The 51,284-nt window shown below is 72.7% G+C and carries 49 protein-coding genes and 2 pseudogenes (1 of these 51 only partly in view); 26 read left to right on the top strand and 25 right to left on the bottom strand.

Annotation, left to right across the window (positions count from 1 at the left end; genetic code table 11):
- A pseudogene (locus tag M8542_RS09755) lies at window positions 1-447 on the top strand (Crp/Fnr family transcriptional regulator); the annotation flags it as partial.
- On the opposite strand, the gene M8542_RS09750 reads toward M8542_RS09755, so the two are convergent.
- On the bottom strand, window positions 444-1,205 hold the full coding sequence (locus M8542_RS09750; RefSeq protein WP_257919711.1) for a methyltransferase: 762 nt from the start codon (window positions 1,203-1,205) through the stop codon (window positions 444-446). The pseudogene M8542_RS09755 and the gene M8542_RS09750 sit on opposite strands and share 4 nt — an antisense overlap.
- A gap of 72 nt (window positions 1,206-1,277) precedes the next feature.
- On the opposite strand from M8542_RS09750, the gene rocD reads away from it, so the two are divergent.
- From rocD to M8542_RS09720, 6 genes are all read left to right on the top strand, one after another.
- Window positions 1,278-2,465, top strand: a complete 1,188-nt coding sequence (gene rocD / locus M8542_RS09745) for an ornithine--oxo-acid transaminase (protein WP_257919710.1) — start codon at window positions 1,278-1,280, stop codon at window positions 2,463-2,465.
- The gene (locus tag M8542_RS50310; protein WP_257919709.1) at window positions 2,462-3,382 is read left to right on the top strand and encodes a GDSL-type esterase/lipase family protein; all 921 of its coding nucleotides are present in this window, start codon (window positions 2,462-2,464) and stop codon (window positions 3,380-3,382) included. Before rocD ends, M8542_RS50310 begins: the two co-directional genes overlap by 4 nt.
- A gap of 100 nt (window positions 3,383-3,482) precedes the next feature.
- On the top strand, window positions 3,483-5,060 hold the full coding sequence (locus M8542_RS09735) for a glucuronyl esterase domain-containing protein (RefSeq protein WP_257919708.1): 1,578 nt from the start codon (window positions 3,483-3,485) through the stop codon (window positions 5,058-5,060).
- A gap of 95 nt (window positions 5,061-5,155) precedes the next feature.
- Entirely contained in the window at window positions 5,156-6,046 is an 891-nt protein-coding gene (locus M8542_RS09730; protein ID WP_257919707.1) for an SDR family oxidoreductase, read from the top strand.
- The gene (locus tag M8542_RS09725; RefSeq protein WP_308210248.1) at window positions 6,043-6,387 is read left to right on the top strand and encodes a darcynin family protein; all 345 of its coding nucleotides are present in this window, start codon (window positions 6,043-6,045) and stop codon (window positions 6,385-6,387) included. Before M8542_RS09730 ends, M8542_RS09725 begins: the two co-directional genes overlap by 4 nt.
- 123 nt (window positions 6,388-6,510) lie before the next feature.
- On the top strand, window positions 6,511-6,756 hold the full coding sequence (locus M8542_RS09720; protein ID WP_257919706.1) for a hypothetical protein: 246 nt from the start codon (window positions 6,511-6,513) through the stop codon (window positions 6,754-6,756).
- A gap of 2 nt (window positions 6,757-6,758) precedes the next feature.
- On the opposite strand, the gene M8542_RS09715 is transcribed toward M8542_RS09720, so the two are convergent.
- From M8542_RS09715 to M8542_RS09675, 9 genes are all read right to left on the bottom strand, one after another.
- A complete protein-coding gene (locus tag M8542_RS09715) occupies window positions 6,759-7,760 on the bottom strand; it encodes a proline racemase family protein (RefSeq protein WP_257919705.1) in 1,002 nt (333 codons plus the stop codon).
- Window positions 7,761-8,672 carry a dihydrodipicolinate synthase family protein gene (locus tag M8542_RS09710; protein WP_257919704.1) on the bottom strand — a complete coding sequence of 304 codons (912 nt, stop codon included), beginning with the start codon at window positions 8,670-8,672 and terminating at the stop codon, window positions 7,761-7,763. It abuts the gene before it with no gap.
- Window positions 8,669-9,973: an FAD/NAD(P)-dependent oxidoreductase gene (locus M8542_RS09705; protein WP_257919703.1), complete on the bottom strand. Its 1,305-nt coding sequence runs from the start codon at window positions 9,971-9,973 to the stop codon at window positions 8,669-8,671. Before M8542_RS09705 ends, M8542_RS09710 begins: the two co-directional genes overlap by 4 nt.
- Window positions 9,970-10,278 carry a (2Fe-2S)-binding protein gene (locus M8542_RS09700; protein WP_257919702.1) on the bottom strand — a complete coding sequence of 103 codons (309 nt, stop codon included), beginning with the start codon at window positions 10,276-10,278 and terminating at the stop codon, window positions 9,970-9,972. The genes M8542_RS09705 and M8542_RS09700 overlap by 4 nt, the downstream gene beginning before the upstream one ends.
- Window positions 10,275-11,411 carry an NAD(P)/FAD-dependent oxidoreductase gene (locus M8542_RS09695; protein WP_257919701.1) on the bottom strand — a complete coding sequence of 379 codons (1,137 nt, stop codon included), beginning with the start codon at window positions 11,409-11,411 and terminating at the stop codon, window positions 10,275-10,277. Before M8542_RS09695 ends, M8542_RS09700 begins: the two co-directional genes overlap by 4 nt.
- A 37-nt stretch (window positions 11,412-11,448) precedes the next feature.
- Window positions 11,449-12,081 carry a helix-turn-helix domain-containing protein gene (locus tag M8542_RS09690; RefSeq protein WP_257919700.1) on the bottom strand — a complete coding sequence of 211 codons (633 nt, stop codon included), beginning with the start codon at window positions 12,079-12,081 and terminating at the stop codon, window positions 11,449-11,451.
- A 39-nt stretch (window positions 12,082-12,120) separates the two neighbouring features.
- Window positions 12,121-13,089, bottom strand: coding sequence for a threonine ammonia-lyase (locus M8542_RS09685; protein ID WP_257919699.1), 969 nt, complete (start codon window positions 13,087-13,089; stop codon window positions 12,121-12,123).
- 16 nt (window positions 13,090-13,105) lie between these two features.
- Complete coding sequence (locus M8542_RS09680) at window positions 13,106-14,428, bottom strand: MFS transporter (RefSeq protein WP_257919698.1); 1,323 nt, start codon at window positions 14,426-14,428, stop codon at window positions 13,106-13,108.
- A 272-nt stretch (window positions 14,429-14,700) separates the two neighbouring features.
- On the bottom strand, window positions 14,701-15,477 hold the full coding sequence (locus M8542_RS09675) for a Rossmann-fold NAD(P)-binding domain-containing protein (RefSeq protein WP_257919697.1): 777 nt from the start codon (window positions 15,475-15,477) through the stop codon (window positions 14,701-14,703).
- A gap of 80 nt (window positions 15,478-15,557) precedes the next feature.
- Between M8542_RS09675 and M8542_RS09670 the strand changes: the two genes are divergently transcribed.
- Window positions 15,558-16,478: an AraC family transcriptional regulator gene (locus M8542_RS09670; protein ID WP_257919696.1), complete on the top strand. Its 921-nt coding sequence runs from the start codon at window positions 15,558-15,560 to the stop codon at window positions 16,476-16,478.
- Here M8542_RS09670 and M8542_RS09665 read toward each other — a convergent pair.
- Entirely contained in the window at window positions 16,468-18,480 is a 2,013-nt protein-coding gene (locus M8542_RS09665) for a phosphocholine-specific phospholipase C (RefSeq protein ID WP_257919695.1), read from the bottom strand. The genes M8542_RS09670 and M8542_RS09665 overlap by 11 nt on opposite strands.
- A 165-nt stretch (window positions 18,481-18,645) precedes the next feature.
- On the opposite strand from M8542_RS09665, the gene M8542_RS09660 reads away from it, so the two are divergent.
- Window positions 18,646-19,179, top strand: a complete 534-nt coding sequence (locus tag M8542_RS09660) for a MarR family winged helix-turn-helix transcriptional regulator (RefSeq protein WP_257919694.1) — start codon at window positions 18,646-18,648, stop codon at window positions 19,177-19,179.
- Between the two features lie 107 nt (window positions 19,180-19,286).
- On the opposite strand, the gene M8542_RS09655 is transcribed toward M8542_RS09660, so the two are convergent.
- The gene (locus M8542_RS09655) at window positions 19,287-20,297 is read right to left on the bottom strand and encodes a Rieske (2Fe-2S) protein (protein ID WP_257919693.1); all 1,011 of its coding nucleotides are present in this window, start codon (window positions 20,295-20,297) and stop codon (window positions 19,287-19,289) included.
- A gap of 169 nt (window positions 20,298-20,466) precedes the next feature.
- Here M8542_RS09655 and M8542_RS09650 point away from each other — a divergent pair, with 169 nt between their 5' ends.
- The 7 genes from M8542_RS09650 to M8542_RS09620 are packed head-to-tail and all read left to right on the top strand — an operon-like array spanning window position 20,467 to window position 26,879.
- Entirely contained in the window at window positions 20,467-21,555 is a 1,089-nt protein-coding gene (locus M8542_RS09650) for a polyprenyl synthetase family protein (RefSeq protein WP_257919692.1), read from the top strand.
- Window positions 21,552-23,021, top strand: coding sequence for a phytoene desaturase family protein (gene crtI / locus M8542_RS09645; RefSeq protein ID WP_257919691.1), 1,470 nt, complete (start codon window positions 21,552-21,554; stop codon window positions 23,019-23,021). Before M8542_RS09650 ends, crtI begins: the two co-directional genes overlap by 4 nt.
- Window positions 23,018-23,962, top strand: coding sequence for a phytoene/squalene synthase family protein (locus M8542_RS09640; protein WP_257919690.1), 945 nt, complete (start codon window positions 23,018-23,020; stop codon window positions 23,960-23,962). Before crtI ends, M8542_RS09640 begins: the two co-directional genes overlap by 4 nt.
- 1 nt (window position 23,963) lies before the next feature.
- Window positions 23,964-24,320 (top strand): lycopene cyclase domain-containing protein, encoded by a 357-nt coding sequence (locus M8542_RS09635; protein ID WP_257919689.1) that lies wholly within the window; start codon window positions 23,964-23,966, stop codon window positions 24,318-24,320.
- Between the two features lie 23 nt (window positions 24,321-24,343).
- Window positions 24,344-24,676, top strand: a complete 333-nt coding sequence (locus M8542_RS09630) for a lycopene cyclase domain-containing protein (RefSeq protein WP_276586248.1) — start codon at window positions 24,344-24,346, stop codon at window positions 24,674-24,676.
- Window positions 24,673-25,374 (top strand): class I SAM-dependent methyltransferase, encoded by a 702-nt coding sequence (locus M8542_RS09625; RefSeq protein ID WP_257919688.1) that lies wholly within the window; start codon window positions 24,673-24,675, stop codon window positions 25,372-25,374. Before M8542_RS09630 ends, M8542_RS09625 begins: the two co-directional genes overlap by 4 nt.
- Complete coding sequence (locus M8542_RS09620; protein WP_257919687.1) at window positions 25,371-26,879, top strand: FAD-dependent oxidoreductase; 1,509 nt, start codon at window positions 25,371-25,373, stop codon at window positions 26,877-26,879. The genes M8542_RS09625 and M8542_RS09620 overlap by 4 nt, the downstream gene beginning before the upstream one ends.
- On the opposite strand, the gene M8542_RS09615 is transcribed toward M8542_RS09620, so the two are convergent.
- Window positions 26,848-27,198, bottom strand: coding sequence for an SgcJ/EcaC family oxidoreductase (locus M8542_RS09615; protein WP_257919686.1), 351 nt, complete (start codon window positions 27,196-27,198; stop codon window positions 26,848-26,850). The genes M8542_RS09620 and M8542_RS09615 overlap by 32 nt on opposite strands.
- A gap of 1 nt (window position 27,199) precedes the next feature.
- Window positions 27,200-27,907 (bottom strand): SDR family NAD(P)-dependent oxidoreductase, encoded by a 708-nt coding sequence (locus tag M8542_RS09610; RefSeq protein WP_257919685.1) that lies wholly within the window; start codon window positions 27,905-27,907, stop codon window positions 27,200-27,202.
- A 146-nt stretch (window positions 27,908-28,053) separates the two neighbouring features.
- Between M8542_RS09610 and M8542_RS09605 the strand changes: the two genes are divergently transcribed.
- Window positions 28,054-28,953 (top strand): LysR family transcriptional regulator, encoded by a 900-nt coding sequence (locus M8542_RS09605; protein ID WP_372508514.1) that lies wholly within the window; start codon window positions 28,054-28,056, stop codon window positions 28,951-28,953.
- Window positions 28,954-29,373: 420 nt separating this feature from the next.
- Here M8542_RS09605 and M8542_RS09600 read toward each other — a convergent pair whose 3' ends face one another.
- The gene (locus tag M8542_RS09600) at window positions 29,374-29,982 is read right to left on the bottom strand and encodes a TetR/AcrR family transcriptional regulator (protein WP_257919683.1); all 609 of its coding nucleotides are present in this window, start codon (window positions 29,980-29,982) and stop codon (window positions 29,374-29,376) included.
- Window positions 29,983-30,039: 57 nt separating this feature from the next.
- Between M8542_RS09600 and M8542_RS09595 the strand changes: the two genes are divergently transcribed.
- On the top strand, window positions 30,040-30,477 hold the full coding sequence (locus tag M8542_RS09595) for an SRPBCC family protein (protein WP_257919682.1): 438 nt from the start codon (window positions 30,040-30,042) through the stop codon (window positions 30,475-30,477).
- Between the two features lie 4 nt (window positions 30,478-30,481).
- On the opposite strand, the gene M8542_RS09590 is transcribed toward M8542_RS09595, so the two are convergent.
- Window positions 30,482-31,987, bottom strand: a complete 1,506-nt coding sequence (locus M8542_RS09590) for an MFS transporter (RefSeq protein WP_257919681.1) — start codon at window positions 31,985-31,987, stop codon at window positions 30,482-30,484.
- Between the two features lie 155 nt (window positions 31,988-32,142).
- Between M8542_RS09590 and M8542_RS09585 the strand changes: the two genes are divergently transcribed.
- Window positions 32,143-33,030 (top strand): MurR/RpiR family transcriptional regulator, encoded by an 888-nt coding sequence (locus M8542_RS09585; protein WP_257919680.1) that lies wholly within the window; start codon window positions 32,143-32,145, stop codon window positions 33,028-33,030.
- Window positions 33,031-33,614: 584 nt separating this feature from the next.
- On the opposite strand, the gene proC is transcribed toward M8542_RS09585, so the two are convergent.
- The 8 genes from proC to M8542_RS09545 form a co-directional block, all read right to left on the bottom strand.
- Complete coding sequence (gene proC, locus M8542_RS09580) at window positions 33,615-34,394, bottom strand: pyrroline-5-carboxylate reductase (protein ID WP_257919679.1); 780 nt, start codon at window positions 34,392-34,394, stop codon at window positions 33,615-33,617.
- The gene (locus M8542_RS09575; protein ID WP_257919678.1) at window positions 34,391-35,365 is read right to left on the bottom strand and encodes a proline racemase family protein; all 975 of its coding nucleotides are present in this window, start codon (window positions 35,363-35,365) and stop codon (window positions 34,391-34,393) included. The genes proC and M8542_RS09575 overlap by 4 nt, the downstream gene beginning before the upstream one ends.
- Window positions 35,362-36,282, bottom strand: a complete 921-nt coding sequence (locus M8542_RS09570; protein WP_257919677.1) for a threonine ammonia-lyase — start codon at window positions 36,280-36,282, stop codon at window positions 35,362-35,364. Before M8542_RS09570 ends, M8542_RS09575 begins: the two co-directional genes overlap by 4 nt.
- Window positions 36,275-37,672 carry a serine hydrolase domain-containing protein gene (locus tag M8542_RS09565; RefSeq protein ID WP_257919676.1) on the bottom strand — a complete coding sequence of 466 codons (1,398 nt, stop codon included), beginning with the start codon at window positions 37,670-37,672 and terminating at the stop codon, window positions 36,275-36,277. Before M8542_RS09565 ends, M8542_RS09570 begins: the two co-directional genes overlap by 8 nt.
- Window positions 37,669-38,502: a PHB depolymerase family esterase gene (locus M8542_RS09560; protein WP_257919675.1), complete on the bottom strand. Its 834-nt coding sequence runs from the start codon at window positions 38,500-38,502 to the stop codon at window positions 37,669-37,671. The genes M8542_RS09565 and M8542_RS09560 overlap by 4 nt, the downstream gene beginning before the upstream one ends.
- 28 nt (window positions 38,503-38,530) lie before the next feature.
- On the bottom strand, window positions 38,531-39,727 hold the full coding sequence (locus M8542_RS09555) for a CopD family protein (protein ID WP_257919735.1): 1,197 nt from the start codon (window positions 39,725-39,727) through the stop codon (window positions 38,531-38,533).
- 189 nt (window positions 39,728-39,916) lie between these two features.
- Window positions 39,917-40,819: a MurR/RpiR family transcriptional regulator gene (locus M8542_RS09550; protein ID WP_257919674.1), complete on the bottom strand. Its 903-nt coding sequence runs from the start codon at window positions 40,817-40,819 to the stop codon at window positions 39,917-39,919.
- 34 nt (window positions 40,820-40,853) lie between these two features.
- Window positions 40,854-41,681, bottom strand: a complete 828-nt coding sequence (locus tag M8542_RS09545) for an alpha/beta hydrolase family protein (RefSeq protein WP_257919673.1) — start codon at window positions 41,679-41,681, stop codon at window positions 40,854-40,856.
- Between the two features lie 128 nt (window positions 41,682-41,809).
- Here M8542_RS09545 and M8542_RS09540 point away from each other — a divergent pair, with 128 nt between their 5' ends.
- Genes M8542_RS09540 through M8542_RS09525 form a run of 4 tightly spaced genes read left to right on the top strand, consistent with a single transcriptional unit; the run spans window position 41,810 to window position 45,023 of the window.
- Window positions 41,810-42,547, top strand: coding sequence for an amino acid ABC transporter ATP-binding protein (locus M8542_RS09540; protein ID WP_257919672.1), 738 nt, complete (start codon window positions 41,810-41,812; stop codon window positions 42,545-42,547).
- Between the two features lie 32 nt (window positions 42,548-42,579).
- Complete coding sequence (locus M8542_RS09535) at window positions 42,580-43,509, top strand: transporter substrate-binding domain-containing protein (protein WP_257919671.1); 930 nt, start codon at window positions 42,580-42,582, stop codon at window positions 43,507-43,509.
- A 12-nt stretch (window positions 43,510-43,521) separates the two neighbouring features.
- Window positions 43,522-44,166: an amino acid ABC transporter permease gene (locus tag M8542_RS09530; protein ID WP_257919670.1), complete on the top strand. Its 645-nt coding sequence runs from the start codon at window positions 43,522-43,524 to the stop codon at window positions 44,164-44,166.
- Entirely contained in the window at window positions 44,163-45,023 is an 861-nt protein-coding gene (locus M8542_RS09525) for an amino acid ABC transporter permease (RefSeq protein WP_257919669.1), read from the top strand. The genes M8542_RS09530 and M8542_RS09525 overlap by 4 nt, the downstream gene beginning before the upstream one ends.
- Window positions 45,024-45,089: 66 nt before the next feature.
- On the opposite strand, the gene M8542_RS09520 is transcribed toward M8542_RS09525, so the two are convergent.
- Complete coding sequence (locus M8542_RS09520) at window positions 45,090-46,049, bottom strand: threonine/serine dehydratase (RefSeq protein ID WP_257919668.1); 960 nt, start codon at window positions 46,047-46,049, stop codon at window positions 45,090-45,092.
- 43 nt (window positions 46,050-46,092) lie between these two features.
- Between M8542_RS09520 and M8542_RS50600 the strand changes: the two are divergent.
- From M8542_RS50600 to M8542_RS09505, 3 genes and pseudogenes are all read left to right on the top strand, one after another.
- Window positions 46,093-48,615: pseudogene (locus tag M8542_RS50600) on the top strand (aconitate hydratase); the annotation flags it as partial.
- A gap of 39 nt (window positions 48,616-48,654) precedes the next feature.
- Window positions 48,655-50,838 (top strand): aminotransferase class III-fold pyridoxal phosphate-dependent enzyme, encoded by a 2,184-nt coding sequence (locus M8542_RS50595; protein WP_257919734.1) that lies wholly within the window; start codon window positions 48,655-48,657, stop codon window positions 50,836-50,838.
- A 45-nt stretch (window positions 50,839-50,883) separates the two neighbouring features.
- Window positions 50,884-51,284, top strand: the 5' portion of a protein-coding gene (locus tag M8542_RS09505; protein WP_257919667.1) for a GntR family transcriptional regulator. 268 nt of this gene lie beyond the right edge of the window; 401 of the gene's 669 nt are visible here — the first part of the coding sequence; the start codon lies at window positions 50,884-50,886; its stop codon lies off the right edge, out of view.

The raw sequence follows: 51,284 nt of genomic DNA, 5'->3' as shown, positions 1-51,284 counted from the left end.
ACCCGGAATGGCCCGCCGAGCCCGCTGGACCTCGACGATCTGCTCAGCCGACGCCGCAAAACCAAGTTCTTCCTCGCCCACCCCCGCGCGATCGCGGCGTTCGGACGGGAGTGCACGGCCAGCCGGATCTATCCCGACACTGCCGTCCTGGACGGGAAGCGGGTGATGGCCTGGCGGGGCGTCCCGATCCTGCCCTGCGACAAAATCCCCGTCACCGACACCGGAACCACCTCCATCCTCGCCATGCGCGTCGGCGAAGACGACGCCGGCGTAATCGGACTGCGGCCCAAAGAACTCCCCGACCAGTACCAGCCCGGGTTGAACGTCCGGTTCATGGGGATCAGCGACCAGGCCGTGACGTCCTACCTGGTCAGCGGCTACCACTCCGCCGCCGTCCTGGTGCCCGACGCGCTCGGCGTCCTCGACCACGTGGAGGTCGGCCGTTAGCCCTTGCGCCCGATGAGGTGGAAGACGCGGCTGAGCCCGCGGTAGGGGTCGCGGCGGCCGGCTTCGAGCTCGACCGCCGCCACCCGCTCCGCGTCGGCGAGATCCAGTGCGGCGCCGCCGAACTCGAGCCAGTCGACGAACAGCCAGACCCCGTACCAGCTCACCGGTTCCACGCCGTTGTCACGCAGGAGAGCGCTCAACTGCTCCACCGTGTCGGCGCGGGCCGGCACGCCCAGCACACCGACTTCCGTCGTCGTGTCGAACGCCGTCAGCGCATCTTCCCACCGCTGCTCCAGCGCCGGTCGCACCGCCATCGCGTGGGCGTTGCCCGTCATGATCGAGACGATGCCGCCGGGCGCGGCACACCGGCACAGCTGATCGAGCAGCGGCTCGGGCCGCTCGAGGTAGCCGAGGACGCCGTGGCACAGCACGGCGTCGAACCGCCGGCCCCGCACCGCTTCTTCGGCGTTCTCGCCGGCGGCGTGCAGGAACGTCACGTCTTCGCCGGCCAGCCGCTGCCGTGCTTTGGCCAGCATCGCTTCCGACGGGTCGAGCAACGTCACGTCGTAGCCGGCACGCGCGAGCGGGAGTGACTGGTGGCCCGCGCCGCCCCCGACGTCGAGCACCGTCGCCGGCCGGGGCGGCAGGTGCTCCAGCAGCTGACGGTGCAGCACATAGGTGCGCACCCGGCCCTTCACCGAGGCATAGGCCTCGTCGGCGAACTGGTCGGCCAGCGCGGCCCAGGAGTCTTCACTCATCGCGTCACAATACGGCGCGTAGTGACTACTACAGATATTGCGTGCTCTGAAGTTCTAGCTACAATGCTGCTCATGGGCACGACCGACGAGATCACCCGCGCCGAAGCCAGCACCGCGCGCAACTACCACCCGCTGCCGGTCGTGCTGGCCGAAGGGCGGGGCGCCTGGGTCACCGACGTCGACGGACGGCGGTACCTCGACCTGCTCGCCGGGTACAGCGCGCTGAACTTCGGCCACGGCGACAAGGAACTGCTGTCGGTGGCCCACGAGCAGCTCGACCGGCTGACCCTGACCAGCCGCGCGTTCCACCACGACCGGCTCGCGACGTTCGCCGCCGAACTCGCCGCGCTCGCGGGCATGGAGCTGGTGCTGCCGATGAACACCGGCGCCGAAGCCGTCGAAACGGCGATCAAGGTCGCCCGCAAGTGGGGCTACACGGTCAAGGGCGTCCCGGCCGGGCGGGCGCGGATCGTCGTGGCGGGCGGCAACTTCCACGGCCGCACGACGACCATCGTCGGCTTCTCCGACGACCCGGTCGCGACCGCCGACTTCGGCCCCTTCACCCCCGGCTTCGACACCGTCCCGTTCGGCGACGCCGACGCGTTGCGCGCCGCCCTCACCGAAGACACCGTCGCGGTGCTGATCGAGCCGGTGCAAGGAGAAGCGGGCGTGCTCGTCCCGCCGGACGGCTACCTCGCCGCCGTCCGCGCAGCCTGCACCGCGAACGACGTCCTGCTGATCGCCGACGAAATCCAAGCCGGGCTGGGCCGCACCGGACGCACCTTCGCCTGCGAACACTTCGGGGTGACGCCGGACGTCTACCTGCTCGGCAAGGCACTCGGCGGCGGCCTGGTCCCGCTGTCGGCGGTGGTGTCCCGCCGGGACGTCCTCGGCGTCCTGCGACCGGGCCGGCACGGCAGCACGTTCGGCGGCAACCCACTGGCGTGCGCGGTCGGCACCGCGGTCGTCCGCAAGCTCGCGACCGGCGAACCGCAGCGCCGGGCCGCGGAGCTGGGTGCGGTCTTCGCCGGCCTCCTCAGTGGACTGCCGAACGTCCGGGAGGTACGCACGCTCGGTCTCTGGGCGGGCATCGACGTCGCCGGCCGCACCGGACGCGACGTCTGCGAGGGGCTGCTGCGGCGCGGCGTGCTGGCGAAAGACGCCCACGGCTCGACGATCCGCCTGGCACCGCCGCTGGTCATCGAGGAAGAAGACCTGCGGCACGCCGTCACGCAGCTCGCCGCGGAGCTGAGCTCGTGAAGGAGTTCCTGCGCGGGCACGCCGAACTCGTCGAGCGGGACGGCCGGCTCGTCCCGCGCCGGCTGCCCGCGGGGCCGCTGCACCCGCGGCTCGACGACGTCGCCCGGATGCCCGCCGGAGTGCGGCTGGAGTTCGACACCGACGCCCGCGGCTTCGCCTGGGACGTGACGACCACCGGCGACCTCGACGTCGTGGTCGACGGCGAGCTCGTCAGCCGGTCGCCCACGGTCCACGTCGACGGCCTGCCCGGCGGCCGCAAGCGCGTCCGGATCTGGCTGCCGCAGTCGAGCCCCGTCAGCCTCGGCGAGTTCCGGCTGCGTGGGGAAATGACGCCGGTGCCGGAAGGGCCGCGCTGGATCGCCTACGGCAGCTCGATCACGCAGTGCCGGCTCGCCGCCGGGCCGTCCGAAACCTGGCCCGCCCTGGTGGCCTCCGAACTCGGCTGGTCGCTGCGCTGCCTGGGGTTCGCCGGTGAGTGCCACCTCGATCCCGTGGTGGCCCGGTACATCCGCGACACCGAGGCGGACGTGATCAGCCTGTGCGTCGGGGTCAACATCCACGGCGCCGCGTCCTTCTCGGCGCGCTCGCTCGGGCCCGCGCTGGAAGGCTTCGTCCGCACGATACGCGAGGGCCACCCGGACACCCCGATCCTGCTCACCACTCCCCTGCACGCACCCGGCCGCGAGCGGCAGCCCAACGCGCTCGGGCTCACCCTCGCCGACGTGCGGGCCGAGGTCGCCGGCGCCGCGCACGGCCTGCCCGTCGTGCCCGGCCCGTCGATCCTCGGCCCGGCCGACGCCGGGCTCCTCGCCGACGGCCTGCACCCCGGGGCCGAGGGTTACCGCCTGATCGCGCGGCGGCTGCGGCCGCACCTCGCCGCGCTGCTCCCCCACACGAATCCGAAACTTTCGAAATAGGCCGCTATTCGAAAGTTTCGGAGGTCCTTTTCTTCTTGACGCCGGATTCCGAACAGTTCTACCGTTTCTTCATTCCGTTTCCCCGGAAGGGAGAATCCCGGTGCGCGCTCGTCGGCTTCGTCCTGCCCTCATCCTGCTGGCGGCCACCGCGATCGGCCTCGGCGGGGTCGTCACGCTGGCCTCCGGCGCCGCCTCGGCCGTCGAGGACGACGGCGCCGACTGCCCGGTCTCCGTGCCCGCTTCTTGGCCCGCCAGCACGAAATTTCCCGACCCCTTCAAGCGGATCGACGGTACGCGCATCACCGCGAAGTCCGACTGGCGGTGCCGGCGGGAAGAGATCAAGAAACTCGCCGAGCGGACGATCTACGGCACGAAGCCGGCGAAACCGGCCACCGTCACGGGCACGGTGTCGTCCACCGGAATCACGGTGAACGTGACCGAAAACGGCCGCAGCGCCAGTTTCTCCGCGGGCGTGGAACTGCCCAGCGGGAACGGGCCGTTCCCGGCCGTCGTGGTGGTCGGCGGATTCGGCGCGGACACCGCCACCATCAAAGCGGCCGGCGCCGCCGTCATCACCTACGACCCGCTCGCCGTCGGCAAGGAAGGCACGCCACGCAACAACAAGCAGGGCGCGTTCTACGGCGTGTACGGCTCGTCGAGCAGCACCGGGCTGCTCGCCGCGTGGGCGTGGGGCGTGAGCCGGCTCATCGACGTCGTCGAGCAGTCCGGCGGCCGGATCCTGAAAGCGGACGCCCTGGGGGTGACGGGCTGCTCGCGGTACGGCAAGAGCGCCTTCGCGATCGGCGCGCTCGACCAGCGCGTCGCGCTGACCATGCCGATCGAGTCGGGGACGGCGGGCGCCCCGATCCTGCGTGGGATTCCCGGCGAAAGCGGGTCGCAGCCGCTGAGCAACGCCTACGGCGAGCAGCCGTGGTTCGGCGACGCGTTCGGCGCGTACACCGGCAACCCGGCCGCGTTGCCGGTGGACACCCACGAACTGGTCGCGATGGTCGCGCCGCGGGGGTTGTTCCTCATGGAGAACCCGCACATCGACTGGCTCGGCGCCCGGTCCGGCAGTGTCGCCGCGCTCGGGGGCGCCGAGGTCTACCAGGCGCTCGGGGCGGGCGAGAACATCAGCTACTGGTCCGACGTCCAGGACGGCACGCACTGCGCGTCGCGGCCGGAATGGCGGACGCCGCTGCAGCAGAACATCCAGAAGTTCCTGCTGAAGACCGGCAGCGCGGCCGGGACGTTCCGGATCTCGGCCAAGAAGGCCGGGAACCTGGCCGAGTGGCGCGACTGGACGACACCGGTCCTCACCGACGGCCCGGGCGGCAGCACCACCCCGACGACACCCACCACCCCGACCACGCCGACCACGCCGCCGCCGGGTGGCGCCTGCACGGCGACCGCGTCGGTGAACCAGTGGACGGGCGGGTTCGTCACGACGGTCCGCGTCACCGCCGGCGCCGCGGCGATCACCGGCTGGACGGTCACCGCCGCCCTGCCGGCGGGCGCCGCGATCACCAGCGTGTGGAACGCCGGGCGCAGCGGCGACACCGGCTCGGTCCGGTTCACGAACGTGGGCTTCAACGGCAGCCTCGCCCCCGGCCAGTCGACGGAGTTCGGCTACCAGGGCACCGGAACCGGCGCCGGCACGACGGTGACTTGCGGCTGACGCAACTGTCGATTGCCAAAGTTGCGTGGCACGAGTAGTGCCGCGGCTCCTAACTTCGGACTCGTACCGAGTTCCCCCGAAGAAGGAGCAAGACCATGCACGTGTTCGTCACCGGAGCGACGGGGTGGATCGGCACCGCCGTCGTCGACGAGCTGCTCGGCGCCGGGCACGAAGTCACCGGCCTCGCCCGCACGGAGGCCGCCGCGCTGACCCTCGCCAAAAAGGGCGCGCGGGTCCGGCGCGGCGACCTCGACGACCTGGCCGGCCTGCGCGACGGCGCGCTCGACGCCCAGGCCGTCGTCCACCTCGCCAACAAGCACGACTGGGCGAACCCGGCGGAGAACAACCGGACCGAGCGGGCCGCGGTCGAGACGATGGCCGGCGCGCTCGCCGGCACCGACCGGCCGTTCCTGCTGGCCGGCGCGCTCGCGGGCCTGGTCAAGGACCGGCCCGCGGTCGAGGCCGACGTGTCGCCGGCGGTCGGGCCCGGCTCGATGCGCGGCGGCAGCGAGAACCTCGCGCTCGAGTACGTCGACAAGGGCGTCCGGGTGCTGAGCGTCCGGTTCGCGCCGTCGGTCCACGGCGCCGGCGACCCCGGCTTCCTGGCGTCGATCACGGCGGCGGCGCGCGAGCACGGCGTGTCCGCCTACCCCGGCGACGGCACCACGACGTGGGCGGCGGTCCACCGCCCGGACGCGGCCCGGCTGGTCCGGCTCGGCCTGGAGCACGCGCCCGCCGGGTCGCGGCTGCACGCGGTCGCCGAGGAAGCGGTGACGACGCGGGAGATCGCCGAGGCGGTCGGCCACGCGCTCGACGTGCCGGTGGTGTCGATCGAGCCCGGCCGGGCGGCGGAGCACTTCGGGTTCGTCGGCCGGTTCTTCACGACGGGCATGGCCGCCTCGAGCACGGCGACCCGCGAGCTGCTCGGCTGGCAGCCGTCCGGGCCGACACTGGTCGAGGACATCGAAGGGGGTGCGTACGCGTGACCCCGGCCCTGACCGCGTTCATGCTGGTGAAGACCACTCCGGAGTGGCTGGCCCTGACCGTCGAAGAGCGGATCGAAGCGTTCCGCACCCAGGTCGTCCCGGCGATCGAGGGGCAGGGTGCCCGTTCCCGGTTCTACGACACGGAGTTCTACTCGGCCCGCGTGACGGACGTCTGGGTGTGGGAGGCCGCCGACCACGCGGCGTACCAGCGCCTGGTCGACGCGCTGCGCGAAACCCCCTTCTGGGACCGCTGGTTCGAGGTGGTGGAGATCCTGGTCGGCGTCGAGAACGGGTACGCGAACAACTACGGCGTCGACGCGGTCGCCAGCGTCACGGCGTAGTACCGCGAAGGTCACGAGGCTCCTCGGGTTCCTGCTGTTGCTCGCCGCGGTGGCGGTCGCCTACCTCGGCCAGGTGCAGGGCCAGACGTCGTTGCACTGGCTCGCCGCGGCTGGGTCGTGCCGGTGGCGGCCGCGGTCGCCGCGACCGGCGTGACCTGGCTCGTCGTCGCGAGCAGCACCGCGCCGGCCACGCCCCCGTTTCCCCACAACGTCCCGGAGCCGTGCGGTCTGGTGGGCCAGGCCGAGATCGCCCGGTTCGGCCTGGCCCGGCCGCACTTACGAGATCCGTGCCAGCCCTACGCCAGTCCCATCACGATCACCGGCCCGTCCACCGCATCGGTCAAGCGGTACCCACGGACGCCGAAGTAGCACTACAGCACGAAGCCGGCCGGGAACGGGTCATCGGGATCGAGGAGGTAGGTGGCGGTTCCGGTGATCCACGCCCGGCCCGAGAACTCGGGGATCACCGCCGGCACGCCGCCCACCTCGGTCTCGCCCACCAGCTCGCCGGTGAACGTCGTGCCGATGAACGAGCTGTTCTCGAACGGCGTGTGCAGCGGCAGCTCGCCGCGGGCGTGCAGCTGGGCCATCCGGGCGGACGTGCCGGTGCCGCACGGCGAACGGTCGAACCAGCCGGGGTGGATCGCCATCGCGTTCCGCGACCTCCGCGCGTCCGAGCCCGGGGCGAGGAACTGGACGTGCTTGCAGCCGCCGATCAGCGGGTCGGCCGGGTGCTTCGGCGGGCGCTGGTCGTTGATCGCGGCCATGATCGCCAGCCCGGCGCCGAGGATTCGGTCCTTTTCGGACTTCTCGAACGGGATGTCCACTTGGGACAGTTCGAGGATGGCGTAGAAGTTCCCGCCGTAGGCGAGGTCGTAGCGGACCTCGCCGAGGCCGGGCATGTCGACGACCGCGTCGCGTTCGGCCAGGAACGACGCGACGTTGCGGAGCTTGACCCGCTCGGCGCGCCCGTCGCGGACCGTGACCTCGGCGTGCACCAGCCCGGCCGGGGTGTCCAGGCGGACCACGGTCGTCGGCTCGGTCACCTCGACCATGCCGGTCTCGACCAGCACCGTCGCGACGCCGATGGTGCCGTGGCCGCACATCGGCAGGCAGCCGGACACCTCGATGTACACGACGCCCCAGTCGGCGTCGTCGCGCAGCGGCGGCTGCAGGATCGCGCCGCTCATCGCCGAGTGCCCGCGCGGCTCGTGCATCAGGAACTGCCGGATGTGGTCCAGGTGCGCCATGAAGTACCGGCGGCGCTCGGCCATCGTCGCGCCGGGGATCGGGCCGACGCCGCCGGTCACCACCCGCGTCGGCATGCCCTCGGTGTGCGAGTCGACCGCCGTGATCGCGCGTGACGAACGCACCTACGCCACCCCCAGCGAAGCGAGCGCGCGGCCCATGTCAGCGCGGACCTGCTCGCGGTGGGCGTCGGTCAGCGGCCCGCGCGGCGGGCGGCACGGGCCGCCGTAGCGGCCGACCATGTCCATCCCGAGCTTGATGGCCTGGACGAACTCGGTGCGCGAGTCCCAGCGGAAGGCGGCGACCAGCGGCTCGTAGAGCGCGCGGGCCTCCTCCAGCTTGCCCGCGGTGGCGAGCTCGAACAGGCGGGCCGACTCGGCCGGGAAGACGTTGGGGAACCCGGCGAACCAGCCGGTGGCGCCCATCAGCAGGCTCTCGACGACGACGTCGTCCGCGCCGCTGATCACGGCCAGCTCCGGGGCGCGCTCGCGGATCTCCAGCACCCGCCGGACGTCGCCGGAGAACTCCTTGACGGCGACGACGTTGTCGATCTGAGCGACCTCCGCGAGCAGGTCCGGCGTGAGGTCGACCTTGGTGTCGAAGGGGTTGTTGTATACCATCACCGGCAGCCCGACCGACGCGACCGCCTCGAAGTGCGCGAGCACCTCGCCATGGTTGGCGCGGTAGAGCGTCGGGGGCAGGCAGAGCACGCCGTCGGCGCCGTCTTCGGCGGCCGCTTCGGCCCACTGCTTGGCCTGGTGCGCGCCGGGGCCGTGGACACCGACGACGACGATCCCGTCCTTCCCGACGGCCTCGATGGCGGTGCGGGCGACGCGGCGGCGTTCGTCGTCGGTGAGCGAGGAGTACTCGCCGAGGGAGCCGTTCGGGCCGACCCCGCGGCAGCCGTTCCCGACGAGCCAGCGGCAGTGCTCGGCGTAGGCGTCGTAGTCGACGGCCAGCCCGGCCGGGGCGTTGTCGTCGGTCCGGTACGGCAACGCGGCGGCGACGACCACGCCGCCGAGGTCACGGGTGCTCATGCTGGAGTCTCCTTCGGATCGGCGAGCTCGCCCAGGCGGATCGGCTGGGCGATGGGACGGTGGTGGCGCTCGGTGGCGCCGCACAGTTCGCTGACGGTGGGGCCGCACATCCGGCCCTGGCACGGCCCGAGGCCGGCGCGGGTGCCGAGCCTGAGCGCGTGCGGCCCGTCCTCGGCCGCGGCTTTGACGGCCTGGTAAGGGGTTTCTTCGCAGCGGCAGACGATCGTGTCGGCACGCAGCCAGCCGGGCCACGCGCCGCCGATCGGGTGGGCCTTCGCGAGCCGGCGCGCGAAAGCGCTTGCGCGGTCACGGGCTCGCAGCAGTTCCCGGCTCGGGGTGCCGCCCGCGGCAACGCACCCGGCGACGGCGCCTTCTGCCTCCGCGGCGTCCGCGCCGCCGATCCCGGTGATCTCCCCGGCGGCGAACACGCCGGGGACGCTGGTGCGCTGGCCGGCGTCGACGCGGACGAAGCCGTCGCCGAGCACGCACCCGGCCGCGACGGCCAGCTCGGGTTGCGGCACGAACCCGTGTCCGACGCAGACGGCGTCGACCTCGTGGGTCCGTTCCGTGCCGGGCACGACCGACCAGTCCGCGCGGAGGCGGGCGGTGACCACTTCGCGAAGCCGGTCGTCGCCCCGCGCTTCGACGACCGTGCGGCCGAAGCGGTACGGCACCCGGTGGCGGGCGAGGGCGGCGGCGTACCGGGCGAGTTCGCCGGTCTTGCGCACCGGGACCCCCCACCCACCGAGGACGGTGGTAGCCGGGTTCGCTTCCAGGACAGCCACGACTTTCGCCCCGACGTGCAGCAGCGATTCGGCGACGGGCAGCAGGAACGGCCCCGCCCCGGCGACGAGCACCCGCCGCCCGATCGCGACCCGCTCACCCTTGGCCAGCGCCTGGGCGGCGCCGGCGGTGAAGACGCCGGGCAGCTGCCAGCCAGGGAAGGGCAGGGTGCGGTCGTGGGCGCCGGTGGCGAGGATCAGCGCGTCGGGCTCGAGGGTGTGCCGTTGCCGCTTCGCGCCGTCGGCCGGGCCGCTCAGGACGTGGACTTGTCCATTGTGGATCGACCAGACGGTGCTTTCGGGCCACCACGTGCAGCGGTCCAGGACCCGGCGACGGCGTTCGAAGGCGGCCCAGCCGTGCGGGGGACGGCTGGGCGCGTAGGCCGCGGGCGGCATCCGGTGGTACTGGCCGCCGGGGGCGTCGGCCTGGTCGAGCACGGTCACCTCGGCACCGGCGGCGAGGGCCTGTCCGGCGGCGGCGAGCCCGGCGGGCCCCGCGCCGACGATCACGACGTTCATGTCTGCTCCTGCCGGGATTGGGTGCGGATTTCGTCGCCGTCGACGGCGCGACGTCGGCACGCACGGACGTCGGGCACGTCGTTCACGGTGAGCAGGCAGTCGAAGCAGGCGCCGATGCCGCAGAACACCCCGCGTGGCGCACCCGAGCGGGTGGTGCGCCAGGCCAGGCGCCCGGCGGCGAGCAGCACCCCGGCGACGGTCTGCCCGGCGATGCCGGTGACGGGTTCGCCGTCGACGGTGACGCGGATCGGGGTTTCCTTGCGGCCGAAGGGATCTTGGCCGGTGGGAAGGAGGCGGCCGGTCACGCCAGCACCGCCGGACGGTCCACAGTGAACTCTTCCACCGGCATCGACGGCTTCTCCCCCGAAAGCACCTCGCGCAGCAACCTCGCCGTGCCCACGCTCAAGCCGATCCCCGCGCCTTCGTGGCCCGTCGCGTGCCACAGGTTGCCCAGCCTCGGATCCTCGCCGAGGACCGGGAGGTGATCGTCCACATAGGGCCGGAAGCCGCCGTACGCCCGCATCACCGCCGCGTTCGCCAGCGAGGGGAACAGCCGCAGCGCCGTGGCCGCGATCGCGCTCAGCACCGCCGGGTCGATCGCTTCGTCGAACCCCACCCGGCGGCGGGACGAGCCGATCAGGACCGTGCCGCCCCGGGTCGACTCCACCACCGCCGACGTCTGCAGCTCGCCGTCGCCGGAGCCGACCGCGCCCACGTAGTCGGCGTCGTAGACCTTGTGCCGCACCAGTCCCGGCATCGGCGTGGTCACCAGCACCTCGCCGCGCCGGGGGCGCACCGCGATCGGCGCGCCCAGCACCGCCGACACCGGCCCCGCCCACGGGCCCGCCGCGTTCACCACGACGTCCGCCTCGAGCACCTCGCCCGGCACCCGCACCCCGGTGATCCGGCCGCCGCGCGTCACCGCGCCGATCACCTCGGTGTCGACCCGCAGGCGCGCGCCGGACGCGGCGAGCAGCGCCAGCGTCGCGCCGGCCGGCTGGACCTGCGCGTCCTCCGGGTAGCGGACGGCTGCGGTCACCTCGCGCGTCAACGCCGGTTCGGCCGCCGCGACCTCCGCCGCCGACAGCGGCTCGGTCACCACCCCGGCCTCGGCCTGCGCCTTGGCGAACACGGTGAGGGCCCCGGCCCCGGCCTCCGTGGTCGCGACGACGATGCCGCCCTTCGGGTCGAACTCGCACGCGTCGCCGAGTTCGGCGGCGATCTCCGGCCACAGACGGGCCGACAGCTGCGCGAGCGCGAGCTCGGCGCCCGGCTCCTTGTCCGAGACGAGGAGGTTGCCTTCACCGTGTGAGGTGGTGCCGCCGGCGGGCCGGCCGCGGTCGACGACCAGGACGTCGAACCCGGCGAGACCGAGCTCCCGGGCGCACGCCGCGCCGACGATGCCGGCTCCGATCACCACCACCCGCGTTCGGTTCATCGACCCTCCAGCGTTCGGTATAGCGAACGATCGGAGGTTAGGTCCCCGGGGCCGGAGGTGTCAATGGCGTCAACGGGTGCGGCCGGCCTTCGAGCCGCTCGCCGGCCCGGTACTGCAGCAGCAGCACCGAGTGCACCGGCGCCTCGAGCGCGGTGTAGCTGTGCGGCTCGCGGGCGTCGAAGGCGACGTAGTCCCCCGGCCCGAGGTCCACGGTGCGGCCGCCGACCTCGACGCGCAGCCCGCCGCTCTGCACGACGGTGTGCTCGATGCCGACGTGCCCCTGCGAACGCTGCGGCGCGTCCCCGCGGACGACTTGGTCGTAGACCTCGAAAACGCTGTTCTCCGCCTCGATCCGCCGCAGTGGCCGCAGGTCGATGCCCTCGCCGCGGAGCACCTCGACGTCGGCGCCGCGCACGACGGTCAGCCCGCCGCGCGGCCGATGGTCGAGCAGGTCGGAGATGGCCACCTCGAGCACCCGCGACAGGCTGAAGACGGTTTCGATCGTCGGGTTCCCGGTGCCGGCCTCGAGCTGCGAGAGGGTCGCCTTGCCGATGCCGGAGCGTCGCGACACCTCGGACAGCGACAGCCCCCGCGCGGCCCGTGCGGCGCGCATGTTCACGGCCAGCATGTCCCGGATCGACGGGTCACCATCGTTCGGTAAAGCGTCCATTCAGCCCCGCCTCCGTTCGGCTTGCCGATCGGGCCAGCGTCATGATGCCACGCCGAGCCAGCGGTAGTAGGCGGGCAGGTCGACGTTGCCGCCGCACACGACGACCGCCACGTGCCGGCCCTCGAAGCGGGCGCGGTCCTCGAGGATCGCCGCCAGGCCGAGTGCTGCCGAGGGCTCGACGACCAGGCCCGCGTGCGTCAGGAACAGCCGCAGGCCGGCGATGATCGACTCTTCCCGCACCAGGAGCGCGTCGTCGGCCACGAGGAGGAGGTCGGCGAGGACCTCCGCGATCGGGAACCGGCCCGCGACGCCGTCGGCGATCGTGTCGGCCGAGTCCGTGGTGACGACCCGCCGTGCGCGCCACGACCGGGCCATCGCCGGGGCGCGCTCGGGCTGGACGACGAGCACTTCGGTGTCGGGGACGCAGGACTTCAGGACGTGCCCGATCCCGGTGGCGAGCGCGCCGCCGCCGAGGGCGATCAGCACGGCGTCGAACGGCGGGCCGGCGTCGGCCAGCTCCAAGCCGATCGTCGCGGCGCCTTCGCAGGTCTCGACGTCCAGGCTGTCCTCGACCAGCCGGACACCCCGCTCCCGCGCGAGGTGCACCGCCCGCGCGCGAGCCTGTTCGAAGTCGCCGTCGACGAGTTCCAGATGGGCGCCGAGCGCGCGGATGCGGTCGAGTTTCGCCGCGGGCGCCGCACGCGACGCCACCACGGTGACATCCAGCCCGTGGTCCCGGCCGGACCAGGCCAGTGCCTGCCCGAGGTTGCCCGCGCTGGCACACACCGCGGCGCGCTCCCCGCGTTCGACGAGCCCGTGCACGACCAGCTCGGTGCCGCGGCCCTTGAAGCTGCGCACCGGGTTCGCCGTCTCGAGCTTGACGCTCACCCGGCAGCCGAGCTCGCGTTCGAGGGCCTCGCAGCGGTACAGCGGGCTGTCGAGGAAAACGGGATCGATCACCCGCCGGGCGGCGCGGATCCGGGCGAGGTCGAGACGGGTGTCCGGCACAGCCGAAGCATACGGATCACGCGGTTTCGGCGGGCCGCACTTCACCGACCGGGTCGGTCTCGTGCAGGGGCACGCCCGGCCGGTCCTTGACGAAGAAGCTCGCCAGCAGCCCGATCAGCGTCATGCCCGCGAGGTACGCGCACACCGAATACACCGTGCCGGTGCTCGACTGCAGTGCCTCCGCGATCGTCGGGGCGAAGGCGCCGCCCAGCACTGCGCCGATCGCGTACGAGAGCGCTGCGCCGCTGTAGCGGACGCGGGTCGGGTACATCTCCGCGTACAGCGCCGCCTGGGGGCCGTAGGTGAAGCCGAGGCCGACCGAGAACAGCACGAGCGCGAGGACCAGCAGGCCGACGTTCGCGGTTTCGAGCAGGGCGAAGAACGGCACCATCCAGAGCAGCTGGATCGCGAACCCGATGCGGTACACCGTGATCCGGCCGACGCGGTCGGCGAGCGCGCCGCCGGCCAGGGTGCTCACCAGCCACGCCACGGCCGAGATCATCACCGCGACCAGGACCGTCGAGCGGTCCAGGTGCAGCGTCTTCGTCGCGTACGACTGCACGTACCCGCCGGTGGTCATGTAGCCGACCGCGTTGTTCGCCGCGAACAGCAGCGCCCCGAGCACGACCAGCAGCCCGTGGTGCCGCAGCAGCGGCGCCAGCGGCAGGCTCGACCGGCTGCGCGTCCGCCGGACCTCTTCGAACACCGGGCTTTCCGCGACGCGGCTGCGGATCACGAACCCCACGACGATGAGCACGAAGCTCAGCAGGAACGGGATCCGCCAGCCCCACGAGAGGAACTGCGCCGGCGTCGTGACGGCGGCGGCGAGCGCGAGCGCGCCGTTGGCCAGCAGCAACCCGACCGGGACGCCGATCTGCGGGAAGGCGCCGTAGAGCCCACGCCGGTCGGCCGGGGCGTGCTCGACGGCGAGGAGGGCCGCGCCGCCCCACTCGCCGCCCGCCGAGAGGCCTTGCACGATCCTCAGCAGCACCAACAGGATCGGCGCCGCCGAGCCGATGGCCGCGGAGCTGGGCACCAGGCCGATCAGCACCGTCGAGACGCCCATGAGCAGCAGCGTGGCGATCAGCATGGCCCGCCGCCCGAGCCGGTCACCGAGGTGCCCGGCGATGATCGCCCCGATGGGCCGGAAGAAGAAGCTGATCCCGACGGTCGCGAAGGACAGGATCAGCGCGTCCTTCCCCAGCGCCCCGAAGTACTGCGTGGCGAAGACCAGCCCGGCCGAGATGGCGTAGACGAAGAAGTCGTACCACTCGATGGTGGTCCCGGCCATCGCGGCGAGAACGACTCGGCGGTGCTCACGATCGATGCCTTTCGCCATGACAGCTCCTTCGACGCCCGCGAATGATGGCGAGGATCGTATATGGTTTCCGATACGATCAGCAACCCCCGTGATGCCCCCGCCCATCACGAGTGATGCCCGCCCAATCACGCGAGATGCCCCTCCAAGCACGCGAACCGACCCTCCAGGTACGCGAACCGACCGCACGGGTACGCGAACCGACCCTTCCGGACGGGCGACGACGGCGATCACGCGTGTCCAGCGGGGCATCACGTGTGTCTGGCGGGGCATCACGCGTGCTCAGGCGGGCATCACGTCCAGGAGGTCGCGGCGGCGAAGTCCTCGAAGGACCGCGGTGGCCGGCCGAGGGCTCGCTCGACGCCGTCGCCGAGGTCGGCGCCCCGGCCGTCGCGCAGGTCCGCCAGCAAGCCCGTGAGCAGCCGCGCCACCGCCGGCGGGACGCCGGTTTCGACCTGCCGGGCGACGAACGCCTCGGGCTCGACGTCGACGTACTCGATCTTCCGGCCGGCCGCGCGGGCGATCACCCGCACCGCTTCCCCGAAGCCGACCGCCCGCGGGCCGGTCAGCTCGTAGACCTCGCCGTGGTGCCGGTCGCCGGTCAGCGCGGCCACGGCGACGTCGGCGATGTCTTCGGCGTCGACGAACGGCGCGCCGCCGTCACCGGCCGGCAACGTCAGGACGCCGTCGCGGATCCCGGGCGCCCACGGGCCTTCGCTGAAGTTCTGCGCGAACCAGTTCGGGTGCAGAATGGTCCAGCCGACGCCGGAGCCGCGGACGGCCTGCTCGGCGTCGTGCAGCGGATGGCCGGCCTCGCCGGCGCGCGGGGCGGACAGCAGCACCAGCCGCCGCGCGCCCGCCGCGACCGCGTCGGCGATGAAACGCGGGAGCCGGGGCCCGGCCCGCAGGTCGGGTTCCACGAGGTAGACGGCCGTGACGCCGGACAGCGCCCAGGTGGCGGGGTCGCCGAGGTCGAAACCGGTGCCGCGGGAGGCAATCCGCGCGCCGTCGAGGCGCCGGGCGACGCGGCGGCCGGTCTTGCCGGTGCCGCCGAGGATCAGAGTGGTCATGCCGTCAGTCCACCGCGACCACGCGAGACGATCCATGGGAGAACGTCGATGATCCCTTTGCGATCGTCTAGGGTCGAGCCGTGGACGTGCTGAGCGACCTGCTGCACCGGGCCCACGCCGCGGACGCGCTGGTCCGGCAGCTGATCCAGCGTCCGCCGTGGTCGATGACGTTCGCGGACGTCCCGCCGCTCACCCTGGTGGCCACGCTCGGCGGGCACGCGTTCGTGCGCCTCGGCGCCGAGCCCCCGGTCCGCCTGGCGGCCGGCGACATCGCCCTCGTCTCCACGACGGGCTACACGATCGCGGACGACCCGGCCACGGCGCCGCAGGTCGTGATCCGCGGCGGGAGAAAGTACCCGATCACGGCGGAGGTGAGCCCGCGGGCACCTCGCACGTACGGCGACGGCGCCCCCGGTGCCACGACGATGCTGCGGGGCGCCTACGAACTCCACGGCGTCGCCGCCGAACGCCTGCTGGCCATGCTCCCACCGCTGGCCGTCGTGCCGGCCGGACCGCGGACGCGGGCGGCGCTGGACCTGCTCGCCGTCGAGGTCGCCCGCGACGAACCGGGCCAGGACGCCGTCCTGGCCCGGTTGCTGGACCTCGTGCTGGTTCTCGCCCTGCGCGCGTGGTGCGCCGAGTCGCCCCCACCGTGGTTCCGGGCGTTGGACGACGCCGAAGTCGGGGAAGCGTTGCGCCTGCTGCACGCCGAGCCCGCCGGCCGGTGGACGGTCGCCGGGCTGGCCGCGCGGGTCGGGTTGTCCCGCGCCGCGTTCGCCGCCCGCTTCGCGCGGCTCGTCGGCGAGCCGCCGCTGGCTTACCTCACCGGCTGGCGGATGACGCTGGCCGCGGATCTGTTGCGGGACACCGAAGACACCGTCGCGGCAGTCGCCAAGGCGGTCGGTTATGACGACCCGTTCGCGTTCAGCGTGGCCTTCAAACGGGTCCGCGGCGCCAGCCCGTCGGACTGGCGCCGCGGCAGGAAGGACCTCAGCTCGTGAACGTCGCCGGGTCGCTCGTGCTCGCCCGCCCGGTCTCGACGTGCCCCGCGAGCCGGCGCAGGAACTTCGGATCCCGGTCCGACGTGACCGAAACGTCGTACCAGTTGTTGCTGCGCCGCGTGTCCACGCGCTCGACCACCCGCGCGCCCGGCCGCACCTGGTGCGTCGACGAGCAACGACCGTAAGCGTCCGACACCTGCAGCCGCACCGTCGTGGTGCCGCTGTTGGTCAGCACCAGCGCCAGCTCGCCACCGTCCTGGCGGACGCCGACCTCCGGCCCCGCCGCGCCGCCGCGGAACTGGCGCACGAACCCGTTGGGCCCGTACGCCGTGTAGTCGTACGCACCGGCCGCGGGCAACGCCGCCGGCAGGGACTTGCCCGCGCCGGCCGTGTACGTCCGCGGCTCCCCCGATGGCGTGACGACGTAGAACGTCGCGCCCGCGCGGCCGTGGTTGGCGAAAGTCACCGTCAGCTTGCCGTCCGCCAGGCGGGCGTCCGCCGTCAGGTCGTACGGCAGCGCGCGGGCCGGACGCAGCCCGCGTTCCTGCTTCGGCAGCACGTTGTGCGCCGGGACCGCCGGGACGTAGTCCGGGTGCCGCTCGCGGTCCGGCGGCTCGTAGCCCGCCGTGTCCGGGAGCGCCGGGACGCGGACGTCGGTGCGCGAGAAGTCGAACGCCGACGTCAGGTCGCCGCACACCGAGCGGCGCCACGCCGTGATGTTCGGCTCGCGCACGCCGAAGCGCCGCTCGATGAACCGGATGATCGAGGTGTGGTCGAACGTCTCCGAGCAGACGTAGCCGCCCTTGCTCCACGGCGACACCACGAGCATCGGGACGCGCTGGCCGAGCCCGTACGGACCGGCCGGGTTCGCCGCCGAGCCGGCGAAGATCTCACCCTCGGTGTCTACAGTGGACTGACCGGCCGACGCGTACGGCGGGACGACGTGGTCGAAGAAGCCGTCGTTCTCGTCGTAGGTGATCAGCAGCGCGGTCTTGCTCCACACCTCGGGGTTCGCCGTCAGCGCGTCGAGCACCTGCGCGATGTACCAGGCGCCGTAGTTCACCGGCCAGTTCGGGTGCTCGCAGAACGCCTCGGGCGCGGTGATCCACGAGACCTGCGGCAGCTTCCCGGCCTTGACGTCGGCCCGGAGCCGGTCGAAGTAACCCTCGCCCGCCTTGGCGTTCGTGCCGGTGCGCGCCTTCTCGTACAGCGCGTCGCCGGGCTTGGCGTTGCGGTAGGAGTTGAAGTACAGCAACGAGTTGTCGCCGTAGTTGCCGCGGTAGGCGTCGTCGATCCAGCCCCAGCCGCCGGCGGCGTCGAGGCCGTCGCCGACGTCCTGGTAGATCTTCCACGACACCCCGGCCTGCTCCAGCCGCTCGGGGTAGGTCGTCCAGGAGTAGCCCTTTTCGTCGTTGCCGAGGACCGGGCCGCCGCCCTGGCCGTCGTTGCCCGTGTACCCGGTCCACATGTAGTAGCGGTTCGGGTCGGTCGAGCCCATGAACGAGCAGTGGTAGGCGTCGCAGATGGTGAACGCGTCGGCCAGCGCGTAGTGGAACGGGATGTCCTCGCGCGTCAGGTACGCCATCGTGGTCGAGCCCTTCGCGGGCACCCACTTGTCGTACTTGCCGGCGTTCCACGCCGCGTGCGTGTCGTTCCAGCCGTGCGGGAGGTCCTGGATGAACTGCAGGCCCAGGTTGTCCGCTTCGGGCCGGAAGGGCAGGATGTCGCGCTTGCCGTCGGACTGCGCCCAGACGGACTTGCCCGACGCCAGCGTCGCCGGCCGCGGGTCGCCGAAGCCGCGGACGCCGCGCAGCGTGCCGAAGTAGTGGTCGAACGAGCGGTTCTCCTGCATGAGGACCACGATGTGCTCGATGTCCCGGAGCGTGCCGGTCCGCCGCGCGGCGGGGATCTCGGCCGCGCGGGCGATGCTCGTGGAGAGCGCGGAAAGGGCGGCGGTGCCGCCGGCCAGCTGCAGGAAACGCCGTCGGTTGACGTCCGTCATGGGGACTCCGGGGGTGTCGTGGTGGAGAGCCGGGTCAGTATGTGCGGGCCTTCGAGAACCTGTGCCGGGCCCGAGGCTAACGGCGCGCGAAACCCTGGTAAACGACTCCCGTCGGACATGATCTTGACAGCAATATGGAAGTACGTACTAATGTAGTGCTTCACTATGAATGACTTCGCCAAAGACTCCGACGACCACCTGTACTCCCCCGACGTCCGCGGCGCGCTGGCCGGGTTCGCCCTCGGCGAAGACACCGGCGTGCTCGAAGCGGCCGCGGCGGTCCGCGCGGCCGCCCGCGGCCTCGACCAGCTGCGCGCACACGGCTCCGGCGGCCGCGGCCTGAGCGCCGGCGCGCTCGACGTCCTGATCCGGCTCAGCACGGCCGAAGCGAACATCAAGGACCTCGCCGGGTCCGCCGGCGTGAGCTCGCGCAACGTCACCGGCCTGGTCGACACGCTCGAACGAGCCGGGCACGCGGAGCGAATCCCGGATCCCCGCGACCGGCGGTCGGTGCTGGTGCGGATCACCGAAAACGGCCGGACCTGGCTCGAGGAGTTCCGCCGCCCGGCCCAGCTGGCGATGGCGGCGATCTTCCGCGGGTTCACGACGGCCGAGACGGCCCAGCTGCGGCACCTTTGCCTGCGGCTCGCAGAGAACCAGCAGGCACTCGCCCGCCACCTGGACGCGGCCGGGAGCTGAACAGCGGTGCCCACCCGGCTGCCCGGATCATGGAGGTCACGGGCTGAGCTCGAACCCCGGGCGGGCACCGCTGCGAGCTGTTTACCCCCGCTCCCCGGGCACAAACCTCACCCCGACCGCAACGCGTACCGTCGCTCGGCGTAAGCGAGGTCGTCCCGCCACAGCCGGGTCGCCGTGTGGCGCATCAGCGGGCGGATCGCCGGGGCCAGCTTGGCCGCCGCCGCGAACCCGCGTCGCTCCGACGCCGCGATCGTCGCCTCGATGACCGCCGTGCGGGGGCGGCCGTCCGGGCCCGGGCCCAGCGGGGTCGCGTGCGTCTCCACCACGCTGCCCACCCCTTCGCCCTCGACGATCCGCATCACCACCGTGCGCGGCTCCGGACAGGTGAACTCCGCTTGCACCGGCACTCCCCAGCGGCCGGCGAGCCGGAAGGTGACCTCGACGAGGAAGCGGTCCTCGGCGTCGGGCACGTCGATGCCCTCCGGCGCTTCGAGCACGCGCAAGCGGCTGAACGAGTACGGGTGGAACCACGCGCCGTGCCACGGGTCCAGGCGGTTCGCCACGACGTCCTCCGGCTCGCACGTCCCGGTCAGCGTCGCGACGGCGTCGATGCGGGCCGCACCCTCCGGGCGGGCCGGCACCACCGGCGCGGGCGACGGCTGCTCGCCGCCGAGTGCGTCCAAGCGGGCCCAGACGAGCACGCCGTCGTCGTGCGCCGGCACCGGGGACCACGTTCCGCACCGCGCGCCGTCGATCCGCAGGCCGTGCCACCGGCAGACCAGCCCGCCCTCGTCCACCCGCGCGTCGGCGAGCGGGGCGCCCAGGTGCGGGCAGGCGCCGGGGCCGATCCGGACCTCGCCGCCGCTGTCCCGCCACGCGACGAGCTCCCGGCCGCCGACCGTGCCGCCGAACGGCCGGTCACCGCGCACCTCCCGGCTCGCCGCGACGACGAACCAGTTGCCGGACGGGCGGGCCGAAGCCCGCTTGCCCGCCGCTTCGATCAGGGCGGGTGGACAGTCGCGGTAGGTCGGTTCCTGCTTCGCCCACACGGGTTCGGCGAACGGCTGGACGGGCCAGCGTCGCGGCCACCGGGCGACGATGCGGCGGCTGACGTTCATCGGTCCATGGTGGCCGATCCGCATCGCACCCGCAACGCAGCGCTCCACCGAGCGAAGCGACGTTTACCCCAGTACAGTCCGGGTATCAGCCGAGGAGTTCCGGCGGGGTCACTGGCCTTCGCCGAGTTCGCGCATCGATTTTGCATCGCGACACGGCGAGAGGAGTCCGATGACGGTGCTTCCGACCGCCGGTGCGACCGGCGCGGTCGCCTGGCTCGACGCGCTGCGCCGGCGGTGCGGGTCCGATGTCCACGCCTTCGTCACCGAGCGGGTGCGCGAGCACTTCACCGGCCACGCGCTGGACACCCCGGCCCCGGCCGCCTTGGCCGAGTTCGTCACCGGCGGCAAGTTCCTGCGCCCGATGTTCGCCTACACCGGCTGGCGCTGCGGCGGACCGGAGAGCGCGGCCGCACTGAAGGCGGCGGCGAGCCTGGAGCTGCTGCACTGCTTCGCCTTGGCGCAGGACGACGTCATGGACGGCTCGGCGCGGCGGCGCGGGCGGCCGTCGATGCACGTCCGCTTCGCCCGGTGGCACGAAGAGCAGGGGCTCAGCGGCTCCGCGGCCCGGTTCGGCGAATCCGCCGCGGTGCTGATGGGCGACCTGTTCCTCGTCTGGTCCGAGCAGCTGCTGTCCGAAAGCGGGCTCGGCGCCGACGCCCTCGCGCGCGGCCGGGGCGTCTACGACGTGCTGCGGTCCGAGCTGGCCGTGGGCCAGCTCGGCGACCTCGTGAACGACGCCCGCACCCTGCCGTCCTGGGCCGAGGTGCTCGACGTCATCCGCCGCAAGTCGGGCAACTACACCGTCCGCCGCCCGCTGGAGTTCGGCGCGGCACTGGCCGGCTGCGCACCCGACGTCGTCACCGCGCTCGGCGCGTACGGCGGCCTGCTCGGCGAAGCGTTCCAGTTCCGCGACGACCTGCTGGGCGTGTTCGGTGACCCGGCCGTCACCGGGAAGCCCGCCGGCGACGACCTGCGCGAGCGCAAGGCGTCCAGCGTGGTCGTGCTGGCCCGGGACCTCGCCGACGACCACCAGCGTGCCGGCTTCGCCGAGCTGCTCGCCGCGGCCGAAGTCGACGACGGCGCCGTCGACCGGTGGCGGGCGCTGATCACCGCGACCGGCGCGCGCGACCAGCTGGAGAAGTTCATCGACGACCGCGTCCGGCGCGCGCTCGAAGCGATCGACCAGGTTTCCCTGCCGCGGCAAGCGGCTTCCGTGCTCACCGTCCTCGCGAACCGCTGCACCGAGCGCGTCCGATGAGGACGGTCGCCGGGCGCACCGGCCACGTCGTGGTCGTCGGAGCCGGCCTGGCCGGGTTGTCGGCCGCGCTGCACCTGGCGGGCCGGGGCCGGCAGATCACCGTCGTGGAACGCGATCCCGGCCCGGGCGGCCGGACCGGCCGGGTCGAGACCGGCGGCTACCACCTCGACACCGGGCCGACCGTGCTCACGATGCCGTCGATCCTCGCGGACACCTTCGCCGCGGCGGGCGCCGAGCTCGCCGGCCACGTCCGCCTGACGCGGCTCGACCCGGCCTACACCGCGCGGTTCGCCGACGGTGCGGTGCTGCCGGTGCACTCCGACGCCGAGCGCATGACCGACGCCGTCCGCGAGTTCGCCGGGCCCGGCGAGGCGGCCGGGTACCGGCGGCTGCGCACGTGGCTGACCCGGCTGTACGCGGCGGAGTTCGGCCGGTTCGTGGCGAGCAACATCGACTCTCCGCTCGGCCTGCTCTCCGGCGACCTCGCCCGGCTCGTCGCGCTCGGCGGGTTCCGGCGCCTGGACCGGAAGATCGGCGCCTTCCTCGACGACGAACGCCTCAAGCGGGTCTTCACGTTCCAGGCGCTGTACGCGGGCGAGTCGCCGATGCGGGCGCTCGCGCTGTACGCGGTGATCTCCTACATGGACACTGTCGGTGGCGTCTACTTCCCCGAAGGCGGGATGGCCGCGGTGCCCCGGGCCATGGCCCGCGCCGCCGAAGGGGCCGGGGTGGAGTTCCGGTTCGGCGAGGCGGTGACCGCGCTCGAACGGCGGGGCGCCCGGGTCACCGCCGTCGTCACGGCCGGCGGGCGGATTCCCGCGGACGCCGTCGTCCTGACGACCGAACCGCACGAGAGCTACCGGCTGCTCGGCCGCGCGCCGCGCCGCCCGGTCCCGTTGCGCCCGGCGCCGTCGGCGCTGGTGCTGCACACCGGCGGGCCCGGGGACTGGCCGGTGGGGCACCACACGATCTCCTTCGGCCACGGCTGGGCGTCGACCTTCCGCGAGCTCATCTCCGACGGGCTGCCGATGAGCGACCCGTCGCTGCTCATCACCCGCCCGACGGCGACCGACCCCGGGCTCGCGCCGCCCGGGCGGCAGCTGTTCTCCATCCTGGCGCCGGTCCCGAACCTCCAGCGTGGACCGCGGGACTGGGACAGCGAAGCGGAACCGTACGCCAAGGAGATCCTCGACCGGGTCCGCGCGGACCTGCTGCCGGGGTTCGAGCCGGAGGCGTGGCACGTCCTCGGCCCGGCGGACTGGGCGCGTCGCGGGATGGTCGCGGGCACGCCGTTCAGCTACGCGCACTCGTTCGTCCAAACGGGACCGTTCCGGCCGCGGAACCTGCCGCCGGGCACGGAAAACGTCGTGCTCGCCGGCGGCGGGACCGTGCCGGGGGTCGGCGTGCCCACCGTGCTGCTGTCCGGCCGGCTCGCCGCCGACCGGATCACCGGAGTCCTCCGGTGACCCGCCGCGAGCTCGACGCCGCCGGCATCACCCGCCCGGAGCTGCGGGCCGCCTACGGGCGGTGCCGCGAGCTCAACGCCCGCCACGGCCGCACGTACTTCCTGGCCACCCGCATGCTGGCGCCCGCGCAGCGCCCCGCCGTCCACGCGCTCTACGGGTTCGCCCGCCGGCTCGACGACCTCGTCGACGAACCCGAACCCGGCGCCACCCCCGACTCGATCGCCGCCACCCTGCTCGACGTCGAAGAAGGGTTCCTGAAGGAGCTCGCCGCCGGGACCAGCGACGACCCGCTGCGCATCGCCGTGATCGACACCGCGACCCGCTACGCCATCGCGGAGGCGCACTTCCGCGCGTTCTTCGCCTCGATGCGGATGGACCTCACGGTGACCGGCTACGCCACCCGCGCCGCGCTCGACGAGTACGTGCACGGCTCGGCCGAGGTCATCGGGCTGCAGGTGCTGCCCATCCTCGGCACCGTCGTCCCGCGCGAGGAGGCCGCGCCGCGGGCCGCGGCACTCGGGAAAGCCTTCCAGCTGACCAACTTCCTGCGTGACGTCGCCGAGGACCTCGACCGCGGGCGGGTGTACCTGCCGGCCGACGAACTCGCCGCGGCCGGTGTCGACCGTGACCGGCTCGGCTGGTGCGCCCGCACGCGCCGGATCGACGCGCCGGTCCGGCGGGCGCTGGCCGACCAGGTCGCGCACACCCGCCGCGTCTACGCGCAGGCACGGCCGGGCATCGCCATGCTGCACCCGGCGTCGCGGCCCTGCGTGCGGACCGCGTATGTCCTCTATGGAGGGATTCTGGACCGCATCGAAGCGGCCGGGTACAACGTCTTCGCCGGGCGGGCCCGGGTACCCCGGCACCGGCGGCTGGTCGCGGCGTGCGACGCGCTCGTGCGGGCGCAGTGGGCCCGGCGCCGGCACCCGGCGGTGAGCTGAGGTGGGCCGCCTGGAGTACCTGCTCGTGCTCGGCGCGTGCGTCCTGGTGACGCTGCCGCTGGAGCTGGCCGGCGCCCGCGTCTACCGCCGGCCGGCCCGGCTGGCGCGGGCGGTCCTGCCGGTGGCGCTGGTCTTCCTGGTGTGGGACGCCATCGCCATCGCCGCCGGGGTCTGGGACTTCGACCCGGGGTTCGTCAGCGGGCTGCGCGTGCCGTTCGGGATCCCGCTCGAAGAGGTGCTCTTCTTCGTCGTGGTGCCGATCTGCGGCGTCCTGACCTACGAGGCCGTCGACCTGACCGGGCAGCTGCTGCGGCGGCTGGCCCGGCCGCTGCTCGACCGGCGGCGGGTGCGGCAGTGAGTGCGGCGGTGGGTGCGGCGGTGATGCCTTGGGGTTACACGGTTCCCGCGGTCGCCGCCGTGCTGGCGGTGATCGCGGCGGAGCTGTTCGTGGTGCGCACCGGGCTCTTCCGGCGCGGCACCTACTGGGTCACCATGGTGATCGTCGTCGCGTTCCAGATCCCGGTGGACGGCTGGCTGACCAAGCTGTCGGCGCCGATCGTCCGCTACTCCCCCGACGGCATCACCGGCTGGCGGTTCCCGTGGGACATCCCGGTGGAGGACTTCCTGTTCGGCTATGCCCTCGTCACCGCGGTCCTGCTCCTGTGGGAACGCGGGAAGTCGCGAAAGGACAGTGTGGGAAAGGACACCGCGTGAAGGACAACGGCCTGCCCCGGGCGGAGGTGCCCGGGGCGTTCGACCACGGCGCCGCCACCTACGACCGGCTCGTCGGGCTGAACCCCGGCTACCACCACGACCTGCGCCTCTCGGCGCGCCGGCTCGTCCGGCCCGGCCACTCCGGGCTGCGGATCCTCGACGCGGGCTGCGGCACCGGCGCGTCGACGGCCGCGCTGCTGGCGATCGCCCCGGACGCGCGGATCACCGCGATCGACGCGTCGGCCGCGATGCTCGAGCGGGCCCGCGCGAAGAGCTGGCCGTCCACAGTGGAGTTCCGGCACACCCCGGTCGAAGCGCCGCCCGAAGGCCCGTTCGACGTGATCCTCGCCGCGTACCTCCTGCGCAACGTCGCCGACCCGGACGCCACCCTGCGCGCCCTGCGCGGCTTGCTGCGCCCCGGCGGACAGCTGGCGCTGCACGAGTACTCGGTGCGCGACTCCCGCCGCGCGCGCTGGGTGTGGAACGCGGTGTGCGGCGCCATCGTCCTCCCGCTCGGCCGGGTCGCCACCGGTGACGCCACCCTCTACCGGCACCTGCGCCGCAGCGTCTTGGCCTTCGACGGTGTCTCGGCTCTCTGCGACCGGCTGAGCCGGGCGGGTTTCACCGACGTCCGCACCGGGACCATGCCCGGCTGGTCACGCGGGATCGTCCACACGGTACTGGGCACGGCGCCGTGATCGACCACCGCGCCCAGCTGCTCCCGGCGCCCGGCGGTCTCCTCGACGCCGGGCTGCTCGGCCGCCGGCCACGCGCCGCCGTCGTCGGGGGTGGCATCGCCGGGCTCGCCGCGGCGACCGGGCTGGCCGAACGCGGCGTCGAGGTCACGGTGTTCGAACGGGAAGCCCACCTGGGCGGCCGCGCGGGTGGCTGGCCCGAGCGGCTTCCCGACGGCACCGCGGTCACGATGAGCCGCGGGTTCCACGCTTTCTTCCGGCAGTACTACAACCTCCGGGCCCTGCTTTCACGCACCGACCCGGGCCTGGACCGGCTCGTCCCGGTGCCGGACTACCCGCTGGTCGACCCGCACGGGCGGACCGACACCTTCGCCGGGCTGCCGCGGACCCCGCCGTGGAACGCGCTGGCGTTCGCCTTGCGTAGCCCCACTTTCCGCGCTCGGGACCTGCTCCGGCTGGACGGCCGGCAGGCGCTGCCGCTGGCGACGGTCAGCGTCCCCCGCGTCTACGAGCAGCTCGACCACCTCGACGCGGCGTCGTTCCTCGGCGCGATCAACTTCCCGGCGGCGGCGCGGCACCTGGCGTTCGAGGTGTTCTCGCGCAGCTTCTTCGCCGATCCGGCCGAGCTTTCGGCGGCCGAGCTGGCGACGATGTTCCACCTGTACTTCCTGGGCTCGTCCGAGGGGCTGCTCTTCGACGTGCCCGCCGAGCCGTTCCCGCAGGCGTTGTGGGATCCGCTGGCGGACTACTTGGCGGGGCGGCGCGTCGACATCCGGTGCGGCACCGAGGTTTCCGGCCTCACCCGCGACGGCGGCGGGTTCCGGCTCGACGGCTCGCGGTTCGACGCCGTCGTGCTGGCCTGTGACGTCCCGGGGCTGCGGCGGATCGTGGCCGCGGCACCGGATCTCGGCACGCCGGCGTGGCGGGCGGCGATCGACGGGCTGCGGACGGCGCCGCCGTTCGTCGTCCGGCGGCTGTGGCTCGACCGGCCGGTCGCGGCGGACCGGCCGGCCTTCCTCGGCACGGGTGGGCTCCGGCCGCTGGACAACATCAGCGTCCTCGACCGGTACGAGGGCGAGGCGCGCCGCTGGACCCGGCGGACCGGCGGCTCGGTGGTGGAGGTGCACGCGTACGCGTCCGACGGTGCGGGCTTGGACAAGCGCCTGCACGAGCTCTACCCGGAGACCGCCGAGGCCCGGGTGCTCGGCGAGGTGACGCTGACGCGGCAGGACTGCCCGCTGTTCCCGGTGGGCGGCTTCGCGTCCCGGCCACCGGTGGTGACCCCGGAGCCGGGCCTGGTCCTGGCGGGCGACACGATCCGCGTGGACCTCCCGGTGGCGTTGATGGAGCGCGCGGCGACCACGGGGTGGACGGCGGCGAACGAGCTGCTGGGCGGCTGGGGCCTGGCGGGACACCCGCTGCGCTCGGTCCCCAACCGCGGCCGCCTCCCCTGGCTGGACCGCCTCGCGGCCGCTCCTACAGCCGTGAGACCTGGTAGTGCGCGATGAGCCACCGCCCGCCTTCGCGACGGACGACCACGCTCAGGTGCACCGAGAGCGTCGCCCGGTCGAGGAAGCCGAAGTCCACGCTGGCGTACCCGAGGACGACGTCGTCGGCCAGGCGGCGGGTCTCGACGATCCGGTAGTCCGCAGTCATGCCGAGCGGTTGCGCGGCGTAGTACTCCGCGACGCCGGCGCGGCCCACGCGGTACGGGTGCAGGCCCTGGAAGATCGCGTCTTCGGTGAAGTTCTCCGCGACCCGCTCCGGCTCGTGGGCGTCCACCGCGGACCGCCACGCGTCCAGGACTCCGGTGAGGATGTCGGTCACCTCAGTGTCCCGCGCTCTGGCCGCCGTCGACGTGCAGGATCTCGCCGGTGACGAACGGCGCGCCTTCGAGGTAGGTGACGGCGTCGACGATGTCGCCGGTGTCCCCCATCCGCCCGACCGGGTGCAGGCCCGCGAGCGCGTCGTGCGTGGAGGCCGGGTGCATCGGGGTGCGGATGATGCCGGGCGACACCGCGTTCACCCGCACGCCCCGCGTCGCGTACTCGATCGCGAGGGCCTTGGTGACCGAGTTCAGACCGCCCTTGGTGAGCGACGCGAGCGCGGACGGCACGGCGCTGTTCGCGTGGTCGGTCAGGCTGGTCGTCACGTTGACGACGTGCCCGCCGCCGGTCTCGAGCATGGCGGCGATGGCCCGCTGGGTGACTTCGAAGAAGCCGCGCAGGTTCACGCCGGTCACCAGGTCGAAGTCCTCGGCGGTGTACTCGGTGAAGGGCTTCGCGACGAAGACGCCGGCGTTGTTGACCAGCGTGTCGACGCGGCCGAAGGTGGCCAGCGCCTGCTCGACCACGCGGGCGCCGACGGCGGGATCGGCGATGTCGCCCGCGACGGCCAGGATCCCGGCGTCCCCCGAGGGGGTGATGGACCGCGAGTTGGCGACGACGGCGTAACCGAGCTTCCGGTACGCCTCGACGACGGCCGCGCCGATGCCCTGCGAAGCGCCGGTGACGACCGCGACCTTCTGGGTGCTCATGGGTTCTCCTTGTGGGGTGGTGGTTCCTGAGCCGAGGATGTGCCGGGCGGAACCGGTGCGCCACGACCGGTTCGCTCCCAGGTGGGAGGCCGCGGCTCCCACCGCATTAAGCTGCCGGGATGGAGCTACGCCAGCTTCGGTATTTCGTGGCCGTCGCCACAGAGCTGAACTTCGGCCGGGCCGCCGAGCGGCTGCGCATCGCCGGCCCTTCGCTGTCCCAGCAGATCAAGGCCCTTGAACGGGACCTCGGCGTGCGGCTGTTCGACCGCGACCGCCGGTCGGTCACGCTCACCGAGTGCGGCGAGGCACTGCTCCCCCAGGTCCACGCGCTGCTCGCGCAGGCGGACGAGCTGCGCCGGACCGCGGCGGGCATCGCCGCGCGCGAACCGGTGCGGCTGGGTTACGTCAACTGGCGCCCCGCCGACCTGCTGGACCGGGTGGCCGGGGTGGCGCAGCTGCACGTCGACCCGTGGGTGCTGCCGTCGCACACGCAGCTGAGCCGCGTCGCCGACGGCAGCATCGACCTGGCGATCTGCTGGGCCCGCGCGGCCGACCTGGCCGAGCACGACCTGGAAGCTCGGCTGATGGGCGCGGACCGGCTCTACGCGATCGGCACCGACCCGTCGGACGTGCCCGCGGCGGACGTGGTCGTGCTGGTGGACGCGGACACGACGAGCTGGGCGTCCTGGAACGCCTACGCCTCGGAGTTCGCCCAGGCGACCGGCGCAGAGGTGGTGCGCACCCAGGACGGCGGCTCGACGGGCGCGGCGTTCTTCGACCACGTCCGCCGCTTGCGGCGCCCGGTGCTCAACAACCCGAAGAACCAGACGACACCGACCCCGCCGGACCTGGCACGTCGTTCGGTGGTGGCCCCGGCACCGTACTGGACGTGGTCCCTGGTGTCCCGACGTGACGAAACCCGGCCCGCGGTACGGGCGGTGCTCGCCGCACTGGCCGACGGCGTCGGGGCGGTGGGCATCGAGGCTGAGGGTGTGTGGCTGCCGATGGATGACCCGCATGTGGGGCGGGCCGGGGCCGAGGTTTAGGCCGCTCGCCGCCACACGGCGGCTGGATTCGAAGCACGCCCGGCCCGCGGATATGCGCGCGACCGGCCATTCCGCGGCGCAGCCCATCGCGCCGCCGCCGGGAGTTGCGCGCGGCAGCCATTCGACGGCGCGGCCCAGCCCCCGCCGCCGGAGCAGCGCGCGGCCAGCCTCACCACTGCGCAGCCCAGACCCCGCCGCCGGGAGCAGCGCACGGCCTGCCTCACCCCGGCACAGCCCAGCCTCCGCCGCCGGAGCTGGGCGCGGCCAGCCTCACCCCGGCACAGCCCAACCCCCGCCGCCGGAGCAGCGCGCGGCCAGCCTCACCACTGCGCACCCCATCGCGCCATCGCCGGGAGCCGCGCGCGGCGGCCGCTCCACAGCGCAGCCCATCCCCCGCCGCCGACAGATGCCGCCCGCCCGTCACAACCCCCGGCGCAGCACCTCCGCCGCCTGAACAAGATCGGCCCGGACCACCCGCACCCCTTTCGCCGCCGACAGATTGCGTTCGAGACTGCCCGCGTACACCTGCCACAGTCCCGCCAACGCCGCGGCCGTGATCCCGGCACCAGCGTCCTCCGGCGGCTTTCCCCATCGCGCGGCCAATGCCACAGCCGCCGCCTCCGTCAGGCGGTCGCGGGCTTCGCGGGCGTGCGCCACCAAAGCCGGGGTGGCCCGGATCAGCTCGCCGAACCGGCGGATCTCCGCCCAGCCGTGCTGTTTCGCCGACGCCACGAGGAAGTCGAGCTCTCCGCCCAGCACGGCCAGCGCGGCGTCGACCGGCTCGGTCGCCGGGTCGGCCAGCCGCGTGCACAGGTCGTCGGTCTGGGCGTCCCAACGGTCGGCCAGCAGGGCTTCCTTGCTGCCGAAGTGGTTGAAGACCGTCTTCTCCGTGACACCGCACGCCCGCGCGACATCGGCGACCCGCACCTCGTCGAACCCCCGCGCCAGGAACATCCGGGTCGCGGTGTCCGACAGCAGCTGCCGCAGCTCGCGCTTGCGCCGCTCTCGCAGCGATTCCGTCTTCGACACACCGCCATCTTACAGCAGGTGTATTATTTATAGTGACTGTAACGAACGGAGAGACCGATGAGCGGATTCGAGATCGTCCGGGACTACCCCCACCCCCGGGCCCTGGTGTGGCACGCCCTCACCGACCCGGCCCTGGTGCCGAAGTGGACCTCGACCGGCCGCGGCGGCCGGCCCGAAGGCTTCGTCCCCCGGGTCGGCACGAAGTTCCGGTTCGTCGGCAGACCGGTGCCGGGCTGGGACGGCGTCGTCCGCTGCGAGGTACTCGCCGTCGAGGAACCCGAACTGCTCGGCTTCAGCTGGCGCAACCAGGAAGCCGACACCCCGAGCACGGTGACCTGCCAGCTCGAGGAGACCCCCGCCGGGACCCGGCTCACCTACCGCCACACCGGGTTTCAGGGCGTCGGCGGGTTCTTCATGGCCCGGCTGCTACACCGGATCCGGCGGCGGATGCTGACCGAGGGCCTGCCGGACGTCCTGGCGGAAACCGGGGCGTAGCCGGTCACCGGGGCCGCAGGACCGCCACCGCGAGCACGCCGACGACCAGCACCGCGGCCAGCGCCCCCATGCTGACCGCCATGCCGTGGGTGAAGGCGTCCCGCGCGGACGCGGCCAGGGCGCCACCGGCCGGGCCCGATTGTCCGGCCACCGTCAGGGCGCCCGCGAGCGAACCCTCCGCCGCGTCACGCGCGGCCGGGGCCAGCGCGGCCGTCGCCGTGCGCACCGAATCCGTGTAACCCGCGGAAAGCACGCTGCCCACGAGCGCGATCCCCAGTGCCGCACCGACTTCGCGCGTCGCGTCGTTCACCGCCGAGGCCACGCCGTACTGGGCCGGCGGGACGTTGTCGAGGATCGCGCTCGTGGCCGCCGGGGCCGTCACCCCGATCCCCGCGCCCAGCACGCACACCGCGATCGCCAGCTCGCCGTAGCCGCTACCGGCGTCCAGCGCCCCGATCAGCACCATGCCCACGACGATCACCGCGAGCCCCACGCAGGTCACCGCGCGCAGCCCGAACCGGCGGACCAGCGGCGCCGACGCCAGCGACAGCGGGAACAGCGAAACCGCCACCGGCCACAGCGCGAGCCCCGACTTCAACGCCGAATACCCCTGCACCAGCTGCAGGTACTGGGCCAGCGCGAAGAACATGCCGAACGCCGCGGTGAACTGCACGGTCACCGAGATCGAGCCGGCCGCGAAAGCCGCGTTGCCGAACAACCGGACGTTCAGCAGCGGCGCCGCGCACCGAAGCTCGTAGGCCACGAACAGCCCGGCCAGCACCAGGCCCGCCGCGATCGACCCCAGCACCACCCCGCTGCCCCAGCCGAGGTCGGCGACCCGCAGGATCCCGAACACGACCGCGCCGATCGCCAGGGCGCCGAGCACCCCGCCCACGACGTCGAACGCCTGCGGCCGGCGGTCGCGCGACGTCGGCACGGTAAGGCTCGCGGCCACCAGGAGCACGGACAGCACCGCCGGGCCGAGGAACACCGAGTGCCACGAGAAGTGCTCCAGCAGCACCCCGGCGAGCACCAGCCCGCCGAGCCCGCCCACGCCGGCCACCGCGGCCCAGATCCCGATGGCCCGGCCGCGGCGCTCCGGCGGGAAGCTCGCGTTGATGATCGACAGCGTCGCGGGCATGATCATCGCCGCGCCGAGGCCGGTGACCGCGCGGGCCACGACCAGCCACGTCGACGTGCCGAGGAACACCGGCGCCGCGCAGCCCGCGGCGAACACGACCAGGCCCGCGACGAGCACCCCGCGGCGCCCGCGCCGGTCGCCGAGCGCGCCCGCCGGCAGCACGAGCGCGGCCAGCACCAGCGTGTAGACGTCGACGATCCAGGTCTGCTCCGCCTGGCTCGCACCGGTGTCGGCGGCCAGCGCGGGCAGGGCGGCGTTGACGATCGTCACCATGGCGATCACCAGGCCGACCGCCGTGCACATCACGCCGACGGTCCACGCGCGACGCCCCGGGGACAACCGGACTTCCTCGGCGAGCTCCGCCCGCATGCAGTTCGCTCCTCGTCCGCGGCACCTTCGCCGCCGACGCTACGTGCGGGTTCCGAGACTCACAAAGGGGTCCGCGTCTCGGTTCCGGCACGACGCCGTGCCCCGCTGACCAGGGTTCCGCCGGAAGCCCGGTGGTGCTGGGTAGGCTTCGGCGAGTGAGCGGTCACGACGAAGCGCAGGCCCCGCTGGCCGAGCGGATCGGCCTGCGGATCGGCAGCCTGTCGGCCGCCGAGCGGCGGGTGGCCGAATACCTGTGGAAGCACCCCGGGATGATCGTGCTCTCGACCGCCGGGGAGCTCGGGGAGCTGAGCGGCACCAGCGACGCGACCGTCGTGCGCACCGTGAAGTCCCTCGGTTATTCGGGGCTGCCCGAGCTCAAGCGCGAGGTGGGCCGGCACGTCGTGTCCGACACGCCGGCCACCCGGCTGCGACACCGCGTCGAGGAGGCCGGCGACGACTCGGCGGCCCAGCTCGACCAGCTGCTCGCGGAGTCGGTGGACCGCCTCACCGAAACCCGGCGGCTGATCAGCGAGCCCGCGTTCGCCGCGGCGGTGGACCTGCTCGCCGGCGCGCGCGAGGTGCTCGGGTACGGCCTCGGCATCTCGGAGCTGCCGATGCGCTACCTGGCGACGCGGCTGCAGCGCCTGGGCCGCCGGGCCCGCAGCACGTCGGCGACGGGCTTCCGGCTCGCGGACGAGCTGCTCCTGCTCGAGCCGGGCGACGTCTTCGTGCTCAACGCCCCGGACCGCCTGCTCCCGGACATGACGACGGCGGCCCGCCACGCCCGTTCGGCGGGCGCCCGCGTCCTCCTCCTGACCGACTCGCTAGGCGCCACTTTGGACAGTCTGGTCGACGTGACCCTGCCGACGGTGATGTCCCCGACGGGCCTCACCCAGGAAGGCCTGAGCGCGACGCTGGTGCTGGACTGCCTGCTGCTGGCGCTGGCCAAGCGAGACCCGGGCGCGGTGTCGGCGAACACGGAGCTTTTGGCGGAGCTACGCGACCGGCTGGCGCCGCGGGACATGCGCTCCCGCCGAACCTGACCGCGGTTTCCCCAGGGTCGGCCTGTTGTGGATGAATCGGCCGCCTGAGGAGTTTTCGGCCGATCTTGTCGGTGCTCGCCGATAGACTGGACATGGGCACGCCCCCCAGGGAGGGTGGGGCCTGCTCTGTGGGGGTGTGGGCCTCCGGCTGCTTCGCACAACCGTCCTGCGGCCGGCTCGGGCTCAGCGGCCCATCTCGATCGACCGCCGGAGAGCTTTGCCGCCGTCAGCCGGGCCGCCGGGGTATTCCGCCGCCGGCCGAGCTGTCGCAAAGCCCGCCGCCGCAAGCCGAACGGCACAAAGCCGGGCAGCCACACGGCGCGCGCCGAGTCATTCACCCCGCCGTGCCGGCATCGGTGTGTCAAACCCGCGAAACTCGGCTGGGTCTCACATGGCTGACACGGAACTCGAGTGATCAGGCCCGGAACTCGCGTGACTGGAGCCGTAAGTCGCGTGATCGGAGCCGGAACTCGCGTGACTCGGGCCGGAGCTCGCGAGTTGCGGCTTCAATCACGCGAGTTCCGGCTCCAGTCACGCGGATGACGTGTTCGAGCACGCGAGTCACGGGCCCGATCACGCAGTACTCAGCGGCCCATCTCGATCGACCGGTCTCTCGCCGCCACCACCGCCGCCATCACCGATGCCCGTAGCGCTCGGCTCTCCAGCTCGTGGATCGCCGTGATCGTCGTTCCGCCCGGGCTGCACACCGCCGCCCTCAGCGCGGCCGGATCAGCGTCCGGGGAACCCAGCATGCGGCCCGCTCCCGCCGCCGTCGCCAGGACCAGCTCCTCCGCCAACGGCCGCGGCAGGCCCGCCAGCACTCCCGCGTCGATCATCGCCTCCGCCAGCAGTGCGAAGTACGCCGGGCCGCCGCCCGACAACGCTGTCACCGCGTCCAGCTGGCTTTCCGCCACCTCCACCACCCGGCCCAGCGGCGCCAGCATCGCCCGGACGCGGTCGAGGTCTTCCGAAGTCGCGTGCCGGCCGCCGCTGATCGCTATCGTGCCCGCTCCCACCGAGACCGGGAGGTTCGGCATGCTCCGGACCACCGCCGGCGCCCCCGGCAGGCGGGCCTCGATGCTCCCCGTCGGCGTGCCGCCCACCGCCGACACGATCAGCTGGCCCGGCCGGACGTGCCCGGCGATCGAGTCGAGCAGCGCCGCCACGTGGTAGGGCTTCACCACCAGGAACACTGTGTCCGCTTTGGACACCGCCGGTTCCAGTTCGGACACCGGGACGCCGTAGCGCGAACTCAGGTACGAGGCGCGCGACGAAGACTGCTCGACCACAGTCACGTCCGAAGAGGACAGTCCGGCCAGCAGGGCCTCGCCCATGTTGCCGCCACCCACGATGGTCGTGCTCATCGCAGCACGAACCCCCTTCCGAGGTCGTCTTCCGGGTCGAGGCCGAACGTGCACTCGCCCGTCTGGTAAGCGTTTCCCGAGACCTCGGTGGCCACCGACGCGCCGCCGGAGAGCACCCGCCCGGTGAACCTGGTCCCGATGATCGAGTCGTGCGTCAGCACCGCGCCCGCGGGCAGCCGGCCCTCCGCCGCCAGCAGCGCCAGCCGCGCCGACGTCCCGGAGCCGCACGGCGACCGGTCGACCTGACCGTCGGCGAAGATCGTGACACTCCGCTGGTGCGGTCCCGAAGGCGTGTCACCGAGGTCGTCGTAGAAGATCGTGCCGTAGATCCCGCTCAAGCGGCTGTCCTCGTGCGACGCCCACGACGTCCCGGCGAGTCCCCGCTTGATCTCGCGCCCCGCCGCGATCAGCGCGGTGCAGTCCGCGGGCGAAACCGAAAGCCCCACCGAAGAAGCCGGCACGGACGCGTAGATGGCCCCGCCGTAGCTGACGTCGACGCGGACCGAGCCCACCTCGACGTCCCGGCCGATGACGTACGCGTCCACGTTCCGGAACGCCACCTCCCGCACTACGCCGCCGGCACAGGTCACGACGGCGGTCACCCGCCCCGACGGCACGTCCATCACCACCTCGGTGTCCCCGTCGGGCGCCGCGGCGACCCGGCCCGTGCGCACCGCCCACGCGCCGAGCGCGATCGTGCCGTGCCCGCACGCCGTCGAGTAACCGTCCTTGTGCCAGAACAGAACTCCGAACTCCGCGCCGTCGTCATCGGGTGGCACGAGGAAGCAGCCGTACATGTCGGCGTGCCCGCGCGGCTCCTGCACCAGCAGCTGCCGGACGGCGTCGATCTCGGCCGACGCCTGGGCGGTCGCCCGCCGGTCGAGGACCGTCGCGCCCGGGATGTCGGGCACCCCCGCGGTGACGATCCGGAACGGCTCGCCGGCGGTGTGGTAGTCGGTCGTGGTGATCATCGCTCTCCCAGGATCGTGGTCAGCAGGCCCAGATCGATGTTGCGGCCGGAAACGACCAGCACGACGGGCCGGTCGAGCGGGACGAGGCCTTCGCGCAGCGCGGCCAGCGACGTCGCCGAAGCGCCCTCGGCCACCAGGCCCGCCGAAGTGACGAACTCGCGGACCGACCGGCGGATCGCGGCCTCGGCCACGGCGACCAGCCGGACCCCGCACTCGCGGACGATACCCGGCGTCAGCGCGTCCGCGGCGAGGTTGCCCGCCAGCCCGTCGGCGATGGTCTCCCCCATCGCCACCGGCACCACGCGCCCCGCCGCCACCGCGGTCGACAGCGCGCGGCAAGCGAGCGCTTCCACCCCGACGACCCGGATGTCCGCGTGCCGCGCCCCCAGCGCCACGCCGGAGAGCAGGCCGCCGGCCCCGGCCGGGACGACGATCGTGAACGGCTCGTCCAGCGCTTGCGCCACCTCGGTGACCACCGTGCTCTGCCCGGCGATGACGTGCGGGTCGCTGTACGCGGAGACATAACGACCATCCAGGGCCAGCGCGTGCCGCTCGGCGCCGTCGAAGTCGTCGCCCGCCTGCACCAGCTCCACGGGGTACCGCCGCAGCGCCTCGACCTTCACCGCGGCCGCGGTCTTCGGCACCACCACGGTGGCCGTCGCCGAAAGCAGCCGCGCGCCGTGGGCGATGCCGAGGGCGTGGTTCCCCGCCGACGCCGTGACGACCCGTTCACCCGCGTACGCGGTGAGCGCCGCCAGCGCGCCCCGGACCTTGAACGCGCCGATCGGCTGGGCGCCCTCGTACTTCAGGTACACCGGGACGTCGAGCCCGGCCCGCGGGTACGGGATCAGCGGCGTCGGCGGCAGGTGCCGGGACACGACGTCCCGGGCCCGCTCGAGCAGGGCGGCGTCAAGCACGGCTGGTCCCCCGCGCGGGCGGCAGCTCGGTGGGGCCCGAGTTGCAGTTGACCCGGTGCTCGAGGACGACGTCGTCGCCGTCGAACCGCAGGGTCAGCCGGTCGATGAACGGGCCTTCCAGGAAGTGCCACGTCAGGTCCAGGACCTCCGGCGACGCCCAGCGCGCGCCGGCCAGGATCGGCGCCGCGTCGTCCTGGTAGGAGTGGTGCAGCCGCCCCACGCTGACGCCCGTCCGCTGTGGCACCCACTTTCCCAGGCCGTGCTCGACCGGGTGCGTCCCGAGATCGTCCTCGATCCGCAGCCGGACGGCATCGGTGCCGGCCTCCACCGTGAGCGAGCGGACGCTCTGGTCGTTCGGCCCGAAGTCGTAGCCCCGCTCGAAAACGGGAGCGTCCACACGCGACTCCAGCGCTTCGGGCTCCGTCGAGATCCAGTTCGAGCGCACGTCGAGGTCTTCGTCGGCGGCGAAGGCCCGCCGGAACGCCGCACGCAGCATTCGCGGCAGGTCGTGGTAGGTCGGGTCCGGCATCGCGCCGGTCACGACGACCACCGCGCCGTACCGCGGGAACACCATGCACTCCTGGCCGAACAGGCCGGACGCGGTGTAGATGCCGTCCTCGCTCACCCAGAACTGGTAGCCGTACCCGGAGTCCGAGACGGCGTCCGGGCCGGGTGGCACGAGCTCCTTGCCGTTCCACTCCCCGCTCACCGCGCGCCGCACGTGCAGGGCGGACGCCTTGCCCACCCAGCCCGGGGGCAGCACGCGGCGGCCTGCCCGGACGCCGTCCTGCAGGTACAGCACGCCGAACGAGAGCAGGTCGTGCGGACGCAGCGACAACCCGTTGCCCCCGCTGGAAACACCGGCCGGGTCGCGTTCCCACGTGTAGTCGTCGATGCCGAGCGGCTCGAACAGCCGCGGCCGCAGGTACTCGTCCACCGGCACGCCGGCGACCTCCTGCACGATCGCCGACAGGACGTGGCTCGTCGTGCTGCTGTACCGGAACCCGCGGCCCGGGCGGTCGACGACCGGCTCCTCCAGGAACTCACCGACCCAGCCGGTCTTGCGCAGCCGGGTCGTCGCGCCGGAGAGCCCGCGCGCGTGCCCGGTCCGCATGGTCAGCAGGTCGCGCACGCGCATCCGCGTGTCGAGGCCCGGGAAGAAGCCGGCGACCGGGTCTTCCAGCTCCAGCAGCCCCTCGGCCTCGGCGAACCCGACGGCGGTGGCGGTGAAGCTCTTGGTGGCCGAGTGGAGCTTGTGCCGCAGCGACGGCTCGTGCGGCCACTGCCACCGGTCGAGTGTCAGCTCGCCGTGCCGGTGCACCAGCAGGGAATGCACGCGCATGCCACGGGCGGCGAGATCGTCCACAAGGGACTCGACGGCGCCGGTCATCGCGCGCTCGCCGCCGAGGCGAGCAGGCCGCCGAAGAAGTCCTGCACCACCGGCACCACCCCGGTGCCGCGGTGGGCGACGCCCGGGACGACGTCGAACCGCACCGGGATCCCCTGCGAGACGAAGTTGTCGCGCAGGGTTTCCAGCCGCGCGACCCGGGTGTCGCCGGTCTCCTCCACGCCGTCCATCCAGTTCGGACCGCCGGGGTTCATGATCTCCCAGGACTCGGTGTCCTCGGCGCCGACGACCATCTGCACCGGCACGCGGCGCAGCGCGTCGAGGTCGATCCGGATGCCGAAGCGCTCCTCGAAGCCCCCGGTGCCGAGCCACCACGGGAGGCTCTCGTCGAGCTGGGTGATCCGCCCCGGCGCGCCGATCGACACGCCGGCGAGCCGGTCGGGGTGGGCGTAGCAGAACCGGTGCGCGAACTGGCCACCGCCGGAGAAACCGTGCAGGTAGAAGCGATCGGGCCGGACGTTGAAGCCGGCGGCGACCTCGTCGACGATGTGCAGCAGCTCTTCGTCGAAGCGCAGCCCGCGGTACTCCAGGAACTTGAAGCTGTGCAGCTCCCCCGGCTCCATCAGCCCGGCCGGGAAGAGCGGGGTGAGGATGACGCAGCGCCGCTCGATCGCGAACTCCTTCCAGCGGTCGCGGTAGAGCTCGGCCGACCGCCCGGTGCCGTGCTGGATGACCACGAGCGGCAGCGGTTCGGCGGCCGGCGTGTGGTCTTTGGGCACGTACAGCGCGTAGAACAGGCGCTGGTCGTGCTGCGAGGCGAAGAACGGCGTGCCCCCGACGAAGTGGGCGCGCTCGGAGGCGAGGTCGGTCATGGAGCTGGGTCCTCCTGGGACGTAGGGGTCAGAATTCGGGCACCGGTTCGGCGGCCGGTGCGGCGGCGGGCCGGGAGAGCCGTTCGCTGACCTTCGCCGTGGTGACGAAGGAGATCGCGAGCAGCACGGCCAGCAGGACGCCGATGCCGACGATGCCGCCGCTGAGCGTCGGGTCGGGGTCGCCGGCTTCGACGCGGGCCGAGCCGGTCAGGAACGAGAGCACGAAGAGCACACCCACCGCGAGCACGACCTCCACGGCGACCAGACCGGGGAAAACCTGCAGGGCGAGGCGGAACACCGAGCCCTCCTCACCCGCCCGGCGGGCCCGCGCGATGCGGGGCATGAGGACGAACTCGTTCAGCCCGCCGACGCCGATCATGGTCGCCACCAGGCAGACCTTGACCAGTAGGAACCGGCCGAAGCTGGTGGTGAGCAGCTCGCCGGGGCTGCCGACGAGCGACCACGCGAGGTACAGGCCGCTGATCAGCAGGCAGCCGACGGCACACAGCGCGACGGTGCTGAACCGCGTCCAGATCTGCGCCCACGTGCCGCCCGCGCCGGGCGTGAGCCGTCGTCGCGCGGTAGCGAGCACGACGAGGGCGGCGATCCCGCCGACCCAGGTGGACACGGCCGAGACGTGCAGGTGGTCCAGCAGGCCGTCGACGAGCGTGTCGGCGGTTTCCTTCGCGAAGTCGGTCGGCAGCAGGGTGACTTGGTAGGCCACAAAGGACAGAACCAGACCGGCCAAGGCGATCCCGGTGAGGTGCGCGCGCAGCTTCGGTGACCACAGCAGCATCAGCACGACGGCCGACGCACCCCAGAGCAGGTACTGCGTGAGGGTCAGCGCGCCGCTCGAGACCCACTCGCCCTTCTTGGCGGGCACGGTGACGTACTTCCAGATCGACGCGGGCTGCAGCGCGCGGCCGTACGGGATTTCGACACCCTTGACGCGGGCGGCCTTACCGGCGATCTGGAAGTACAGCGCGACGAGGTACCAGGTGCCGGCGATCGCGAGCAGCAGGCTCGTCCGGCGGTGCAGCACCGCCCGGTCCGCGGGGTCGACGGACTGTCGCTCGAGGACCGGGCGCAGCACGAGCAGGTGGAGCATCGTGGCGCCGATGGTCCCGATCAACCCCGCGAAGTAGGCCATCTTGGTGATGACCCGCCACGCCGCGGGGGTGGGGTTCGCTACGGCGGCCGGGACTTGCGCGAGCAGGAACGACATCACGGCGATCTCCTCGGCGGGGGCTGGATGCTCTGATCGTAGCTCAAACTTCTAAAATAGGAAGTACGAAGTTTCCACTACATTGTAGCCGCGCAACGATTCCGGCCGTCTATTTCGGATGGTGAACACACTGATCAGAGGCGTCGCTTTCACGTGAAAGCGGCGCCCCTCGGTGGGGCTACGCGGGGGTCAGGCCCGGCGCTTGCGGCGGCGGTTCGGCGCGGCCGAGCGCTCGCCGCCCTGGACCAGCTCCGAACGCAGCGAGATCAGCAGCTCCGACGCCCGGGTCGCCCGCGTCTCGTCGCCGGATCCCAGCTGCAGCAGCAACGCGTCGGTGAGCACCTCGGCGCTGAGCATCTCGCCGGTGAAGTTGCTCGTCGACTGGGGCGCCGCCAGCGTGACGTCCACGCGGTCGGCGAACTGCGCCCCCAGCGAGCTGGAAACCAGCAGCACCCGCGCGCCCACGGCGTGCGCGTGGTCGAGCACGACCTCGATCTCGGCCAGCAGCCGGGCCGGGGTGTAGAGCACGACGACGTCGTCGGCGCGCAGGCCCAGCAGGTCGTCGGCGAGCTGGAACCCGGTGGCCCAGGTCGCGCGGGCGCGCCGGCCCATCCGGGTCAGCCGCAGCGCGAGGTAGCGGGCGAGCAGCCCGGACCCGCCGAGCCCGAAGGCGAGCACCTCGCGCGCCTCGTCGAGCAGGCCGACCGCGGCCGCGAAGTCGTCCTCCTCGACCAGCCGCCACGTCGCTTCGAGCCGTTCGACCGCCTCGGTGAACACCCGCGCGACGGCCGAGCCGCCGCTTTCCCGCTCGTCGTGGAAGTGACGCACCGGGCTGGTCTCGACCACCACCTCCGCGGCGAGGGTGCGCCGCAGGTCGAGCAGGCCGCTGAAGCCGAGCGACTTCGCCGTGCGGACGACGGTCGCGTCGCTCGTACCGGTGGCGCTGCCGATCTGCTCGGCGGTCGCGAAGATCGCGCGCCGGCCGTGGTCGCGCAGGTACTCGGCCACGATCCGCTCCGCGCGGGACATCCCGGCCAGGTTGCGGTTGATCCGGGCGCTCAGCGACCGGTCCTCGTCGTCCGGCTCGCTCATGTGGTCTCCCCTCGGCACCGACGCATCGTAGTGGTCACCGGCCGGCGAGCACGCCGGCGAAGAACTCCTGGACGACCGGCTGCAGCTGCAGGCCCCGGTGCGCGAGCCCCGGCACGACGTCGAGGCGCACGCCGATGCCGTGGGCTTCGAAGTTGTCGCGCAACGACGTGAGCCGCTCGACGCGCGTGTCGCCGCCGGCGTCGACGCCCGGTTCGGCGATCTCCCAGGTTTCGACGTCGTCGGCGCCGACGATCATCTGCACCGGCACAGCCCGCAGCGCCTCGAGATCGAGGTCCACGCCGAAGCGCTCGCGCAGGTCGGCCGTGCCCGGCCACCACGGGACGTCCGGGTTGATCCGCGTGACGCGCCCGGGCGCGCCGACCGAAAGCGCGGACAGCCGCCGCGCGTGCAGGTAGGCGAAGCGGTGCACGAACTGGCCGCCGCCGGAGAAGCCGTGCAGCGCGAACCGGCCGGCGTCGACCCGGTACCGCTGCGCCACTTCGTCGACGATGTCCAGCAGGACGCGGTCGAAGCGGACGTCGCGGAAGCTGAGCCGCTTGAAGCCGTGCAGGTCCCCCGCCTCGCCGATGCCGGCCGGGAACAGCGGGGCCAGCACGACGGTCTCGTTCTCCTCGGCGAAGCCGCGGTAGGCGTCGCGGTAGCGCTCGGCCATCCGCTGCGTCCCGTGCACGACGACGGTCAGCGGCAGCGGCGCCTTCGCCGTCCGGTGCACGCCCGGAACGTAGAGGCAGTACGAAAACCGCTGGTCCCGTTGCGACGCGAAGAAGGCGGTCGGGCCCGAGTGGTAGTACTCGACCGGATCCAGGACGCGCGCGTCGGCACTGGGACGCGGACTCGTCATGACTGCTCCTCGACTGTAGCGACTACGACAGGTATTGACATCTCGGTAGCTCGGTCTATCTTGACGGTAGCCCATGCTACAACGTTTCCTTAAATGTAGCGAACGCTTCCACATCGGGAGAGAAGCCGATGAAACCGCTCGTGAGCATCCGCGGCCTGTGCAAGAGCTTCGGCGACATCGAAGTGCTGCACGACGTCGATCTCGACATCCACCACGGTGAGGTGGTCGTCGTCGTCGGGCCGTCCGGCTCGGGGAAGTCGACGCTCTGCCGCTGCGTCAACCGCCTCGAACAGATCGACTCGGGCACCATCACCCTCGACGGCGAACCCCTGCCGGCCGAGGGGAAGCGGCTGGCCCAGCTGCGCGCCGACGTCGGCATGGTGTTCCAGTCGTTCAACCTCTTCGCCCACCGCACGATCCTCGACAACGTCACCCTCGGTCCGGTCAAGGTCCGCGGGATGCCGGTCCGCGAAGCCGAAACCGAAGCCCGGCGCCTGCTCGACCGCGTCGGCGTCGGCGACCAGGCCGGCAAGCTGCCCGCCGAGCTCTCCGGCGGGCAGCAGCAGCGCGTCGCGATCGCCCGCGCGCTGGCGATGAGCCCCAAGCTCGTGCTGTTCGACGAGCCGACCAGCGCGCTCGACCCGGAAATGGTGCACGAGGTCCTCGACGTGATGACCTCGCTCGCCGCCGACGGCACCACGATGGTCGTCGTCACCCACGAGATGGGCTTCGCCCGCAAGGCCGCCAACCGCGTCGTGTTCATGAGCGACGGCCGGATCGCCGAGCAGGGCACGCCCGAAGAGTTCTTCGACCGCACCAGCACCGAGCGGGCGCGGGACTTCCTGTCCAAAGTTCTCCAGCACTGATCCCCTGCAACGACCCACGACCAGGAGCAACCATGAGAATCCGCACCGCGGTGGTCGCCACCGCCCTGCTGGCCACGCTGTCCGCGTGCGGCAGCGCCCCCAACCAGGCACCCGGCGCCGCCCCCAAGCCCGCCGGCGCCGAGATCGCGGGCCAGATCGACCAGACGTCGGTGGTGGACGCCGGCCCGGTCGGCCAGAACCTGCCCGGCACCCCGATGCTGGACAAGATCCGCCAGAAGGGCGAGCTGTCGTTCGCGGGCAGCCGCAACACGATCGGCTTCTCCCAGCTCGACCCGGCGTCCGGCAAGCTGTCCGGGTTCGACGCCGGGATCGCCCAGCTGCTCGCGAAGTACCTGCTCGGCAAGCCGAACGCCAAGCTGCAGAGCGGCGGCTCCGACACGCGGGAAGCGTTGCTGGGCAACCACACCATCGACATCGCGGTCCAGACCTACACGATCACCGAGGACCGCGCGAAGCTCGTCAACTTCGCCGGGCCGTACTACCTGGCGGCCAGCGGCATCGTCGTGAAGACGTCGGACACGACGACCAAGCAGGCGAGCGACCTGGCCGGCAAGAAGGTGGCCACCGAGTCGGGCGCGGCGAAGGACGCGCTGCTGAAGGCGGTGCCGACCGCGCAGCCGGTGCTGTTCGACACCGCCGCGCAGTGCGTCGCCGCCGTCGAGCAGGGTCGCGCCGAGGCGATGACGCTCAACAACGCCTCGCTCTACGGGGTGGTCGCGACGAAGAGCGACGTCAAGCTGCTCGACTCGACGTTCGGCTCGAACCCGTTCGGCATCGGCCTGCCCAAGGACGACCCGGCGTTCAAGGAGGTCGTCAACGGGTTCCTGAAGGCGATCGAGGCCGACGGGACGTGGACGAAGCTGTGGCAGGCCACGGTCGGGAAGCTCGTCAAGACGCCCGCGCCGCAGCCGCCGCAGATCGGCTCCGTGCCCGGTTCCTGAGAGGCCACCACCATGTCCGTCCTGTTCGATCACCTCGGTGAGCTGCTCACCGGTCTGCTGGTGACCCTCGAGCTGGCCGTGCTCGCCTTCCCACTCGCGCTGGTCATCGGCACCGTGCTCGGCGTCTGCCGGGTCGGCCCGATCGCGCCGCTGCGCACGGTGGCCGGGTTCTACGTCCAGTGCCTGCGCAACTCGCCCTTGCTGCTCGTCCTCGTCATGGTGGTGTTCGGGTTGCCCTACGTCGGGGCGACCGTGCCGTTGTTCGGCTCGGTCGTCCTCGGCCTGGGGCTGTACTTCGGGGCGTACGTGTGCGAGACGGTCCGGTCGGGCATCGCGGCCGTCCCGACCGGCCAGATCGAAGCGGCCCGCGCGATCGGGCTGACCTTTTCCGGCGTCCTGCGGCAAGTCGTGCTGCCGCAGGCGTTCCGGTCCATGGCCCAGCCGCTGGGCATGATCTTCATCAACGTCAGCCTCGCGTCGGCCCTCGGCGCGGCGGTCGGCGTGCAGGAGCTCACCGGCTCCGCGCGGCAGTTCAACCTCGACCACGCCCAGCCCATCCCCAGCTTCGTCGCGGCGGCGATCGGCTACCTGCTGATCACGCTCACCGCGGGGCAGCTGACCGGGGTCATCGAGCGGAAGGTGCGGATCCGGCGATGAAGACCACCGTGTTGTTCGACGAGCTCGGCCCGCGCGGCCGGAAGCGGCTGCGGATCGCGACGGTCGTCGCGGTCGTGGTCGTCGTGGGCGCCCTCGTCGGGATCTTCTTCCAGCTCCAGCACGTCGGCCAGCTGTCGTCGCGGCTGTGGTCGCCGCTGGCGTCGTGGCCCAACATCCGCTACCTGCTCGACGGCCTGGGCATGACGTTGCGCATCGGCCTCTCGTGCGCGGCGATGTCCCTGGTGTTCGGCACGCTCTTCGGCCTCGGCCGGCTGTCCCCACGCCGCTGGCTTTCACTGCCGTGCGCGGCGGCGATCGAGCTGTTCCGGGCGATCCCGCTGATCCTGCTGGTGTACTTCTTCCTGATCGGCCTGCCGGCGTTCGGCTGGAACCTGCCGCCGTTCTGGGTGCTGTCGATCCCGATCGTGCTGCACGCGGGCTCGGTGTTCGCGGAGATCGTCCGCGCGGGCGTGAACTCACTGGACCGCGGCCAGTTCGACGCGGCGGCGGCGATCGGCTTGCGCCGCGGCCAGGCGTTGCGGCTGGTGGTGCTGCCCCAGGTGTTCCGGGCGTTGCGGCCGGCCCTGGTGACGCAGGTGATCCGGACGCTCAAGGAGTCGAGCCTCGGGTACGTGGTGAGCTATCCGGAGCTGCTGCGCAACGGGCAGGTGCTCGGCGAGTACAACGCGAACTTCCTGCAGGCGTACGCGTTGACGGCGGCGTTCTACATCGTGATCAACTTCGGGCTGTCCCGGGTGGCGGACCTGCTGGACCGCCCGCCGCGCCGACGTCGCCGGGCGAAGGTGTCCGAAGTGGACTCACCCGCGCCCGCGGCGGCGATGGAGAGCGTGTCCTGAATGTTCCAGACCGGCCTCGCCGGGGCGGCTTGCCACCACCGCCCCGGTGAGGCTTTCCACTACGCGTCACATGGCCACGGCGCGCAAGAAGGTCTCCAGCGTGATGTTCCGTCCACAGAGGACAACCGCGACCCGCTTCCCCCGGTACCGCTCGGCGGTCTTGATCAACCCCGCGACGGCGACCCCAGCAGCGCCCTCGATCATCCACCGCTCCCCCTCGGCGACCTTCCGCATCGCATGACCGATCTCGACCTCCGAAACGGTCACGGTCTCGTCGATCACCTCCTGGCAGATCGGGAACGTCACCGAGCCCGGCTCCACCGCCCCGGCCGAACCGTCCGACAGCGTCGGGGACTCCGGGGTCTCCACGATCTCCCCCGCCTTCAGCGAGTCGAGCAGGCAGGTCGACGCCGCCGGCCAGACGCCGACCACCTCCGTCCGCGGGCTCAACGCCTTCAGCGCCGTTCCCACGCCGCCGATGAGACCACCTCCGCCGACGCAAGCGAACACCGCGTCCAGGTCCGGGGCCTGCTCGGCCAGCTCCACCCCCAGCGTGCCCTGTCCCGCCACGGTGTCGACGTCGTTATACGGCGCCACGTACGGCTTGCCCCGCTGCTCGGCCTGCCGGCGTGCTTCCTGTTCCGCGTCCAGCGGGCCGCCGGGGACCACGACGAGGTCCGCGCCGAGCGCCTCGATCGCCGCCATCTTGGCCTGGGTCGTGGTCTCGCCGACGTAGACGGTCACGCCCACGCCGGCCAGCTTCCCGGCCCGGGCGACGCCCTGGCCGTGGTTGCCCGTCGACGCCGTGATCACTCCGGTGCGCTTCGCCGCCTCGCCGAGCGTGCGGATCTTGTTGGCCGAGCCGCGGACCTTGAACGAGCCGGTCGGCATCAGGTGGTCGGTCTTCAGCCACACGTCGCAGCCCAGCTCCGCCGACAGCAGCCGGCTGCGCTCGAGGGTGCTCACCGGCACTTCGGGGCGGATGCCACGGTGCGCGTCCATGATCCGGTCCAGGAGAGAGGTCATGCTGATAATATAGCCTATAAGCTATGCGGAAGGGCTTGACGAGATGACGACCTTGGACAGCTACGCCAGCCTCTCCCGGCTCGACCTGGCCGGCACGACCTACCGGGTCCACCGGCTGGCCGCCGTGCCCGGCGCCGACCGGCTGCCGCTGAGCCACAAGATCCTGCTGGAAAACCTGCTGCGCCACGAAGACGGCCACACGGTCACGGCCGCGCAGATCGAAAAGCTCGTGCGCGGCGAGCCGGACGTCGTCGCTTTCTCGCCGTCGCGGGTCTTCCTGCACGACACCAACGGCGTCCCGGTGCTGACCGACCTGGCCGCGCTGCGGGACGCCGTCGCCGAGGCGGGCGGCGACCCGGCGGCCGTACGCCCGCACATCCCCAGCCACCTGACCGTCGACCACTCGATCGCGACCGAGGTGTCCGGTCGGCCGGACGCGCTACGCCGCAACGTCGAGATCGAGTACGCGCGCAACGCGGAACGCTTCCGCTTCCTCAAGTGGGGCGAGCGGCTCGACGGCCTGCGCGTCGTCCCGCCCGGCACCGGGATCATGCACCAGATCAACCTGGAGCACCTGGCGAGCGTCGTCGAACGCCGGGCCGGCTGGGCGTTCCCGGACACCTGCGCCGGCACCGACTCCCACACCACGATGGTCAACGCACTGGGCGTGCTGGCCTGGGGTGTCGGCGGGGTCGAGGCCGAGGTCGCGCTGCTCGGGCAGCCGCTGAGCCTGCTCGTCCCGCCCGTCGTCGGCGTCGAGCTGACCGGCGACCTCGGGCCGGGCGTGACCGCGACCGACCTGGTGCTCACCATCGCCGAAACCCTGCGCGCGCACGGGGTTGTCGGGAAGTTCGTCGAGTTCACCGGGCCCGCGGTGGCGCGGATCCCCCTCGCCCACCGCGCGACGATCTCGAACATGTGCCCGGAGTTCGGCGCCACCGCGGCGATGTTCCCCATCGACGACACGACCCTCGGCTACCTGCGCCTCACCGGACGCGCGGCCGAGCACGTCACCGCCGTCGAGGTCTACGCGAAGGAACAGGGCCTCTGGCGCGATTCCGGCGCACTCGTCCGGTACGACGAGCGGGTGCGGATCGACCTCTCCGCCGTCGTCCCGTCGCTCGCCGGGCCGCGGCGGCCGCAGGACCGCATCGCACTCGGCGACGTCCCGGCGAACGCGGCGGTCGAGTCCACAAAGGACGTCCCGGTCGCCATCGCGGCGATCACGTCGTGCACCAACACGTCCAACCCGCACGTGATGGTCGCCGCCGGTCTGCTCGCCCGCAACGCCCGGGCGCGCGGGCTGATCACCAAGCCGTGGGTGAAAACGAGTCTCGCGCCGGGATCCAAGACGGTCACCGAGTACCTCAGCCGGGCCGGGTTGACCGAGCCGCTCGACGAGCTGGGTTTCCAGCTCGTCGGGTACGGCTGCATGACGTGCATCGGCAATTCCGGGCCGCTGCTGCCCGAAGCCGCGGCCGCCGTCGCGGAAGGCACGGTCGTCGCGTCGGTGTTGTCCGGCAACCGGAACTTCGACGGCCGGATCAACAACGACGTCTCGCTCAACTACCTCGCCTCGCCGCCGCTGGTCGTCGCGTATGCGCTCGCCGGGTCGCTCACGCACGACTTGACCACCGAACCGCTCGGCGTCGACCAGCACGGCGAGCCGGTGTTCCTCGCCGACCTCTGGCCGGACGACGCCGAGGTCGACGCCGTCGTCACCGCGCACCTGACACCGGAGCTGTTCCGGGACGCGTACTCCGACGTCTTCGACGGTGACGGCCACTGGGCGGGGGTGCCCGCCGCGGACGGGGCGCGATTCCGCTGGGAGGAGGGCTCGACCTACCTGCGCCGCCCGCCGTTCCTCGACGACGTCGCGCCGCCACCCGCGGACCTGCACGGTGCGCGGGCGCTGGTGCTCCTCGGCGACTCGGTCACCACCGACCACATCAGCCCGGCCGGGCGCATCCCGCCGTCGAGCTGCGCCGGGCAGTACCTGACCGGGCTCGGCGAGGCGGACCTCAACACCTACGCCTCGCGCCGCGGCAACTTCGAGGTGATGGTGCGCGGCGGATTCGCCAACCCGCGCCTGAAGAACCGGCTCGGCCCGGGCGGCCGGACCCGCGACGCATCCGGAAAAGCCGTCCCGGTGTACGACGCGGCGAAGTCGTTCGACGGCACTCCCCTGCTGGTGATCGCGGGCCGCGAGTACGGCACCGGGTCGTCACGCGACTGGGCGGCGAAGGCCACGGCGCTGCTCAAGGTGCGGGTCGTGCTGGCCGAGTCGTTCGAGCGGATCCACCGGTCCAACCTGGTCCAGCTGGGTGTGCTGCCACTGCAGTTCTCCGCCGGGCAGAACGCGGATACGCTGGGGCTGGACGGCACCGAGGAGTTCGACCTGCTCGGCATTCCCGAAGCCGTCGGCGACCCGGCCCGGCCGGTGCTCGTGCGGGTCCGGCCGACCGGGGTCGAGTTCGAGGTCCGCGCCCGGCTCGACACTCCTCAGGAAGCGGTCTACTACGCCCACGGCGGCGTCCTCCCCCACACCCTCGGGCGGTTCCGTGCCCGAGGTCGAAGCCGGCACCCCCGGAAAGGACGTTCCCGCATGACCACATTCACCGAACCGGCCCCCTCTTTCGCCGCCGAGAGCCTGCGCGGTGCGCTGCGCGAGCACTGGGACCTCACGGACATCACCTTGCGACCGCTGGACAGCGAGCGTGACCTCAACGTGCGCGTCGGCGACCGGTTCGTCCTCAAGATCTCCAACCCGGCCGAGCGCGAGGACGTGGTCGACATGGAGGTCCGCGGGCTGGCCCACGTGCGCGCCGCGGACCCCGGCCTGCCGGTGCCCGAGCCGGTCGGCGCCGTCGCGCGGCTCACCGACGACACCGGCCGCCCCTGCCTGGCGCGGCTGAGCACTCTGCTGCCGGGCCGTCCCCTCGAAGGAAGCCCGGTCGACGACACCGTGGCGGCACGGGTCGGCGCGGTCGCCGCACGGGTTTCCGTGGCGCTGCAAGGCTTTTTCCACCCCGCAGCGGGCCGCGAGCTGCTGTGGGACGTGCGCCGGATGCCGGCGGTGGTGGCCGCGTCCGGGATCGGCCGGGCCGAGCTCGTCGCCCGGGTGGCGCCGGCGCTGGCCGCGACCGCCACGCTGCCGGCCGGTCCGCAGCACGCCGACGTCACGCTCACCAACGTCCTGGCCGAGGCCGGCGTGGTCACCGGCGTGATCGACTTCGGCGACCTGCACCACACGGCCGCCGTCACCGACCTGGCCGCCACCCTGACCTCGGTGCTGCGGCGGGCCGAAAACCCTTGGCGTGCCACGGAAGCCGTGCTGCGCGGCTACCAGCGGCACCGGGCGCTGAGCGCGGCCGAGGTCGCGGTGCTCGGCGAGCTGGTCATCGCCCGCCTGCTCACCACACTGGCGGTGTCGGCAACGCGGCGGGAGACGCACCGCGACAACGAGCGGTACATCACGCAGTACGACGACACCAGCGAGCGGCTGCTCCGGGTGCTCGGCGCGCTCACCCCGGACGAGCTGGGTGACCGGCTGGCGCGGCTGGCCGGCACCCGTGACCTCGCTTCGGCCGTGCCCGCGCGCGAACTGCCGTCCCGCCGGGCCGCGGCGATGGGCGGCGGGCTGTCCCCGCTGTTCTACCGCCGTCCGCTCGAACTGGTTCGCGGTGAAGGCGCTTGGCTGTACGCCCGCGACGGCGCCCGGTACCTGGACGCGTACAACAACGTGGCCGTGCTCGGGCACGCGCACCCGGCCGTCACCCGCGCGGTCGGGCGGCAGCTGGCCGAGCTGAACACGCATTCGCGGTACCTGCACGGCGGGATCGCCGGGCTCGCCGAGCGCATCCTCGCCACGATGCCGCCGGAGCTGGACACGTGCCTGTTCACCACGTCGGGCACCGAGGCGAACGAGCTGGCCTGGCGGCTGGCCACCGCGTACACCGGCGGTGACGCGGCGGTCATCGCCGAGCACGCTTACCACGGTTCGTCGAAGTGGATGGCGGACCTGAGCTCGAACGAATGGCCGCCGGGCTACCGGCCCGCGCACGTCGGCACCTTCGCCGCCCCTCGGGAGCCCGCCGCGGAACCGCGGATCGACGCGGGAGGACTGCGTCCGGCGCTGGTGCTCGCCGACTCGCAGTTCACCTCCGAAGGCATCCTCGACGCGTCCCCCGGGTTCCTGGCCGGCTTGGTCGAGGGCGCCCACGCGGCCGGCGCGCTGTACCTGGCCGACGAAGTCCAGTCCGGCTACGGCCGCAGCGGGCCGCGGCTGTGGCGGTTCGCGCTCGCCGGGATCACGCCGGACCTGGTGACGCTGGGCAAGCCGATGGGCGCGGGCTACCCGATCGGCGCGCTGGTCACGCGCCGCGAAATCGCCGACGTGCTGGCGCGCGAGTACGAATACTTCTCGACGTTCGCGGCCACCCCGGCCGCGGCGGCCGCCGGGCACGCCGTGCTGGACATCCTGGAGCTGACCGAGCTGCCGGCTCAGGCGGTCCGCGTCGGCGAGCACCTCCGCCGGGGCCTGCGCGCGCTGGCAGCCGAGTCTCCGATCCTCGGCGCGGTGCGGGGCACGGGACTGCTGGCGGGCGTCGACGTGGCCTCCCGTGAGGTGGCGCGGGCCCTGCTCGAAGGGCTCGTCGAGCGCGGCGTGCTCGCGGGGCTGACCGGCCCCGGCGGAAATGTGCTGAAGGTGCGTCCCCCGCTGGTCTGGGAGACGGCCCACGCCGACGAGTTCCTCGCCCGGCTGGCCGAAACCCTCACCGCGCGGTGAGGGTTTCGCGGAAGGCCCCGAGGCTATGGGCTATAGGATCGTCCGATGAGTGCTCTGCCCCGCCCGGCCCTCACGAAGAACGCCTACGCCTACGAGGAGCTGCGCCGCCGCATCCTCGCCGGGGAGCTGGTCCAGGGCCAGCCGATCTCCCAGGAGCAGCTGGCCGCCGAGCTCGGCGTCAGCACCACTCCCCTGCGCGAAGCGCTCCGGCGGCTGGACGCCGAGGGCCTGGTGCACCTCGACGCGCACCGCGACGCGCGGGTCACCCAGCTCAACGCCGAGGAGGCACGCAGCCTGTTCGAGATCCGCGAGAAGCTCGACCCGCTGGCCGCCAAGCTCGCGGCGAGCCGCCGCACGGACGCCGACATCGCGGCGATCGAAGCGGCGCTGAAGGAGCTCGAACCGCTCAGCGCGTCGACGGGCTTCGAGTCCTTGCTGGTGCACCG

Source organism: Amycolatopsis iheyensis (assembly GCF_024703995.1).
Taxonomy (GTDB): Bacteria; Actinomycetota; Actinomycetes; order Mycobacteriales; family Pseudonocardiaceae; genus Amycolatopsis; species Amycolatopsis iheyensis.
Note: the sequence above shows the minus strand (reverse complement) of the source record. Positions and strands in the feature narration are given on the sequence as shown.

What these genes read in the sequence shown, in the direction of transcription:
- M8542_RS09530 (WP_257919670.1), top strand. Translation starts at nt 43,522, where the DNA reads ATGTCCGTCCTGTTCGATCACCTCGGTGAGCTGCTCACCGGTCTGCTG.
- M8542_RS09610 (WP_257919685.1), bottom strand. Translation starts at nt 27,907, where the DNA reads ATGAGCACCCAGAAGGTCGCGGTCGTCACCGGCGCTTCGCAGGGCATC.
- M8542_RS09565 (WP_257919676.1), bottom strand. Translation starts at nt 37,672, where the DNA reads ATGACCGGCGCCGTCGAGTCCCTTGTGGACGATCTCGCCGCCCGTGGC.
- M8542_RS09590 (WP_257919681.1), bottom strand. Translation starts at nt 31,987, where the DNA reads ATGCGGGCGGAGCTCGCCGAGGAAGTCCGGTTGTCCCCGGGGCGTCGC.
- M8542_RS09690 (WP_257919700.1), bottom strand. Translation starts at nt 12,081, where the DNA reads ATGGACGCTTTACCGAACGATGGTGACCCGTCGATCCGGGACATGCTG.
- M8542_RS09545 (WP_257919673.1), bottom strand. Translation starts at nt 41,681, where the DNA reads ATGACGAGTCCGCGTCCCAGTGCCGACGCGCGCGTCCTGGATCCGGTC.
- M8542_RS09660 (WP_257919694.1), top strand. Translation starts at nt 18,646, where the DNA reads ATGAATGACTTCGCCAAAGACTCCGACGACCACCTGTACTCCCCCGAC.
- M8542_RS09680 (WP_257919698.1), bottom strand. Translation starts at nt 14,428, where the DNA reads ATGGCGAAAGGCATCGATCGTGAGCACCGCCGAGTCGTTCTCGCCGCG.
- M8542_RS09575 (WP_257919678.1), bottom strand. Translation starts at nt 35,365, where the DNA reads ATGATCACCACGACCGACTACCACACCGCCGGCGAGCCGTTCCGGATC.
- rocD (WP_257919710.1), top strand. Translation starts at nt 1,278, where the DNA reads ATGGGCACGACCGACGAGATCACCCGCGCCGAAGCCAGCACCGCGCGC.
- M8542_RS09750 (WP_257919711.1), bottom strand. Translation starts at nt 1,205, where the DNA reads ATGAGTGAAGACTCCTGGGCCGCGCTGGCCGACCAGTTCGCCGACGAG.
- M8542_RS09560 (WP_257919675.1), bottom strand. Translation starts at nt 38,502, where the DNA reads ATGACCGACCTCGCCTCCGAGCGCGCCCACTTCGTCGGGGGCACGCCG.
- M8542_RS09540 (WP_257919672.1), top strand. Translation starts at nt 41,810, where the DNA reads ATGAAACCGCTCGTGAGCATCCGCGGCCTGTGCAAGAGCTTCGGCGAC.
- M8542_RS09520 (WP_257919668.1), bottom strand. Translation starts at nt 46,049, where the DNA reads ATGACCTCTCTCCTGGACCGGATCATGGACGCGCACCGTGGCATCCGC.
- M8542_RS09550 (WP_257919674.1), bottom strand. Translation starts at nt 40,819, where the DNA reads ATGAGCGAGCCGGACGACGAGGACCGGTCGCTGAGCGCCCGGATCAAC.
- M8542_RS09695 (WP_257919701.1), bottom strand. Translation starts at nt 11,411, where the DNA reads ATGAACCGAACGCGGGTGGTGGTGATCGGAGCCGGCATCGTCGGCGCG.
- M8542_RS09525 (WP_257919669.1), top strand. Translation starts at nt 44,163, where the DNA reads ATGAAGACCACCGTGTTGTTCGACGAGCTCGGCCCGCGCGGCCGGAAG.
- M8542_RS09710 (WP_257919704.1), bottom strand. Translation starts at nt 8,672, where the DNA reads ATGAGCACCCGTGACCTCGGCGGCGTGGTCGTCGCCGCCGCGTTGCCG.
- crtI (WP_257919691.1), top strand. Translation starts at nt 21,552, where the DNA reads ATGAGGACGGTCGCCGGGCGCACCGGCCACGTCGTGGTCGTCGGAGCC.
- M8542_RS09555 (WP_257919735.1), bottom strand. Translation starts at nt 39,727, where the DNA reads ATGTCGTTCCTGCTCGCGCAAGTCCCGGCCGCCGTAGCGAACCCCACC.
- proC (WP_257919679.1), bottom strand. Translation starts at nt 34,394, where the DNA reads ATGAGCACGACCATCGTGGGTGGCGGCAACATGGGCGAGGCCCTGCTG.
- M8542_RS09730 (WP_257919707.1), top strand. Translation starts at nt 5,156, where the DNA reads ATGCACGTGTTCGTCACCGGAGCGACGGGGTGGATCGGCACCGCCGTC.
- M8542_RS50595 (WP_257919734.1), top strand. Translation starts at nt 48,655, where the DNA reads ATGACCACATTCACCGAACCGGCCCCCTCTTTCGCCGCCGAGAGCCTG.
- M8542_RS09705 (WP_257919703.1), bottom strand. Translation starts at nt 9,973, where the DNA reads ATGAACGTCGTGATCGTCGGCGCGGGGCCCGCCGGGCTCGCCGCCGCC.
- M8542_RS09675 (WP_257919697.1), bottom strand. Translation starts at nt 15,477, where the DNA reads ATGACCACTCTGATCCTCGGCGGCACCGGCAAGACCGGCCGCCGCGTC.
- M8542_RS09650 (WP_257919692.1), top strand. Translation starts at nt 20,467, where the DNA reads ATGACGGTGCTTCCGACCGCCGGTGCGACCGGCGCGGTCGCCTGGCTC.
- M8542_RS09630 (WP_276586248.1), top strand. Translation starts at nt 24,344, where the DNA reads ATGCCTTGGGGTTACACGGTTCCCGCGGTCGCCGCCGTGCTGGCGGTG.
- M8542_RS09655 (WP_257919693.1), bottom strand. Translation starts at nt 20,297, where the DNA reads ATGAACGTCAGCCGCCGCATCGTCGCCCGGTGGCCGCGACGCTGGCCC.
- M8542_RS09595 (WP_257919682.1), top strand. Translation starts at nt 30,040, where the DNA reads ATGAGCGGATTCGAGATCGTCCGGGACTACCCCCACCCCCGGGCCCTG.
- M8542_RS09535 (WP_257919671.1), top strand. Translation starts at nt 42,580, where the DNA reads ATGAGAATCCGCACCGCGGTGGTCGCCACCGCCCTGCTGGCCACGCTG.
- M8542_RS09665 (WP_257919695.1), bottom strand. Translation starts at nt 18,480, where the DNA reads ATGACGGACGTCAACCGACGGCGTTTCCTGCAGCTGGCCGGCGGCACC.